The following is a 55426-nucleotide window of genomic DNA, read 5'->3' on the forward strand; positions in this document are numbered from 1 at the left end:
CGGTGAGGACCCACATGCGGTCGGATACGGGTGTCTCGTAGGCGGCCACGGTCCACGCTGTTTCGTGAGCGGGCGTTTCGTGGATGCGCTCGATGCGCAGGGTCTGGGACTCGTGGATGGCGTGGGTCGTCTCGTCCGACCAAGTCCGCCACTTCTCCCATTCGCAGTGGGAGTCGATGAACGCGTCGAGGAGCGCGTCGTGGTTACCGGCATCGGCCAGGTAGGCCGGGACGGTCTCCGGCTCCGGACGGGCCGGTTCGGCCTTGACTGCGGTGAGGGAGAGCGGGGCGCGGGCCTCGGCAGCGGCGCGTTCGGTGTCGGTCAGGGGTGCCGGGCCGGGACGCATCTCGGCGCCGTGGACCTTCTCGAAGGCGAGCAGGGCCCCAGCGGGTGAGCCGAAGGTGTCGGTGACCTGGCGCAGGTGGTCCTCGCCGTGGAGGTAGACGGACTTGCCGTTGCGGTGGAGGTAGGTGCCGACCGCGACGGTGGTGTGGCCGTCGTGGGCGTGGGCGTGGATGAGGAGCTGGCCGTGGCGGATGTCGTCGTGGATCTTCTGCGCCTGATTGGAGACCTCGCGGATTTCGCTGCGGGTGCACCACGGCATCGGATAGTTCGCCCAGGTCCATTCCTCGTCCATGGCCTCCTGGAGCCGAGGGGTGATCTCCACGGTGATGCCGTCGGCGGACAGGTGCTTGGCTGCGTCCTTGGCCCAGTAGGGCTCCTCGTGGTCGATGCGGACCAGGACCAGGAGGTTGTCGGCGACGACGGTCCAGTCGGTTGCCTCCAGACTCAGGTGGGCAACGTGGGCCTGCGTGCCGGTCAGGACGGCAGTCACGGCGCTTGGATGGGTGGGGTGGGTGTCGAGGCGTACGTGGGCGTCGATGGTGGGAGTCACGTTGGGGTGTCGTCTCTTCTGCCGGTGGCCGGGCCTTCGGGTCCGGCCACCGGCGTGTGCGGGGTGCTATCGGGTTGCTCGCGCGGCGCGGCCGGTGTAGGCGGCCGTCGTTGTTGGCGGGCCGGCACGGGTGGTGGGCGCCGGTCGCGGTTGCGGCGTCGGGACCGTTCCGGTGGCGTGCTGCCAGCGGGTGCGGACGGCGCCGATGTCGGCGAGGGAGCGGCGGGCGCCGACGACGAGCTGGAACGGGGTGTTCGCCGTGTCGCCGGCGTACGCCTCGATGCGCCGACCGGTGCGATCGGCGGTGGCCAGGAGGGAGCGCTGCAGTGCGCGCTCGCTCCAGTGCTCCACGGAACCGGCCGGTTCGGCCAGCAGGTGGAGCACGTCGCCCGGTTCGCTTCCGTCGTCGAGCAGGCCGCGCTGTTGGGCCTCCCACAGGACGGTGACGGGGTCGACGGGCTCGCGGCGGCGCGCCAGGGCGGTCAGGCACTGCCACAGGCCGGCGTGCAAGGGCAGGGTGAGGTCGTCGGGTAGTAGCCACCGGACGGACTCGATGTCGGCGGGGTTGGCGGTGGCGGTCGCGATTAGCATCTGCTCCTCCTCGACCGCCTCCGTGTAGTCGGGCGCGACGGGCGGCGATGGTGCCGCGGTGCGGGGCAGTACGCCTGCGCGGGGCGGGAAGCGGGCTGCGATGTCGTCCACGACCGCGGCGAGCGCGTCGGCCTCGGCGAGCACCGCCTGGACGGGGTGCGGGAGGGAGACGTCGTGGGCCGTCTGGACGAGGCGTTCGGCGGCCGTCTGCAGACGGCGGCGGGCATGTTCGGCCTCGACCATCCGCGCGTAGGCAGGCGCGTGGCGGGACCAGGGACAGACCTGAACGAGGGTGTGCAGGTACGAGGCGGTCAGCCCGCGAGCCTGCTCGCGTCCCGTGGCTAGCACGCGGTCGAGCCACTTGGTGTTCTTTGCGTGCTCGGCAGGGTCGGGCAGTGGCAGGGTGCTGATCGCGGCGTACAGGGCAGCGTGCGCGGCGGTGGAGAACGAGTCGGCGGCGATGCCGCTCACGTCGTACAGGCGGTACGGGTCGAGGAGGAGGGCCCCGAGCAGGGCCTGCTCGACGTGGAACACAGGCTGGGGCGCTGCGATGGAGTTGAGGTTGTCTTCGTCGGGTTCGGGGGCGTGAGGCATCAGGCGGCGAGGGTGAAGTCGTCGGGGTCGAGGGTGACGCCGAGGTGCGGGGCGAGGAGGTGGCCGGCGAGCAGCGGGGGAACGGCGTTGCCGATCTGGGAGAACTGCTGGCCCTTGTTGCCAGCCCAGGGGTAGTCGGCGGGGAAGGTCTGCAGGAGGCCGGCCTCGCGGGCGGTGATCCGGATCGGCTCGGGAACGGTGGGCGCATCGGCTTCTTCGGCCGGCGGTGAGGCGGGCTCGGCGATCCAAGTGCACTCGTTCGCGCGGTGCCCGAAGAACAGCGTGCCAGCCGGCTCGGACAGTGGACGGACAGTGGCGTTTGCCTGGTTGTTGCTGCGCAGGGACCAGGACCAGCGGTGCGCCTCGGCGGTGAACGTCGGCGCCGGAGCGTCGGCGGCTCGGTTCTCGCGTGTGCCGTGCGGGGCCGCCCATCCGGCGCCTTCGCGGCGGGACTGCAGGACCACTCCGTCCGGCCGGGACATCCAGGTGCCGCGCTCGCGGGCGTCGGACAGCGTCTTGCGGGAGCCCGACGGGAACGGTTCGGGTCCGCCGCCGGGTCCACCGCCCGCGCAGACGGTGGGGACGGGCCGGTCGGTCGCGCCCCAACCCAGGGCCTCGGCCATGCTGACCCAGCGGGCGCGGCCCGGACCGAACAGCGACTCCGGTTCCGCGAATTGGGAGTGCGTGGGGGTAGGAGGCTGCGCCGTACGGACGCGGGAGGCCAGGAGTATCGCCCGCTTCCTGGTCTGCGGGACGCCGAAGTCGGCCGCGTTGAGGATCCCGTACCAGACGGAGAACCCCCACTCGCGCAGGACGGCCGCGTACTGCTTCCACAAGGGCAGGACGTGCGGCACTTCCTCCATGGCGACCCAGTCGGGCTCGCCGACCGTGTTCAGGGCGTACAGATAGCGCATCGGCTCGGCGGCGAGCAGGGAGCGCTCGTCGCGGCACGCGGCGAGGAGGTGTTCGCGGGTGTCGCGTCCGGCGGCCAGGTCCTCGACCGCCGCGTGCACCAGCGGCTGGTCGAGTAGGCCGAGGCGTTTGCCGGCCATGCTCCACGCCTGACACGGAGGGGAAGCGATCATTCCGCGGGTGCGGCCGATGAAGGGCCAGGTTGGATACATTGCCACGTCGGTGCGGATCGTCAACTGCCCAGCCGCGGCCCGGGTCTTGCACGCCCACTCGTCCCATTCCAGCCCGATGTCGCGCACGCCGAGGACGTGCAGCGCCCTGCTCCAGCCGCCCGGCCCCGCGAAGAGGTCGAGTATCACGTGGCCAGCCCGAGGTCGGACTGTGTCGGCGCGTGCTTCGCAACGGCGCGGGCGGTGATCGCCTGCGACGCGCGGGCGGACGCCGCGGACAGCTGCTCCGCGCCGGGCTCCCTGTACCACGGCCGGAGGTCGAGCATGGCGGCGCGCATGCCGGTGGCGAAGCAGAGCGCGGTTCCCTTGGGCAGGGCTCGGATCGCGTCGGCGGGCAAGATCCGCTCCTGCCGCATCGACACCGATGTGCTCTTTCCGGAGTCTGAGTGCGAGGTGGATGTGGTCTCCACGTCGTGGTCACCGATTAGGCGGCTGAGCTTGTCGGCGAAGTCCGGGTCGTCAATACCGCTGCCGATCACCTTGACAGTCGAGGCGGACCACATGGCGTCCATGCCCGCGTCTCCCCAGACCTTCTGGCCCTGGCGGTAGGACTGCAGGATCGTGATCGGGATGATCCCGCGGCTGCCGAGGTGGGAGTACAGGTCTGGCAAGTCGCTGATCTTGCACACGTTGGCGGCCTCGTCGAGGATCGCCAGCATGGGCGGATCAAGGCGCCCGCCGGCACGTTCGGCCTGCGCGGTCGCGGCCCGCATCACTGAGTCCGCGCACGCGGCGATCAGCGCCGAGGCTCCGCCGCCACCGTCCTTGCTGAGTAGGAACAGCGTGTCGGTGGACGTGACGAACTGCTCCGGCCGGAATTCCGGGATGTCCTTCTGCGGCGTCACCCACGCGGCGATTTCCGCGTTCAGGAGCGCGGAGGCGTACTGCCGGGCTGTCTCGTAGATACCGTCCCTCGTTTCCGGGGGGCCTTCGACGGTGCCCTTGAGCTGAGCGGCGACGGCGGCGAAGTCGTGGTCGCGCAGGATGTCCAGCGGAGTGCGGTCGGCGGGGAAGGCGAGCCACTGCATGATGTCGGTGATGGGCCGCTCGTCGAGCGCCGCGGCCAAGAGCAGCTGGGACAAGATGTTGCTGCCAGCCTTCGACCAGAAGTCGCCCTGCTGGGAGGCGTCCACCGAGGCCGCGAGGAAGTGTCCGGCCAGACGGTTCGCCCCGTCCAAGGTGGTCGCGCTGGCGAGAGGGTTCCACCACATCTCTCGGGCGGCATGCGCGATCTGCTGTGGATCCATGGTCCACACCGCCCCCACCCGGGCCCTTGCCTCGTAGGCGGTGGTGAAGGCGTCGCCGGCGGCCTTGTTCGACGTCAGCAGGACCGGGCCGGGTGCGCCGAGCATGGACGGGATGGCGAGCGAGGTGGTTTTGCCGGATCGGGGCGCCATGATCGCGATGGCGACGTCCTCGAACCCCATCCGTACCTCGTGGCGGCTGCCCTGCAGGTTGCCGAGAAGGATGCCGGTGTCCTTCGCGTCGATGTGCTTGCTGTTCTTCAAGCTGGGGCGCAGGGAGCGGGCTTTGTCGGTGATCGCCTTGGCCATCAGCGGCTCGATGTCCCGAGCCTTGGCCATGTCGGTGATCTTCGTCTTCCGGCCGCCGCTTCGGTTCTTGTGCCGAGCCCACAGGATGCCCGCCCCCGCCCCGAGGGCGAGGAACAGGAGAACGGGGACGATGCGGGCGCCGATCAGCAGGGACGTTTCTCCTGCGGCGGGCCAGACCTGCTCGGGACGGAGCAGGGCCTTGGTCGGTTGGTACGGGGCCCAGCTGGTGCCGGTGAGGTAGGCGGTGATGTTGCCGGACAGCCAGGCCAGGTGGGACAGGGGGACGACGACGGCGAGCACGCCGATGAGGAGGCGCAGGACGAGGTCGTATCCGTCGGTGTTGCTGCTGGAGGAGGAAGGGGGCAAGGGCTATGTGCTTCCGGGCGGGGAGGGGAGGGTCAGCGGCTGCGGCCGTGCCTGGGCGGCGCATGCCGCGAGGGGCTCGGGGCTGTCGGCGTGGTGGTGTGCCGGGCAGCGAGGGAGTGGACGCGGTCTTCCCGCGCGCCGGCGACGTACACGGCGAGCACGTCGGTCGTCCGGCGGATGACGACGTTCGGGTCGAGGGGCGACAGACTGCGCCCGCTGTCGGTGCGGTGCACGGGCTTCGGATCGCCGAGCGCGGCGACAAGGTGTGGCGGAGTGTGCGCACCGAAGCGGGCCTGCCAGACCGTCTGGTGCATGCCGAGGGTGACCGTGACGAACCAGGCTTCCGGATCAGCCGGTGTTCCCAGCCGCTCGACGTACGCCGTCTTGTCGGGGGAAGCAAGGCCGTTGTCACCGTACGGTGACCAGCCGGCCTGCCGGAGCGCTCCGTACGGGTCGCAAGGCGCGTCAGCGGCTGGGGCCGGGTGGGTGAGGGCGTCGGTGAAGGCGGCGATCAGTTCGACGGCCGTGCGGGCGGGCGCCGAAGCTGGCGTACCAGGCGGGCAGGTCCGGCTCGGCGACGTGGTGCAGGATCCACCACTGGTCGTCGGGGTCGGGCTCCAGGCGCAGGTGGGCCTTCTGGTCGGGGCTGGAGAGCAGGACGCGTGGCATCAGGGGGTCGTTGCCGTGGCTCCATCCGCAGGCACGGTGGAGGGGAACGGTAATCCAGGCGGAGTCACCGCCGCCGGCGAGGTGGCGCGGGTTGATGAAGCCGACCTCGACGGTCTCGGGAGTCGGGGCCCTAGTCACTTCCGTGCCGCGGTTCGTCGCACGGGTGCGAGGGCAGGCACGGGAACCAGGGATGAGGGGGCCTTGCGGGCTGCGGTGTTGATCTCCCGGAGCGCTTTGCCGTGGGTGGCCCAGTCGTCGAGGTAGCTCCAGGATTCGGCGTGATGTTCGGCGAGGGCGTCGTCGAATTCAGCGGTGCCGGGCTTGGCGGTGGCGGGGAGGGCGTCGCGGGTGAGCAGCCATTGCTCGTGGAGTTCGTCGAGACGGTCGAGGGCCGTGTGCAGGACGCCCAGTTGGTAGACCCAGCGGCTCTGCACCGTGTTCTCCGGCAGTTGGGTCAGCTGTGTCTCGGCGGTCGCCAGCAGGTGCCTGGCGCCGTAGTGGAGCGGCTCGAACGCCTCGGCGGTGTCGGCGTCGCGCTGGCTCTTGCGCATGCCGTAGGCGTGGTCGTCGTAGGGCCAGCCGTCGAGGTCGGTGTGTTCGTCGGAGTAGGCGTCCCAGGCGTCGAGGATCTTCTGGCTGTCCCGCACGTAGTGGTCGAGGTGGCGCAGGAAGTTGCGGTGTGCGTGGTGGTCTTGGGAGATGGGGAGGGGTCCTGTCGGTTCAGCGGCGAGCGGCCGGCTGCGCGGTACTGGCGTGCGCTGGGATCGTCGCGGGTTTCGTCTGCTGGCGGCGGGTGGAGCTTGCCTGGGCGCGGAGGTGTTTGATGCGCGTGGCGTGGGCGTCGACCACCTGCTGCGGGCGCAGCGGGCTGGGCTCCTGTACGGCGCTGTAGTGCCGGTGCGTTCGAACATGCCGCGCTGGAGCGGGCTGCGGTCGGTCAGCGCGGTGAGGAACGCGCTGACCAGGTGAGCGGGGGTGTGCTCGTCGAGGTAGGCGTGCCAGATGCGCGGGCCGAAAAACTCCCCGTGGCCAGGCTCGCGGGTCTCGATGTGCCAGGTCGGCCGGTTGTGGAATTCGCTCAACGGCCGCAGTTCGATGTGGCACATGGAGTCCGGCGAGCGCGCGCCGTCTGGCTCGTGCTGCCATCCTGCCGAGGTCACCTGTTGCCACGGGGCCGGCTGCTGTGGCGGCGGGGCGGTGAGGGCGTCGGTGAAGGCGGCGAGGACCTCGGCGGGCACGAGTTCGCCGAACTCGGCGTACCAGCCGGGCTCGGTGCCGACGGGCTCCGCCCGTAGCCGCCACCACGCGGAGGTGCGGGACTGCGGGTCAAGAACTGGAGCCGGTGGCGAAGGTCAGGGCTTGCCAGGATGATCTCGGCGCTCAGGGGGTCGGAGACGGCGTTCCATCCGGCGGCGGCCAGACCGTGGGTGACGTGGCGGGCGTCTCCGGGGCCGGCGAGATGGCGAGGGCTGGTGTCGTACGGGATCTGCGTGGAGTGCTTGTCGGCGAAGGCGGCGAGCTGCCGTTCGCTCAGCGGCACCAGCAGCACCCCTGCTCGCTCGTCGGCGAACTGCCGTACAGGTCGCGGAGATCGTCCAGCACGTAGTGGAGGGTGTGCTGGTCGGCCAGTTCCCAGGCGGCCGTGCGCAGCTCGGTGATCAGCAGGTCGCCCTGCGCCGTGCGCGGCGTGTCCGGGTGTTCGTGCACTGCTCGGGCGAGGGCGCGCAGCGTGTCGGCGAACTGGACGGGTAGGCCCGTGTACTCGTCGAGGAGGGGCTCGACGAGGTCGAGGGCTTCTGCGGGGTCGGGGTTCTCGCGCAGGTAGTCGGTGAGGTCCGCGAGCGTTTCGGTCAGGCTGCGGATGGTGTCCGGGGTGAGTGCGGGCATCGGGCTCCTCGGGGCGGGGGTGTTGCGGTCAGCGGCGGGTGCGTGTGCCGCCGGCCGGGGTGTAGGGGCCGGCGCTGGTGCGCGGCCTGGTGCTGCGGGCGCTGTTGCGGGCCCAGGTGGCGGCGCGGGCGGCCGTGGCGGGCCTGCTGCCACGCACTGAGCTGGGAGGGCTTCACGGACACCGACCAGGTACGGATCTGCGTGCTCATCGGCACGCGTCCGCGTGGGCGCATCACGGGGTCTGGGCTGGCGAGTTCCGTGGAGAAGGCTTGCACCAGGTGCATCGGGGTGTTCGGCGTGAAGTTGGCCGTCCAGCCGTTGCCCTGCTTGTCCTGCGCTCCGGTCCACCACATCGCCGCCCCGTCGGGGCTTTGCCGGTACTGCACCCACGCGGTGCAGTCGGGGCTCGTCGCCATGTAGTCCTGGCCCTCGAAGCGCGTGTGCCATCTCTGCTCCTGCAGAGGGGCCCAGACGTTAGGGGCATGGGCGGAACGGGGGCGGGTGAGGGCATCGGTAAGGCCGGCGACGATCTCCACCGGCGTTTGCTGGCCCAGGTGGGCGGACCACTCGCCGTTCGCTCCGTCGGCTCTGCCGTGGATGGTCCACCCGCCGGGGATGACGTAGGGGTCGTAGGCGATGCGGACGGTGCGATCCGGGCTCTCCATGTGCAGGGGGCCGCCCGTCTTGGACTTGTCCCGCCAGCCGGAGGCGCGCAGGAACTCAGAGACGTGCCGGACGTCGCCGCCGCCGGCCAGGGCGCGGGGCTGGATGAGGTAGTGCTGTTCGGCCTGCTCGTCGGGTCCCCAGCCCTGCCACTGCTTCTTCTTCATCGGCGGCGCCGGACGACGAGCGGTGCGGGTGCCGGGGGCTTCGCCGCCGTAGTGGCGGGCTGGGCGCCGACGCGCTGGAGGGTGTCTTTGTGTTCGTCCAGGGCGAGCGTGATGTCGCCGAGTTCGTTCGAGGCACGGCCCAGGGCGAGCCACACCTCTGCGGGGAGCGCGCCTCGCTCTGCCTGGTCCTTGGCGAACACGCTGCCGGTGGCGACGAGGTGGGTGACGCCGCCGAGGACTCCGGTATCCGGGTCGAGCACGCGGGCGATGACCTGAGCGGCCTGGGGCGGGGGAAGCTGAGAGAGGTGGTCGGCGAGCTGGGCGAGCTGGCGGGTGATCTCGTCGGCCAGTCTCACCGGGTAGGGGGTGGGGTGGGACATGCTCCTCCGGGGCAGCGGACGGTCAGTGGTGGTGGCGGTGCCCGACGCGCTGTGTCTCGGCGAGGGCGGCCTCCGGGCGGGCGCCAGCCACCGGGGAGGTGTGGTCGGGGCCGGTCGGAATGCAGGCGCGCAGATAGCGGCGGAAGAGGGCCGTGGCGAGTCGGGGCTTGAGCCGGTTGCTGATCGGTGGGGGTGTGTGGGTTGCTACGGGTTTCTCCGGGTCTCGGGTAGTGAGGTGGACGGTCCCGGCGCTGTGCCGGGACCGCCCAGGCGCCTCACGGGGTGCGGCGGGCCGGGGTTGCAGGCGAGGGGGAGCCGGCCGGTGCCTGCTGCCGTGCGGCAGGGTGGCCCGCTCGGGAGCGCAGGTCGTGTACGGCCTGCCGGTAGGCGGATTCGTCGAAGACGTCGGGCGTGCAGTTGACCTCGTACCCGGCCAGGAGCCGGGCGGGGATGGCGCGGGTTGCCAGCCACTTCTGTTCGTCGGCGTCGAGGTGTTCGGGCACGGTGTGCCTGATGTAGAGCGGCGCGTCCGTGGGGAGGGTGTGGCGCTCCAGGCCGAGGTGTTCCAGCAGGTGGTGGTCGTCAGGGCCTTGATGTAGATCCAGACGTCCGTGCCGTACTCGTCGGCCAGGTTGGCCATGTGGTTCTCCGGGGTCAGCGGCGGCGGGATTCCGCGGGCTGCGCGCGGCTCGGCGGTGGTGAGGTAGTGGCCGGCCGCTGCGCAGGGCGTGCGGCGTGGTTGCGGGCGTGGAGGATGGCGCGCGCGGCCTCGCTCATGGAGGTGGCGGTGCTTCCGAGCCGTGCGATGGGATCGGGTTCCCCGGCGGGCGCGGCCCCTGGGAAGTCGCGGGCGGCGATCCAGGCGCGGACGACGACCTCTCTGGCGAGGGGCAGCAGCCCGTGGACGGGGGCAGCGACTTCGGTCAGGACCTCGGCCACCTCGCTGCTGGTTGTGGCGGCTGCGGCTTGCTCAGCGAGCCCCGCCAGGTAGCGCAGGGCGGCCTCACGTTCACCGTCTGGTGCGACCAGCATGTTCAGCGTGGGGTCGAGGTGGATGCTGTGCCCGGCGCCGAGCAGGGCATGCGAGGCTGCAGTCGCCTTCAGGCGCTGCTGCTCGACGGGCAGGCCGTGCAGAAGCCGGTGATAGTCCCCGCGCGGTCCGGGAGCGGAGAGGAAGCCGCCGGTTCGCTGGAGGATGTCCGCGGCCTTGTCGGTGCCGCCGATGGCTACGACCAAGTCAGTTCGGGGGTCCTTAGTGATGGTGACGTACTCGAGCACCCAGAAGTCGGGCTCCGTCTGTTTCACCGAGACCGGGTGGCCGGCGTGCGAGGACCGGCCGGGACGGGCGGTACGGAAGCGATTGCGGCGGTGGGCGCGGTCCGGCCTGCGGAATGCTGCAGAGCGGTGCCGATGCCGAGAGCGTTGAGGCGCGGGCCGATCTCGCGCAGGGCGCGGGCCTGGGTCTGGGTGTCGTCACAACTCAGGCGGTAGATGCCACTCTGCGGGTCCTGGACGAAGCCGTGGGCCATGAGGACAGCGCTGGCGCGGTCGTTGGCGGGGGCAGTAGCGATGCTGCCGTCCGGCTGCCAGGTCAGGACGACCCGGTCCGGCTGGGAGGGCTGGATGCCGCACAGGGCGTTGCGGCGGACCTGGGCGAGGGCGCTGTCGTATCGGGCGAGCAGGTCGTCGGCGACCTGCTCGGCGCTCAGGAACGGGTCATCGGCCAGGGCGATGCCGTTGGGCTCGGGAACGGCGCGGAACGCCTCGTCGGGCAGGGCGTGCGGGGCGACGGCGGCGATGAGGAAGCCGTCGCGCTCGTCGTGCCGGTCCAGAAGGACGAGCTGCGCACCGTCCTGTCGGCTCAGGACGGCGGCCTGCTGCAGGGGGTGCTCGGCGAGAGAGGCGGCGACCAGGTCCAGGTCCCAGATGCGGTTGGCGAGTTCGGCGAGGTCGTCCTTGGCGTCGGCCGGCAGGTGGGAGCTGGTCCAACTGTCGGGGAGTTCGCCGGCGAGAACGTCGGCGTACGAGGCGAGGCGCTCGGAGGTGTCGTGGTCGTGCATGGTGTCCTTGGGCGAGGTGGGGGTCAGCGGCGCAGTCCGGTGGCCATCGGGGGCGGCGGGGCCGGGAGGGTGCGCGGCGGTGGCGGGTAGGCGCACACGGCAGAGCGCTCTTGCTCGGTTGACGGGACTTCCCCGGTGCAGGTGCTGCGGCCGGGGTGCGGGGCATGCCGGTCGGCGAGCTGGTTGCGGGTCTCGGAGAGGTCGGTACGGATGACGCGAAGGTGCTCGTCGGCGAGGTAGCGCAGCCGCCGCGCGATGTAGGGGTGGGCCGCCTGGCCGAGCCCGTCGTGGAAGTCGGCGGCGGCGGTGAGGACTTCCTCGAGCGCGGAGAGGACGCCGTCGTGGGCGGCGGTCAGCTCAGTCAGTGCATCGGCCGCCTCGTCCGTAGTGGCGGCCTCGCGAAGGCGCTCGGCGACGTGGGCAACGGAGGGCCCCAGCGGCAGGTAGCTGGCCGGACGCGAGTCGGTGTCGAAGTCCGCGTCGCAGTCGACGTGGTATCCGGTCGCCCGCAGGCGGGCCACGGCGTGGGTGGCGAGACGGGACTCGTCGTCCTCCGCTAGGCCGGTCGGGGCGCGGTGGTACGTCTCATGGACTCGGACGACGGCGACGAAGCCCGCGCGCTGGAGGATGCTGTGTGCCTCGGAGTCGCCGCCGCGGGCAAGGAGTTCGTCGGAGTGCGGGTCGCGGCGGATGTCCAGGAAGCGGTCGGTGCGGGGCAAGGAGACGTTTCTCCTACGGCGATCGGTGGGCGTTGTGCCGGACGGCGTCCGGTGCCGGGACGGCGCGGGGCTGGACCAGGCGGTTTGCGGTGGTGTCCAGGTCCTGCTGGATGGCGTAGAGGCGGCGGGCGATCAGCTCCAGGCGGTGTGCCGTATCGGTGCCGGCTGCTCCCGGCTGGCGGGCGATCCGGTGCGAGGTGTGCTCGACGAGTCCGCGTACCGCGGCCAGAGGGCCGGCCTGTTCGTCGGCGAGCTGCCTGAGGATGGTCGCGAGCTGGGCCGACGCCGTGAGCGCCGCGCGGACGGCAGGCCGCGAAGGGGGGTCGGATCGGACAGGGATCAGGTGGAGGTCCTGTTCGATGCGACGCGCCTCCTGTGCCAGGCGCCGCAGTTTGTCCGCGGGGGGAGCGTGCCACGCGCCGTCGAGGTGGATTAGGTTGGCGATCAGATCGAGGCGCCCTGGCTGGGCCTGGACAGCGATCCATCGGCAGCCATGTTCCTTGCCGGGGATCTCGATGCCGGCGGCTCGTGCCAGCCGTTGAGCGACCTCGGCCCACTCCGGTCCGGTCAGTTCCCGGTCGTCCGGGTGAAGGCGGATGTCTAGGTGGAGGATCGCCCGCCGGTCGTCGTCGGGGCTGGCGGCGAACGGATGCTCCAGGTAGGGGTCTTCGAGGTGCTCGGCCCACTGGACGGACGTCCAGATCCTCTGCTCGTCGTCCAGGGTGAAGTAATCCAGGCCGGGCCAGTGGGCGACGATCGTGTGCTCCGTTAGGCCCTCGTTCGGTGAGACCGGCCGCCCCAGCGCCTCTTCGAGCGGGTCGTGGGGCCGGTGGGTCCGCTCGTGCAGGCGGGGGATCACCGGCCGTTCCGGATGTCGGCGATGTGCACGAGCTGGCCCAGGGCGGTGGTGGTGTACCAGCCGCAGTCGATCAGTTCGTCGCGGTCGGCGAACCGTGTGAGGAGGGTGTCCTCCATGGCCCGCAGATAGATCAGGCAGTCAGGGCAGCGGCGTGAGAGGTGCACGAGGTAGCGGGGGTGGGCGGTGACGTAGGACTGGGCGCCGCCGGTCGCATCACGCAGCCGCCACCCGTCCTCGTCGGTCGGGGTGTGCCAGGAAGGGGCCACGACGCGCATCGCGTCGCCCCACAGTTCTCCGCCGGCCACCCCCTTCAGGACGACGACGGTGTCACCGGCCTGGAAGTGGGCGTGGGTGATGTCCCGGTCGGGGGTGAGCGGGTCGGTCGTCGGCGCGAACGCCGAGGTGGGAGGGGGCTGGGACATGAGTTCCTTCCACGCGATTGATGGCGGGGTGGGAGCATCAATAGTCCGGAGGAACGCCGGTTTGGCTAACCGGCGTTTCCCGGCTATGTTGCCCCGCTGTCAGTGGAAGGGGTTCTCCGTCCCGCGGTCCGCCTCACTGGCCGCGTCGAGGAGTTCGAGCAGGTCAGTGCCGTCGGCGTCGCGCTGGTCGATCCACCATCCGGCACGGGTGATGGAGCGGGCCTTCTCTTCCAGCTCCGCCCAGTCCGCCTCGTCCCAAGTGCCCTCGACGACGAGCGCGGTGTGCGCGGCCGTCATCAGTTGGTGGCGGGAGCGCTCGCCCCAGTCCAGGGCCTTCTCCGGGCCCTCCAGCTGCGGCATGTCGAACTGCTTGGCCCACGCGACGGCTGCCTCCTGCTCCTCGGCACGCTTGGTCGCGAGCCACTCGTCCTTGGACTCGGAGTCGGCGTCGCGCGCCGCCTTCCAGCAGTTGGTGCAGTCCTTCGACGCGAGCCAACGGGCAAAGCCTGCCCGCTTGTCGGCAGGGCGATTGGACAGGTCATGATCCACGCTGTGGGAGCAGGCGTGCTCCACGGTCCAGTGCGTACGCACGGCCATAATTCGTTCTCCTCAAAAGGGGTTGGAAGGTGGGGGTGCGCCCAGATCAGGGCGTCTTGTGCCGGCCTCGGAGTGGGCGGCGGTGTCGGCCGCGCGGCCGGTGTCCGGCGGGGCGGAGCTGTCGGCGCGCGGCGAGAAGGACGGCGAGGGCGAAGGCCGCGCCGGCGCCGGGGAGCGCCGCGCTGGCGAGCGTCTGCTCGGCGAGGCGTCCGGCCAGGGCGGTACCGGCGGACTGCCCGACGCCGATCGAGAGGATCAGCCCAAGCGGTGAGGTGCGGCCACAAGGCCGCGTGCTGAGTGCGTTCGGCCTGGGAGCCAGGGGCGGCCGGCCGGCCGAGGGCCCGGTGGATCTCGGCGGCGGAGGCAGCCAGGCCGTCCAGGACGGCCCGCCACCCGGCCAGGTGCCGGGCGGGTGGCAGCTCGTCGAGCACGAGGCGGGCGGCATCGAGGAGAGCCTCGGCGTGCGGGGCGAGGTGAGTGGCGTACGCCTCCACCGCCGCCTTGTCGCGGTGGGCTCGTGCGAGTGCCGCGGCGCCCGCGTGGACGGTACGGCCGTAGCAGTCGCGTGTCATGTCGAGCGTCGCCTCGGTCTCGCTGTCGATGACCGCCATCCGCAAGCGGAAGTCGCGTGCCCCGTTGGCCAGTTCGGAAGCTCTCGGCAAGGGGCCGTCGGGGGCCGGGCTGCTCGCGGGTGTCATCGAGACCGCCCGCCGGTCGCGGCTGTCAAATGGACGGTCGGAGCGTACGAGGGCTTCGGCGGGATCGGCCGGGCCGCCGGCGGGGAGGTGGTGGGCGGTGCGGAGCGCTGCGTCGTCCGGCCGGCGGCGGCCCGGGCGAGACGGCTGCGGCGCTCCTGGAGTCCGTTGGGCCGGAAGGGGCGCGGCGGGCCGGCCGAGAGGGACGGGTCGAGGCGGATGTCGGCCTGCACGGTGTAGCCGTGGCGGCGAAGGTCGTGGACGGCTTGGCGGGTGCGGCGGACTCCGTCGCGCTCGGGCTCGCTGAGCCGGTACAGGCCGGGTTCTCCGGGAACGGGCTCGAACTGCTCGCGCTCCAGGTACCAGTGGGCGAGGTGTGCGGGCAGGTTGGCGGTGAAGGAGGCCACAAAGCCGTGTTCCTCGTGGTCGCCGAAGGCGAAGTGGGTGCCGGGTTGCAAGGTGGCGGGGTTCTCCTCGGGGCGTGGGGCGGAAGGGTCAGGGCCCGCGGTGCGCGGGCCGGGCCGCGGCGAGGGGGCGGGCTGGCGCGGTGACGGGCAGGGCCGGGCGACGGTGGGGTGCCCTGATGCGGGCCTGACGCAAGAACGGTTGGCCGTCGGTGAGCCACGTCTCGATGGCCGGCCAGGCGCGTGCTCGGCGCTCCTGCGCCGGCACGGAACCGCCGTGGACGATCTCGTCGAGCAGGGCTTCGGCATCGATCACGGCGTCGGCCAGACGGGAAAGGGCTGCGGCATCGTCGGGCCACGGGCTGTTCGCGGGTTGGCACCGGTCGAGCAGCGCCGGGGCGTGGTCGACGACGGTCAGGAAACGGCGCCAGGCGTGGTCGAGGAACAACTCTGTCGCGGCGCCCAGGGCGGCGGCGCTCAGCGGGGTGGCGTCGCTGTAGCGGCCGGAGGCGTTCATGGCCTGCCAGGTGTCGTGCTCGGAGCGGATGTCCCCGAGCACGGCGGCGATGGCCGCCGTCTGGCGGGCGTGGACGGCCTGCTCATAGGCGGGGAGGTACCGGTCGGTGAGGGCCTGGGCAGCCCGTCCGGGGAAAGACGGCAGGACGATGCTGTGCGGGGCGTGGGGATCGCCGTAACCCCCTTCGAGCCCATCGGGTGAGAAGGCCCCCACCAGGTAGTCGAGTTGACGGCCGGGACGCTCGATGAACAGCAGCGTGGTGCCCTGCACCATGTCGGTGAGGAGCGCGGCGTAGGGGATCCGCTCGCTCTGGACGGTGCGGCCGAGTTCGCCGCTGTCCCAGATCCAGGGGACCAGGTCTTCCTGCCAGGCGGGGTGCGAGTAGATCTCGATCGAGGCGTGCCACTGGCCTGGCAGGAGGCGCGCGAGGTCGCGGGCGGCGTCGCCGATGAACCGGCGGCTGCTCGTGTGCACGCTGGTGCGGTGCCGCTTCGCGCACGTGACCAGGTCGACCACGGTGGTCTGGGTGCCGTCCGCGGGCAGGTGCCAGACGCCGTCGTCGTCCCGCTGGAAGCCGCTCTCCGCGAGGGCGGTGTGCGCCCACGGATACTGCTCGCCCGAGGCGATGGCGACGATCCCGGACTCCCGGCTGTGCGACAGGATGATCTGCGCTTCAGTCATGGACCAGGTCCTCGCCACCGCGCAGGACGGCGCGCAGACTGCGGCCGTACGCCCAGGCGTGCTCGCGGGCCGCCGCCTCCAGCTGGTCGTATCCGACCTGGGCCGTCATCTGGCCGTTCCACTTGCGGTACCTGTATACGGGGACGGGCAGCAGGATCCCGGGGGCGAGAGCGGTGACGCCGAGGGCCGCGCAGTAGTCCTCGCCCTGGACGAGGCCGCCCATCGGCGCGGCGCGCACGAGGTCGGTGCGGGCGAGGATGGTGGTCGGCCCGATGGGGATGGTGTTCGTCGGCGACTTCCAGTACGTCCACACGTCACCGGCCTCGTGCCGGCCGGGCGGCGTGGGGCAGCGCCACAGAGTGGTCGAACCGTCCGGGTGCTGGTCCTCGCTCCAGCCGGCGCACCAGCCGACTCTCGTCGACTCCAGGGTGTTCAGCCGTACGGCCATCGCATCGTCGGTGAACAGGTCATCGTCGTCGGCCCAGTTGGTGTACGGAGTGCGTACGTGAGCGAGGGCCAGGTTCCTGGCGCAGGCGGCGCCGACTGGACGGGGCACCGCCAGCGTGCGAACGCGCGGGTCCTGCGCGAGCGGGGTCGGCAGACGGTCGGGCGAAGCACCGTCGAGCGCGATCACGGCCTCCCACGGCACGGACTGCCGGGTGAGGCTGGCGTGCATGGCGGTCAGGTAGTCCAGCCGGTCTTCGCGCAGGCGGCTTGCGATGACGACGCTGATCAGGGGCGTGTTGTACGGGGGCAGAGAAGGCTCCGGGAAGACGAGGGGGAACTAGCGTCGGGCGGCGGGGCGCTGGGTGCCGGCCTTCGCCAGGGCTACGGCAGGAGCGCTCTGGGGCTGCCTGCCGCGCGATGCCCGGATGGCGGGCGGGGAGTCGAGGGAGGACCAGGCCGCCGGGTGGTCGTTGAAGGCGGTGCGCGGGTCGATGGACCAGCTCACGATCGGGCCGATGTCCTCGTGCAGGAGGCTGATCACCTCGACGCCCTCCTTGTGCAGGACGTACGACTGGGCAGTGCTGATCGGCTGCGGGCTGGGCGCGCTCGTCCTGGTGCTGAGGAAAGTCCCGATCGTGTTGCGGGAGTGCAGGAAAGTGGCGGCGGCCTACTACGACTTGCTGGACGAGGTTGACCGCAGGCGGCGGGCTCCCATCGCACGCCGGCAGCCAGGCGAAGACTGATTAGGCGGAGGCCTCGGACCAGTTCCGGGGCCTTCTGCGTGCAGAGAGCAGCGAGGCGTTACGGTTCGGCGCATGGAGATTCCAAGGTGGGCCGGTCGCGCGGCGGCCGCAGTGGTTGTGGCCGGGGCGTTGATCATTCGGCGTGCGCTCCAGGATGCTGCGGCGCAGTCAGAGACCGCCTCAGACTCCGGGTACGACTGGTCCCAGAACGAGATGAATTGGCACTGGCGTTGCGAGTGCGGCGCCCAGTCTCGTGGCGGCGACATCAAGGCTGACACGGAGTACAACGCCCAGCGGCACCAGTGGCGCAAGTGGAGCAAAGGTACGGGGCACCCGATGCCTGAGGTCTATCAGAAGCCCTTGTAGGTCGTAGCCGCTAGGAGCGGTCGACTGCGTCGGGGTCTTCAGGCATCCCGAGTGACATCTCCTGGATGTACGCGGATGTGGCAGCGAGGCGCTCTTCCACCGACACGTCATCCCTGTGCCGACCGGACGCTTCGGCGGCTTCGCAGGCTCTGCGCTGTCCGACTTCCATGACGGCCATCATGCTGAGGTTGAGAAGGCCGGCGATGGCGGAGGTGATTTCGGACCGTGCGGGCTCGGGAACGTCGGCGAGCCCGAGGGTGGTACTGATGTGGGCTGCCGCGAATGACCGGTCGCGTTCTGCCCAGAGCGCGAGGAATTCGATGGCGATCTGGGTCGCGCGCTTCGGGCGGGGGCGATCAGTGCTCATGCCTCACGGTAGGGCGATTGGGAGGGTTACGCGCGTCGGTGAGCTGGACAGATGACGGTTCGGTAGTCGACGTGACCGGCGTCCCAGAGCTGCTCGGTACGGGGAAACTGGTCCGCGTACTGCGCGTGGCGCTGATAATCGCTGGCCCAGATGCCCGGCAGGCGGTCAGCGAGGCCGGTGGCGAAGGCGGACAGATCGGTGCGGGGCGAGGTCATGTGTTCCTGGAGGGAGGCGGCGGTGCGCCGTCAGCGCGTGTGCCGCGGCGGAGCTGACGGGAGGGCTCGCGGCGGAAGGGACGGTGCACGAGCCGGGGTGGAGGGCAGCCGCGGTGCGGGCGCGAGCGGGGTGAGGGCCCGCATCCGGTCCTCGGCCACGTGCAGGACCTCTCCGAGGCTGCGGATCTCGGCAGCGGCGTCGGCGAGGTCGTAGGACAGGTCGAAGCCGTCGTCCTCCTTGGCTTCCTTGGCTTTCTCGCCGGCTGCTTCGAAGAACTCGCCGAGCTGTGCCAGCAGGCCGTCGGTGGGTTCCAGGATCTGATGCAAAAGGGCAGCGGCATCCGCGTGCGACTCGGCTCCGTTGAGCCGGTCGGTCAGCTCGCGCAGCGCGTCGCCGTAGACGTAGGCGGGGCGACGGTCTGGTGTGCCGGGGGCGTCCTGGGACGGGGGCGGTGGCGTCAGTTGGGGCGGGTGCACGTGGGGGCTTTCGTGGGGCAGAACGGGGTGCGGTAGCAGTCCGAGCTGGGCGAGGCGGTGGTCGATCGCGTCGATCAGGGGTTGGGCGCTGCCGCCGTGGCGGGCTTCGGGGTGCTGGCGAGCGCCGGGGCTGTCGGAGGGGGCGGAGTCGTAGAGGACTTCGAACAGCGTCTGGTCGTCGGGGTGCTCGCGGGTCGCGATCCAGCCCTCGGGGTCTCCGGGCGGGTGGTCGGAGGACGGTTCCTGCGGCGGACTGATGATCAGGTAGCTGTTGTCAGGGAGCGAGACGCGCACGATGTAGGCGCTGAGGCCGAACTCGATGTCGCAGGGCAGTCCGCGCGCTCGCAGCGGCGTGGTGATGTGCGCGTGGCGACGCCACAGCTCCTGCCACCACGGCATGTTCACGTCGCGGTGGTCGGGAAGTGGCGCGAGCGGAGTCGCGCGGGCGGCCGTAGCGTTCGCCTCGTCAGCGGCCACGGATTTCCCTGCGGGACGCCCGTCGGTGTGACGGAGGCGTTTGGCGAGCGAGGTCGGCTTCTGGCTTCGGGACCGGCCTGGAGTCGAGTTCGTACTCGTCGTAGGCGGCGATCAGGTCGTGTTCCAGCTGGGCTGCACGATCGGCGACTTGCGCCATGAGGTCGTCGTGCTCGGCCTGGTACTGCTGGTATTCGGCCCAGTCGGCGTCGCTGAAATGAGCGGGGCGGTTCAGAGCATTCCTTGGGATGTGGGTGGATCGGGCTTCGGGGCAGGCGCGGTCAGCGGTGGCGACCGCCCGGCCTAGTTGGCGGAGGCGCCGGCGGGCCTTCCTGACGGGTGAGCGTCGCGAGGAAGCGTTGGAAGCCGAGGTGGTCGTCGAGTTCCTTGGCCGCGTCACGAAGGGATTCCGAGGTGCGCCGCAGGAAGGCGCGGGCTGAGGCGTGGTCGATGACCATGCGATTCGCGAGGTAGTGCCGGTCGGTCGGGTTGGCAGACCGGGGCAGGGCAAGGGCACACTCCGCAGACTCGGTGAAGTGCGGGGCTGCGTGGCTCGACATGGTCGCCGCCGGGCCGAGATGCTTCAGAACGGTGCCGCCGGCGCGGGTGGTGTGGTGTGGGCTCCGGGCGAAGTTAGCAGTGAGCCGGAGGACATCGCGGGAGAGGTCCTGTGCGTCGGTGGCGTGCTGGAGCAGCGCGGTGTAGGAAGGCGTGGCCGGTACGTGTCCGTTCTCGTCCAGCAGCTCCCACTGCTGGGCAGCGTTGAGCAGTTCGTCCTTCATCGCATTGAGCGCGCCGATAAGCTGGAACACCTCGTCGCTCGGTATCAAGTCGCGTTGGAAGTCGGGCTTCACGGGCCTCTTGGTCCTCAGTGCATACGGGCGTCGGTGTCGAAGAGCGCCAGTTCATGGCTGTGCAGGAGGTGCTGAACGATGAAGCTCCGACCTGCGACTTTCCACAGGCCACGCCCTCGGTTGAGGTGCGCGATGGCGTCCATCTCGACGGAGGTCAGACCGAGCAGGGATGCCGCGGCGTGGAGCTGGTCGGTCTCCTGGCGGTAGATGATCCGGGTGCTGCAGTCGGCGAGGAGTCCCTCGGCCAGGGCCCGGCCTTGTGATCCGGCGTCGCCAGCGGTGAGCAGGTCGGACAGCCGGTGGATGACCATGAGGTTGGCGATGCCGAGGCCGCGGCTGAGCTTCCACTGGGCCTGCATGCGCTGGAGCAGGCCGACGTGCCGCATCAGGCGCCATGCCTCGTCGTACACGATCCAGCGCCGGCCGCCGCTGGGATCGGAGAGGGCGGATTCCATCCAGGCGCTCGCGCAGGTCATCGCCAGGACGAGGGCGGTGTCGTCCCCGGAGCCGCCCAGGCGGGACAGGTCGATGGTGAGCATCGGCGCGTTCGGATCGAATGCGACGGTGGAGGGGGCGTCGAACATGCCGGCCAGGTCGCCGTGGACCAGGCGCCGCATGGCGTGGGCCAGGTCTCGCGCTGCGTCGCCGAGTTGGCCCGACATCATCCCGGCGGCCTCGTCGAGCTCGCGGGGGTTGTTGAGGGCGGCGGCGACGTCGCCGAGGAGCGGGGTGCGGTGCGTGTCGGCGGCGCGGGTGACGACGGCGTCGAGGGCGACGTCCAGGGCGGTGTGCTCCATGGGCATCAGGTCCCGGCCCAGGATGGTGCGGGCGAGGGAGCTGAGCAGGAGCAGGCGCCGCTTGCGGATCTCGCCGACCCAGTCAGCCTCGGCCACGCTCTCCGGGCGCGGGGCCGCGTCCAGGGGGTTCAGGCGTCCGGGCAGTCCGGGACCGAGGGCGACGGACCGGCCGCCGAGGGCCTCGGCGACCGGCGTCCACTCGCCCTTCGGGTCGCACGGTACGTAGACGCGGTATCCGAAGGCGACTGACCGTAGCGCGAAGGACTTCGCGAGGGCGCTCTTGCCCTGGCCGATCACGCCGGCGAGCAGCAGGTTCGGGTTGGTGAATCCCTCGACTTTGCCGTACAGAGCGAACGGGTCGAAGACGAATGATGCTTCGGCGTGGACGTCGCGGCCGATGTAGATGCCCTCGGCGCCGAGTCCGCCTTCGGCGAGGAAGGGATAGGCGCCGGCCGCGACCGCGGTGGTCATGCGGTGGGCGGGCAGCTTCAGCCGGTTCCCGCGAGAGGAGGCGGGCCCGGGGCGTCCGCTCGGTGGGTAGAGCGGGGCGGGCATCTGGTGCTCGGCGGGCGTGCCTTCGCTCTGGTGGGCGCTGGCTTCGGCGCGGACTTTGGCGGTGGCCTCGGCGAGCTGGCGGCGGGCGGCCTTGCGGCTGGCGCGGTCGGTGCCGTGAGGGGTGAACAACGGGCTGGCGGACGCGCGGCGGGCGCGACGGGCGGGCCGGTGGCTCATCGGGGGCCCTCGATTCTGCGGGTGGTGCTCATCGCACGCAGGCCGTGGTGTGCGGCCGGAGGTCGGTGGGGGTGGTTTTGCGGCGGACTACGTGTCCGGCGGCGAGGTGGCGTTGGCAGATCGTCAGCACGGGCGGGCCCTCGGGGAGCCGCTCTGGATGGCAGGCGCTTGTCTCGGCGTCCGCCTGGGGTGTGCCGGGCAGCAGGTGGAAGGCGGCGTGGACTTCGCTGGTGGCCTGCCAGAGCCTGGTGTGGGCAGTGGCCAGGTGACGTCCGGCGACTGGGTGCGGGGGCCGGGTGTGGTCTGCGAGCCGGTCCAGAAGCTGGAGCAGAGCGGTGAGGTGGGCGTGCAGCACGTCAAGGTGCAGACGATCTCCGGGCTTGGGCGGGTCCGCGTCCGACGGCGCCAAGGTCCGTGCGTGGTGGCGGATGCCGGCGCTCGCGGCGCGGAGGTAGGGGTGCGCGTCGTCGGGGCGCGTAGGAGAGGTCAAAGGTGGTGGTCCTTCCTGCCGGTAGGCAGGGCAGTGAGGGGCGTCCCGTCGCGGGTGATCCGGAGTGCGGTGGGTCAGGGGTGCGCACGGGCGCGGCTGGTTCACAGGGCGGTGCGGGCGAGCGGCAGCGCGGTGAGGGCGAAGGCGTCGGGCTGCTGGTAGTTGAGCCGACGAAGGTCGACGCCGGAGGTGACGGCGTGGGTCTCGATCTGTGCGCAGGCGGCGTCCAGGAGGGCGTCGGTCTCGGCGGTGACGGTGACCAGGCCGGTCAGTGCGACGTCCGCGTGCCCGGCGATGAGCTGGCGTTCGCGGGTTTTGACGTCGGCGTACTCGACGGAGTCCTCTTCGGAATCGACCTGTCCGCGGCGGGCGCGCTCGTTGGCATCGGCGATGATCGCGGCCTTCTTGCGCTGGACGTCCCGCAGTGCGGACTCGAGCCCCTGCGGCACGTAGATGAGGGAGAGGCTGCGGCGCACGCCGGCCGTGAACATCAGCCCGTGCAGGAACCCGGCCCCCATCTCGGTCCTTGGCCAGTTCTCCACCCAGTACGTCGCGTGCCGGGCGCTGTCGGTGGCGAGGCGGTCGTACTCCTCGAACTGGACGACGGGCCCGGCAGCTGCGGGGTCGGCCTCGGCGCGGCCGGTCTCGGACCACTGCTGGAGCGCGGCGAGGGCCTTTGGGTCGTAGGCGGTGCGGATGACGGCGGCGATTTCCCGTGCGCTCAGCCAGCCGGTGACCTGGAGACCTGCGTTGCGGGCGGCCTGCGCGATGGACGCGGTGGTCTGCTGCATGACGGTGAACGCCCCGGGCAGCCCTCCGCCGGCCTGGTTGATCAGGCGCCGGGCGGCCTTGAGGTCGAGGGAGATGGCGAGGTAGGTCTCGTGCGGGGCGGCGGCAGGGCCGGCAGAGGAGACCAGCTCGGAGTAGATCTGTCCGGCGACGGGGGTCTGGGGCTGCCCGTTGTGGGTCCAGTGGCGGCTGAGGGTGTCGCCCGAGTCGGGGACGGTGCGTTCCAGCACCTGCACGGTGGCGATGTGCCCGGTGCGGGCGATGCCCGCGAGCGCGCGTCCCCAGCTGCTCACGTTGTGGTTCTGGGTGGCGGGGTCGAGGAGGGCGAAGGCGCGGCTGGTGACGCGGGCGATGGCGGTCAGGGTCTGCTGGTGCGGGTCGTGGACGGCTGCGGCGCCGTTGGCGGAGTCGCCGGGGGTGACCACCTTGAGGGAAGCGGCGGTGCCGGGCAGATGGAGGACGCCGTCCTGCCGGGGCCGGGTGACGGGCCGAGCAAGCCAGAGGGTCTGGCCGGTGCGGCGACGGTGCGCATACCGGGTGACGATCGGCGCCCAGTCGATCAAGGAGCGGCCGTGCCGGCGGATCGCGACGAGTGCCCCGGATGCCGCCCACAGCGGTGCCAGGGCAACGGCGCCGAGCAGCCCGGTGGAGATCACCGTCATCAGCAGCAGGGCCAGCATGCAGGAGACGAGTACGAGTTGGGGCAGGGAGAGGCCGAGGAGGATGCCGCGGCGGCTCCGGTGCGGGAACTTCACCGTGACCGGGGCGACGGAAAGATCAGTCAAGGGGCGGGTCCTGGAGGCGCGGGTTGAACCCGGGGGCGGGAGGGCGCGTGCACATCCCGCCCCCGGGAGTCGGTCAGGGAATCAGAGGCCGGTCGGAGGCGGCGGGGGGCCGCTCGCCTCGCTGGACGGGGCGTTCTGCGTGCCGGAGGACGGCGGTGCCCCCTGCGGCGGCGGGGTTGTGGTCGGCGGAGTGGACTGCCATCCGCCGCTCTGCCCAGACGCGGCACTCGCGCCGGATCCGCCAGGCCCCGGGCTGCCGCCCACCTGGCCGCTGGTGTCGTCGGACACGCTCGTCGGCGCGGGCTGGACGGCCTTCTCCAAGCCAGACTTGACCGCGTCGCCGCCGGGCGAGGCACCCGTTCCGCCGCTCTGCGATCCCTCCTTGCCCTCGCCGCCTCCGCCGGTCGGGTTAGCAGCGACGTCGCCGGGGAACCCACCGCCGTCGGGGCCCTGCGGTGCGGCACCCGCGCCGGCGGCAGCGCCCCCGGTTCCGGCGGTGGCCGCAGCAGCGGCGGCCTTGCGGGCGGCCTTCTCGGCGTGCGCCTTCGCGATCTGCGCACCGGCGCCGCCGGCACGGTGGATGGACTCCCCGTCGGTCCCGTCGGCCGCCCAGTGCACGAACTTGAAGACCGCGTACGGACACAGCAGCACCAGGATCATGATCACGATGCCGGACATGACGTCGGCCAGAGCGGCGATGCCGTCCTTGGCCTCGGTTTTGCCCATGGCGGCGATGCCGATCACGAAGATCACGGTCATCAGCAGTTTGGAGACCACGAGGGTGGCGGTGGCTTCGATCCAGCCCTTGCGCCAGCGCCGGGCGACCTCCCAGCCGCCGCCGGCGGAGGCGAAGACGGCCAGCGTGACCATGACGAGGATGCCGACCTTGCGAACCATCATTACGCACCAGTAGAGGAAGGCGCCGATGGCTGCGCCGAGGCCGGCGACGACCGGGACGAGCCAGCCTAGCCCGGCCAGCGACGCAATCTGACTGACCTTCACGATGCGGCGCACGGCCGCCTCCATGTTCAGGTTCGCGGTCTTGAACAGGCCGTCGCTGACGGCGTCGACGACTTCGACGGCCACCGTGGTCAGGGCGATGGCGCAGAAGGCGAACAGGACGCCGCTCATGGTGCCGGTGAACGCTTGTGTCAGAGCTTGCCCGTCGCGCCGGATGGCGGCCCGGACCAGCTGTGCGCAGAACGTGGCGACCAGCAGGACCAGGCCCAGTGGCAGCAGCATCTCGTAGTTGTCACGGAACCATCCGGCGTTCAGATCCACCTTCGTGGTGGTGTCGACCGCCTCGGCGGCCAGGTTGGCCGCGGCGGCGGCCAGTTCACCGGCGGACTTCGCCATCCAGTCACCGATGGCCTTGCCGGGGTCCGAGGCGAAATCCACCGCGTCGCCGACCGTGCACAACTTGTCGGCCAGGGGGTAATCACAGAAGCCCACGGGGAGTTGCTCCTCCTTTCGTGTGTCAGGCGCGGGTCACTGCGTGACGCTCGGAGCGATGGCGGCCAGGGTGCAGTCGTGGTTCGGGCGGCACTGGACGGCGAGGGTCACGGCCCGTTCCTCGGCCCCTCCGCCGCCCTTCTTCCAACTGAGCGTCTGCTTGCCGTTGACGGTGACGACGTAGATGTACGCCTCGGTGATCGCGGACGGGTCCTCGGCCAGGGCCTGCTTGAACGCGCCGGGGTAGTGGCCCTCGGTGACGTGGGCGGTGGCGTGCTGGTCCTGGTCGGCCATCCGTGACCACAGCACCGGATCGGGCACCTGGCCGGAGACCGAGGCCCAGTCGGCGTACTTGGTCTCGGCGGTCATCCAGGCGCGCATGCCGGCGAGCTGTTGGTCGCGGCTGGTGTCACGGGTGTCGTAGGCCCACAGCATCTGGGCTGCTGCCTTGGCGTAGGCGACCGGCTCGGAGATCTGCAGCGGCTTGGGCACCGATCCGGATCCGGAGGAAGGCTTCGGGGCGCCCTCGGAGGAGGACAGGCTGCCGGTTGGGGCAGGCGCCGCGGTGCCCGGAGCCTGGTGGCTATTCCCGCCTCCGGTCAGCAGGGCGACGACCCCGGCGATGGCGAGCAGGACGGCGACGGCGGCGGCGACGATCGCGATGCGCCGGTTGGCCGACCACCCCGAGCCGTACGAGGACAGTGAGAGGGACGGGGATCGTGTCCGCATCAGTGGACCTGCGAGCCCAGGCCGGAGAAGAAGGCCACGATGCCGTTCGCGGCGCCCAGACCGAGGGCGGCGCCGGCGGCGACCACGGCGCCCTTCTTCCCGTTGGCCTCGGCCTGGTGGCCACCGGTGTGGTGGCCCCACGCCCAGACGCCGAGCGAGACGGCGAGGGCGCCAACGACGGCGATGATGCCGAACATGTTGATCGAGTTGACGACGTTCTTCAGCACGCTCAGGCCGGGTAGGCCACCGCCCTTGGGTGAAATTCCTGGGTCGTAGGCGAGCTGGATGACGCGGTCTGCGAGGGGGACGGACATAGGGGTGGTGGGGCTCCTTGCATACGCGGGCCCAGCGAGGGCCGGCGGGGAAGGCGAAAGCGGAGGGGGAGGTGCGCGAAGGGCATGGAAGTGGCCGCAAGGCCGGACCGCCCGGGGCGAAGCCGGGCGGGTGCGGCGTCAGAGGACGCGGCGGGTGGCGAGAATCGTCCAGTCCTTGATCGGGGTGATCCGAACCGGCTTGGTGGTGCGCGGCGCCTCGATCACGAGGCCCTCGCCCATGTACATGCCGACGTGCTCGGGCCGTGCGGCGGTGCCGCGGCTGAAGATCAGGTCACCGGGCTTGAGATGAGCGGGCGAGATCGCCTTGCCTTCGTTGACCTGCGTGTACGTGGTGCGGGTGAGCGTGATTCCGGCGTGGGCGTACGCCTGCTGCATCAGGCTGGAGCAGTCGCAGCGGCCCATGGGGTCAGGACCATGCGAGTTCGTGCAGGAGCCGCCCCACTGGTAGAGCGTCCCGAGCTGCTGCATCGCCCAGGTGATGGCCTTGCGCGCCTTCGGATCGGCGTCCTTGGGGATCGAGTAACCCTTCGGGACGCTCCCCTCGGGGATGCGGCCGAACCCGGAACCGTCCTGGCCCGGCGCGCAGCCGGTCGTGGCCGACTGCTTGTCCTGGTCCGTGTCCTTGGCGTCCGTGTCACCGCCGCCGGGGAAGGTCTTGGCGATGGCGCCCTGCAGCGCGGTGGCGAGCTTCTCCCACTGCGCGTAGGCGTCTGGCAGGCCGGACTTCTGCACGGCTTGGGCGGCCTGGGTGACGGTCATCTGCTGCCACCCGCTCACTTTGAGCAAGTGCTTGTAGAACTGCTCGCTCGCGTAGGTGGGGTCGCGGATCTGCTCGGCGCTGCCCCAGCCCTGGGAAGGGCGCTGCTGGAAGAGGCCGAGGGAGTCGCGGTCGCCGTAGGCGAGGTTGCGCAGTCGGCTCTCCTGCATCGCCGTGGCGAGCGCGATGATCTGTCCCTTCTTGGGGACGTCGAGGGAGAGGCCGGCGGCCACGATGGTCTGGGCGTTGGGGACCTGCTCGGCGGGCAGGTCCAGGCCCTCGACGTGCACGTCCTTGCCGGAGGCGCCGTCGAGAATCTTGGTGACCTGTTCGGTGACCTTGTCGCTGTCGATGTCGCTCAGGCAGCTGCTGAAGGAGCCGCTGCTCTGCACGGCGTCGGCCGAGGAGGCCAGCATCATGCCGGTGCCAGCGATCAGGATCGGGGAGAGGAAGACGACGCCGATGCCGGCGGCGAGCCCCTTCAATCCGAGCGGACCGCTCGCCGGTCAGCGGTTTCGGGCATGGGTGGGTAGCGAGACGTCATGAACGTGTCCTTGGGGGTGCGGTGTCCGGCATACCGCGTGCGCGAGGCGTCTCGGAAGGGCGCGGCAGCTGGGGTGGGCGATCGGGACGGGCCGGTGCGGGGCGAGTTGCCGCTCGCTCCGCGGGCCGGGCCGTGAGCTAGGTGTGCCGGGGCAAGGGGTACCTCCGTGAGGTGTGGCAGGGGAGTGGCCAGCGGCGGTGTGCGCCGGGCGGTTCAAAAACAGTAGGCGCGGATCGGCGGTTGACCAAAAATTCGGCGTGAGGTGCCGGAAACCGATACCTCGACAGGGCACTTCTTGGTCGTCGGCGGTTTCGCCTCTACAGTTTTTGGACTCCCCCTCGCCCTCCTCGGTCTGCGGCCCTGGGCTTCTGCATGCCCACTTCCGGCCCGCGAGGGCTCCTGCGCGAGGCGGCTATTTCCCTCCGCGTTTCCGCAACCCGAATCGGGGTTCCTCTTTGCCTTTTTCCCTTCACCAGGGCGACGCTCTGGCCGTTCTCTCCGGCCTTCCGGACGGCTGCGTCGACTCCGTCATCACCGACCCGCCGTACAACAGCGGAGGCCGGACCGCGAAGGAGCGCACCACGCGCTCCGCGAAGCAGAAGTACACCTCCGCCGACGCCAAGAACGACCTCGCCGACTTCACCGGCGAGAACATGGACCAGCGGTCCTACTCGTTCTGGCTGACGCAGATCATGACCGAAGCCCACCGCCTTGCCAAGACCGGCGGGACGGCCCTGCTGTTCACCGACTGGCGCCAGCTCCCGACGACGACGGACGCGATCCAGGCGGCCGGATGGCTGTGGCGCGGTGTCCTGGCCTGGCACAAGCCGCAGGCCAGGCCCCAGAAGGGCCGGTTCACCCAGAACTGCGAGTTCATCGTCTGGGCCAGCAAGGGGCCGATCGACGGCTCCCGCAACCCCGTCTACCTGCCTGGCATGTACTCGGCTTCGCAGCCCTCTGGCGCGAAGCGCCAGCACATCACGCAGAAGCCGGTCGAGGTGATGCGCGAGCTGGTCAAGATCAGCCCCGAGGGCGGCACGGTCCTCGACTTCTGCGCCGGCTCCGGCTCCACGGGCGTGGCCGCCCTGCTGGAAGGCCGGGACTTCATCGGCGTGGAGAAGACCGAGCACTACGCGTCGATCGCGGCGGACCGGCTCACGGAGACGATCCACGCAACCCTCACGCAGGACGACGTGGTTCTCACCGACTGAGCCGCGTCCTTGCCCGTCGCCAAGGCGACCAGCTCCCACCGCAGGCGTAGGCGAAATACACCGCCGGAGGAACGTGCAATCCGCCGGCGGCGCCGCGCGAGGGCGCCCCCGCACTTCCCTCATTCCACGTCTCGTAGGAGGCCGAACTTCTCAATGCCCGAATCCGCAAAACCTGCCGACGATGGAGAGTTGGAGCCGATTCGTATTCCGGATCCACAGCTGGAGGGAATCGAGGCGAGCGTGCGGCGGCTCATGGAGCAGTCGGCGCAACAGGCTCAGCAGCTCGACCACCTCGCGTCCGACCCGTCGCCGAGTGGATCACCGTTCGCCGCGTTCGGCATGCCGGGAATCGGCGGCCCGCCGGCCGCCGCTCCACCGGAGCCCCGCCCGATCCTGGAACTGGACGGAGAGGAACGCGAGGACGAACTCGACGCCCTGTCCGACTGGGTCGACGACTTCTTCCTCCCGGTCTACGGGGCGGAGGTCACCACCGCGGCGCCCTGGTGCCTGCAGTGGCAGGAGCACGACGACGTCGTGGCCTGGCTCCATGCCTTGTGGCTCGCCTACCAGCAGCACAAGGACCCCGAAGCCGGGCTCTCCGGTCTGTTCGTGTGGCACCGGGACTTCCTCACCCACGCCGTCGCGGCGATCCGCGCACCGGGCGGCCCGCTGTCGGCCTGCATGACCTCTCCCGACCGGCCCGCACACCGTCTCCTGCCGGGTCCGCCGCCGTCCGTGCGGACGGAGACGGCGGCCACGGCGGAAGCCGCTGACCAGGACGAGCCGGCGTCATGACCGCGGGACAGGGACAGCCCGCCTTCGGACTGAGCTTCGATCCGCGCGCGCTGACCGATCTTCTCCAGGCCCCCAGCGACGTACGCGACCTCACCCTTGCCTACCTGCAGGAAGTCGTGAACGCGCAGCGCTTCGGGCTGCGCCTCGACGGTGACCTGGAGGGCTGTCGAAAGCTGTTCGTGGACTCCCGCAAGGACTGGCGTGTCGTCTACGCCGTCCGGCCGGCGCCCGCGGAGTCCGCCCACCACAAGGAGATCCACGTCGTCGCTATCCGGCCACGTGCGGGCAACGACGTCTACGACGAGGTCGGCCGCCGTCTGGGCATGACTCGTCGGCCGCTGAGCGCCCGCACCCACGCGGCACGCTCCCGTTCCCCGCAACTGGCCGCCCGCGCGCCCGTGCCCCGGCCCGGTCCGCCGCCCACTGCGCCACCGGGTCTGCCCCGTCCCGCACCGAACCCCGCGCACCATCCCACCCGCTGAACGCACGGAGCGTCGCCTATGCCCCCTGAACCCGCGCCGACACCCTCCCGGCGTGCGGTCTCCCCGCTCGACCTTCGCCTCGAAGCCGCCACCGGGCACGACATCGACACCCTGTGGGCCTACCGCGACCGCGGCGTCCTCGACGAGCAGCACGCCCAACTGGTGGACCGGCACCGGAAGCTGGCCAAGACCCAGACTGGCGTCATCTTCCATCTGCGCCTCCTCAACCGCCTGTCCAGCGGCGAGTTCGACGTCGACGGCGCTCTGTTCACGCGTATCGACCGCACCGTGGACCAGTTGGAAGAGGCTGCCGACGCGCGGGACGCCGCTGCCCGGGATGTGCTCGCCGCCCTGGAGCCCATCGAAGCCGCAGCAGCGCCCGTCGCGCAGCAGCTCTCGACGGACGACCAGGCGGCGCTGCTCGCCATCGCCGACGGCGCCAAGCTCTACGAACACCTGCTGACCGGCCGGATGTCCGTCACAGCCGCCTCCGGCACCCGCATCCCCCACACCAAGCTACGGCGGCTGGAGGCCGCCGGCCTGGTCGCCCGGGACACCGGCCACCCCGTACACGCCGGCCAGCCGGTCGCGCTCACCGACGCCGGAAGAGCCGCGCTGTTCGCCGCCCGCCGGGCCGACTTCTACCGCAAGGTCGGCGTCCACGAGGACATGCTCGTCCCCCTCGCCGAACATCACGACGGTCCGCACAGCTACTACGTCCTGTTCGACCGCACCGCGACCTGGGGACACCCCGGCCTGCCCCAGGTGCTCGCCGTGCATCTGCAACGGGACCACGAGAAGCGGACGTTCAGCTTCGAGAAGGCCCCGCTGCCGCTGCCCGCGATGGCGCAGTCCTGGCTCATCCACCGCGGCTGCCCGCACGATGCCATCGGCCTCGACCCCGAGCTGGGCCCGCCGCCGGCTGACGAGGCCACGCGAGCACTGGAGCGACGCCTCGCCGACGACGGCGACCACTACGCCATGGGCTACTCCTACACCAGCGACGACCCCGACGACATGGTCGTGGTCGTGGCCCTGCGCGCTCTTGACGAGCGCGCCCCGTCGCCGTTCCGCGTCGTGGTCGAAGAGGTCGACACCGAGACGTGGACGCACACCCTGCGCGAGGGCGGCTTCGACACGGTGGGCGAGGCCCTGCAGTGGTGCGACGACCGGCTCACTGGCGAGGCCGGCCCTCTCCCGCCGGTCCGCCCGGCAGCCGCCGCCAGCCGTCCGGCCGGTGTGGCGAAGGCCCCTGCTCCGCGCCCGCCCGGCCGTTCGCGCTGAGCGCTCAGCCCGACGCGGGCGGCGCAACATAGCCGACGATCGCCGGTTAGCCAAACCGGCGATTCTCCGGACTCTTATACAGCCGCCGGGACAACCCCGCGGCGCCCTTCCCTACATTCCCCACGCCTTCACGGAGGTTTCTTCCGCATGCGCTCCACCCGAATTGCCATATCCGCCGCGATGCTCGGCGCACTCGCTCTGCCGGTGCTGTCCGCCACCACCGCCAACGCGGCACCGACCACCGCCTCCGCCTCCGCTCTCCCCGCGAGCAACTGCTCGTCCCTCCCGCCGCTGCCGTACGCAGTGCACGCCAAGGCCGTGACCATCCGGTCCAAGGCCAGCTCGAAGTCCACGGCGCTCGGCGTGCTCTACAAGAGCCACAAGTTCACCGTCTCCAAGAAGAGCGGCAACTGGGTCTACATCACGGACAAGACGACCGGCGTGAAGGGCTGGGTCTCCGGCACGTACGTGTACCGCGACGTCCGTATGTGCCTGGACTGACCGGACTTCAGCACGTCCCGGCAAGCGGCTGATCGCCCAGTACGGGGCCCCTCACATTCCCTACGCATCGGCCTATCCAGAACAGGAGATCCCCCTTGTCCGACGGCATGTCCGAGGATTCTGCGGATGTCGTGGGCGTGCTCACCGAACGGATCGAAGCGCGCTTCGACATGGGCATGGACCAGTTGAAGGCCGCGGTCGCCGCCGCGCCGACCGCGAACCCTGACGCCACCGACGTCGTCAAGTGGCACGGCCTTCTCGTTGAGGCCCAGTCCGTGCTGGAGCGCGCGGAGGACGACCTCCTCGCTGCACTGCATACCCAGCCCAGCGAGGTCGACGACCCGACGATGGGCCTCGCCCACCGGGTGAACGCGGCCGTCACCGCCCGCGACGGCCGGGCCCTGGTCGTGCGATGGCTCCTCGACCCGGACGCCCCAGGGAAGAAGGACCTCGCCGCAGAGCGCCTCGCCCGTCTTCGGCCCCGCACCGGGCCGGCGGTGCAGACCAGCTCCCCCAACCGGCCTGCGAGTACAGCCGCACCGGCGACGGCGTGGCGGTCGACGAGGGCCGCCCGATGAGCCGGGACAAGGCCAGCACCATGGACGGCGACCTGCAGAAGGTCTTCGGGAAGCCGGTACCCGAGCTGTACGAGGCGGCTGCCGGCCACGATGCCTCGCCAGCGTTCGCCCGTGCCCTGGAGCTGCGGTCCTTCCTGGCGCTCACCGAGGAGCAGGTCGCCCGTGTCCGCGACTGCGTATACGCCGACATGGATCTCCCGACCGCGACATGAGCGAACTGTCGGCCGACAGGCTCCGCTTCGACGCGCAGTGGCTGGACGCGGCACTGGAGGCCCGCGACGGCTACCGCGCCGCCCTCGGCGAGCTGCTGCGCACCATGCCCCCGCCTGCGCAGCAGGCCCGGCCCGTCCGCACGGCACCGCTCAGCGCCACCGCAACCCTGCCCCCGTCCGCTGCCCCGGCACCCCCGCGTGCCGGGGCGGCCCGGGCCCGCCGACCGTGAAAGCCCTCGATTGCCCCACCCCACGTCCACCGACATAGCCGGACGGATCGAGGACCTGTACGGCGCACCGCTCGCCGACCTCGAAGCCCACGCCCAGGCCCAGCCGCCCGGCATGCTCTCCGCCCTGCTCGGCATGCACGACGATCTCGCCCTCGCCGAGCGCAGCATCGACTTCCACCGCGACCACCTCGCCCGGCTCATCCACCCCGAGCGGCAGATCGGCCCGCACGAGGTCTCCCACCTCCTCGACGGTGCACGCCGCCTCGCCGAAGCCGTCGCCGTCCGCGAGGTCCAGGCCAAATCGGTCGCCGCCGTCCTGCAAAGCCTGGCCCGCATCCCGGCCCCGACGCTGGCCCCGCCGACTCCCTCGCCGCCTGCTCCAGCTCCGCCTCTTGCGGCGCAGAGCCCGGCGCACAGCCGCTGACCCGCAGACCATCCCCCTTTCGTTCACCCAGGAGTTCCTCCCTTGGCCATCACCGCTCTGCCCCGTGACACCGACGCCGACATCGCCCGGGTCACCGAGGCCCTGGCCATGATCACCCCGCGCTGGAACGTGAGGATCCTCCTGGCCCTCTCCGGCCCGCCGCAGCGCTACAGCGAGCTGGCGGCCAAGGTGTCCTGGCTGCAGAACAGCCAGCTCCACCCCAAGCTCAAGGCGCTGTGCGACGCCGGACTCGTCGAACGCACCGAACACACCTCACGGCACGTGACCGATGGCCACACCAACCGTGGTGTTGCCCTGCTGCCGGTCCTGCCGATGATCGTCACCTGGGCCGAGGAACACTTGGAGAAGGCGGACCGCCCGCTGCCCGCGATCGAGCAGATCGAGGACAGCCTCACCCTGCTTACCCGGCGTCACGCCGCCGCCATCCTGTGGGTGCTCAAGTCCCGCCAGGAGGTCAGCGGGCGAGCCCTGGCCCGGATCGTGATGCCCAGCAGCGACTGGACCAACATCTATCCGCCGCTGCGGCAGCTGGTCGCCGACGGTCTCGTCGACACCAAGGGCACCGGCCGGCCCTACCGGCTCTCCGCAGCAGGCGACGGCCTGAGCCCCGTTCTCGGCACCCTGTCCGCATGGTCCGCCGGGCAGTCCCTCGACCAGGCGTCCCAACACCCGGTCTGGGGGAACCCGCAGGCGAAGCCCGCGCAGAGGCCGTGGGTCAGCAGCCAGTCACGACCGGCCCCCGCGGCGCTCCCACGCGCTCGGACGCCCCAGTCCTCTCCGGCGTGGCACAACCGCGATCTCTTCTCGCACGCCACGATCGCCCGCCCGAAGGCAGCCATCCCGGCGGGAGGCCCGCGCCGATGAGCATCCTCTACAGCTCTGCCGAAGTGCACCGCGCTGTCGAACTGCTCGCCTCACGCCCCCTGGTCCGCCTGGTCACCGAGATCGACGACAACGGCGCCATACCGCCGCGACGGCTGCCCGGCGTCCTGCCCGACCTCTCCACGCACCAATTGCGGAGCGCTTCGGACACGGCCCATGCCCACGGTCTCGTCCGGGTCGCGCCCGGCGCCGGTCTGGAACTGACCGACGCCGGGATGGAGTTGGCAGATCTGTACGACGTGATGGCCCGCTGGGCCCGGCGTCACGCCGCCCCGGCCCCCGCCTGCGAGTTCAGCAGCCGTATCCGGCACGTCCTCGACCTGTTGGCACCATCGCTCACCGCCGAGCGAGCCGATGCTCCCTCCCCGCTGATCGGCGACGGAGCCGAGGCGGGGCTGACTCGTCCCCGCACGCTCCTGATCCAGTGGCTGGCCGACAACCCCCAGGTGGCCAGGGTGTCTGAGCCTGAGCCGGTCGCGTGAACGCAGCGGTCACACCCCGGCACGCACGCAACACGGGCGGGCTGATGCGCAGCATCTACCTGCCGCGCACGGCGGACGCGTTGGCGTTCGCGATGTCCACCTACGGCATCCCGCTGCTCGTCCTGGCCACGACGCGATCCGCCGCGCTGACGGGCGCCGCCTTCGCCCTGGAGTGGATCCCGCGGCTTGCTGCGTTTGGGTGGGCCGGATCGGTCGTTGACCGGCGCGGTGCCGCGGTGGTCTTCCACCTGGCCTCCCTGGGGAGGGCGCTGGCTCTCGCCGCTGGCGCGGTCCTGCTCCATCTCCACCCGTCCGGCACCGTGGCGAGCGCGACCGTGATGGTGCTGGCGGCGACGACCGGCGTGCTCACCGAGTTCAGCTATATCGCGGCCGAGACCGCGGGTGCCGCCGCCGGACGCCGAGCAGGACGGCGGGCCCACCGTGTCCAGGCTGTCCTATTCGGCATCGACCAGACGGCGACCCTGGCCGGTCCGGCGCTCGCCGGAGTGCTCTTGCTTGCCGGGCCGCCGTCGATGCTCGCGGTGATCACCATGCTCTCGCTGCTTGCCGCGCTGCTCGCCCTGCGCACCCCGCCCTCGCCCGTGGCACCGGCCCGTGTGCCGAAGGGGCAGTCCGGCGCCGGACTGCTCACCGGGTGGCGCACCATCCGCTCGCTGCCCGCGCTCGGCTGGCTCGTGACCGGGCTGACCTTGTCCAACCTGGCCACCGGCCTTCTCCAAGCGGCCGGCCCCGTGATCGTCGTCAAGCATTTCGGGCAGTCCACCACCGCTGTCGGCCTGGTCTGGTCCGCCGCTGCCGCAGCGACGCTCCTCAGCGTCACGCTCTGCCGGTTCGCGCTCGACCGCCTCGGCCTGTGGCCGGTTGGCGCCGCCTGCGCCGCCGTCTCCTCGCTCGGCTGTCTCGCCGCTGCCCAGGCCCCCGACTACCGGTCCTACCTCGTCTTGGTCGCGGTCCTCATGGCGGGCGATGGCGGCATGACGGTCGTCCTGCGCACCCTGCGCTCCCGTCTGATCCCTCCGGAGAAGTTCGGCAGCACGCTGTCGGCGACCATCCTCATCCTCCTGCTGCCCTTCCCCGTCGCCGGCGTGCTCACCGCGCTCACTCCGCCCGATGCGCTGGGCCACGTCATCACCGTCTGCGCCGCGCTGCAGGCCCTCGGTCTGTTCTGCGCCTTCGCCCGCCTGCGAACCGATCCCGCCCTGCGCACCTGACCTTGTTGCGTCCCCAGCCTGTGGAGAACTTCATGTCCATTGCCGCCCTTGGATCGCACCGCACGACTGGTCGCACCATCACCGAGCAGTTCCACGCCTTCGACGCCCACAACCCGCACGTCTACCGGGCCCTGGAACGCATGGCCGCTCGCCGCCTGGCCGTCGGCGCAACCCGAGTCAGCTTGAAGGACCTGTTCGAGGACCTGCGCTGCCAGCTCCCTCATGGGGTCGCCGGGCTGAACAACAACTACACCGCCCTCTACGCCCGCCGCCTGATCAGCGAACACCCTCACTGGGCTGCGGCGTTCGAACTGCGCCGCCGCCGTGCCGCCTGAGACGCCCCTCTCTTCCCTCGTGCCGCCGTCCACCGATACGGAGAACCCCTTCTTGTCCGCTCGTCCTCTCGTGCTCGTCGTTTCTCCTGGCGACGAGACCTACCGCGGCTACTGCCTGGAGCAGGTGGCCGCCGCGTACGACGTCGTCCTGCTCACCGGCACCGAGCCGTCGTGGGAGAAGCCGTTCATCGTCGACCACACCGTGGTCGATCTGAGCGACCCTGCAGCGCTGCTCGCCGGCGGCCGGGCGCTGGCCGAGCACCATGACCTTGCCGGCGTGGTCACCTGGGACGAGTGGCACCTCGTCCCCACCGCCCGTCTCGCCCGCGCGCTCGGTCTGTCCTCGACGTCCGTCGAGGTGATGCGGGCCTGTCGCAACAAGGCCACCGCTCGGGCTCTGTTCGCCCGCCATGGCGTGCCCTCGGCCGCCTCGATAAGGGCGCGGACTCTACTGGAGGCCGGCCTGGCGACGATGACCCTCGGCCTGCCGGCGGTCATCAAGCCCGCGGCCTTCGCGGGCAGCATCGGCGTGATCCGCGTCGACCGGCCCGAAGAACTGCCCGCCGCGTTCGCGTTCGCCTCGGCCGGAGCGAGCCGCAGTCGCGAGGACACCGGCGTCCTGGTCGAGGAGTACCTCGACGGGCCGGAATTCTCGGTCGAATGCGTCACCCACCGCGGAGCGACCACGGCGGTCGCCGTGACCCGCAAGCACCTGGGCCCCGCGCCGTACTTCGACGAGGCCGGGCACACCGTCGATGCCGCCGACCCACTCCTGGCCCAGGTCGCCCCGGCCGCCGCTGCCGCGGTCAAGGCCCTGGGGATCACCGACGGTGTGCAGCACGTCGAGCTGCGCCTGGTGGACGGTCGGCCGCGGTTGATCGAGGTCAATGCCAGGATCGGCGGCGACATGATCGGCCACCTTGTCCGTCTGGCCACCGGCATAGACCTGCCCCGGGCCGCCGCCGACCTCGCCTGCGGCCGAGCGCCGGACCTCACCCCGACCCGCAGCGGGGCCGCGGGCATCCGCATGCTCTACCCGGATACCTCCGGCACCCTGACCGCCCGGCACATCAACCAGCCCTTCGCCGCCCACACCCCCTGGCTGCGCCAAGTGCACTGGATCCGCGAGATCGGCGACGAGCTCGTCCTGTCGCCCGACGGCGACCTGTTCACCGCCAGGGCCGGGTTCTACATCGTCACCGGCCGCACCACCGCCGAGGTCACCGAACGCCTCGACACCGCCGCCGACGAGATCACCGTCACCACGAGGGCAGACCGATGAACCCACAGCCCGATTCGCACCACGAGATCGACGGCGACGTCTACGTCTCCCCGCGCCACCTCGCCTCCACCACCGGAACCGGCGACCCCGCCCTCGCCCCGTTGCTCGACCTTGGCTGGGACCTGCGGTACGACGAGGACTCCAACGTGTACGTGAGCGCTCCCGACCGGCGCGTGCGCCTGGGCTACCTGCCCGAAGGCGAGGACGACGGGCTCTGGCGCATCAACGCCTACAAGGACTCCTTCGGACCGCCGGCGTGGGGCGTCTGCTTTAACGACCGCGTTCCCACCGAGTTTGTCCAGGCGTTCACCACCATGCTGGCCACGGCGTACGAGCAGGGGCCGGATGCTTACCTTGCCCGGCCGGTCTCTGGCATCGACGAGCACGATCCCTTCCTCGCGGTCGTGCCGCTTCTGAAGCAGGGCTGGGAGATCGACCGTCCGCGCTGGGGCGTCTTCGCGGTCCAGGCCCCGGACGGGCTCGCCGGCATGGAGTTCACCACCGGCGACCTCGATCCGGAAACCGAACTGACCACGCGCGACGCGCGCTGGCAGCTGTGGGCGGGCAAGTCCATCGACCGGCCCGTCTGGTACGCCACGGCCAGCACCGACACCCCGGTCGCCCTGCTCACCGCCGTCACCGAGTGCGTCGCCGATCCGGCTCCCCTGACCCGGTGGCGCGAGGTGACCTCCAGCTACATCAAGGGGATGGCCCAGCTCACCCCGATCCTCCCGCCGGGCCCGCCGGCTCCCACTCCGCTCGACGTGCAGCGGGCTGTCTCCTCCCGCCGTCCGGCTGCGCTGCCCGCGGCCAGCGTCCCGCGCTGGAGCACCACCAGCCGACCGGCCCTGCCCGGCCCGCGCCTGTAGGACCAGCCAGATCTCGACCGGAGCCTCTCTTGTCCCTGCAAGCCGCCGAGTTCTTCGCCGAGCTGTGCCTTCCCTTCCACGACCACACCGTTGTTGGCAACACCTACTTCGCTGTCCCGATCCCCGATCCCCGATGCACCGCTGCGGATGCGGATCGACTTCACCCGTACCATCCACGCGGACACCTACGGAGGGCTGCGTGTCGCCGTCGTTCACCCGGAACGCGGCGAGATCGACGCGGTGGCGCTCAGCTTCGTGGACCACGGGACCTTCCACCGCCGCGATGAAGCCACCACTACCCGGCCGAACACCAAGCAGTACGGCACATTCGACACCTATCACCGCCCCGGCCGCCCGCCGTGGGACGGGGCCGTCACCACCGGGCTGCGCGACGCCATCGAGCAGTACACCGCCGTCTGGTTCCCCGGCGCCTGGGCCGCGTCCAGGCCCAGGCGCTCGGCTGGCCGTACCCCGCGCAGCACTCCCACCCGGCCGGCTACCCCAGCCGTCGGCCGCACCGGCTGACCTCCCCCGACCGATCAAGGAGTCCTCTTCCCCGTGCACGCATGTCTCGTCCGATCCGCTGCTGCCGTCGTCGTCGCGGCCGGCACCCTGAGCTGGGCGCCGGCCGCGAGTGCCGAGCCCTCCGAACCGACCCCCTCGGCTTCCGCCGCTCCCGCCGCGAAACCGGCTTTGGACGCGGGCAGCGTCGAGATCACTACGAAGGACACGGCCGGAGACGCCTTGCCCGGCGCCGCGTTCCTGCTGCTGGACTCCGCCGGCCAGGAAGCCGCACGCGGACAGAGCGACGCCCAGGGGAGTCTGACCTTCCCCGACCTCGCGCCGGGCGTCTACCGGCTCAAGCAGATGGCTTCCGGCAGCCCGCTCCACGAGGTTGTCAGCGATCAGGACGTCATCGTCACTCCGAGCGCGACCACGCGGCTGACGATCACCGACCCGTTCAAGGCCGCCAAGGTCCTCCTGCAGGCCAAGGACGACAAGACCGGAAGCCTCCTGCCCGGCGCGACCGTGAACATCGGCACCGGCACCTCCACGCTGCTCACCCTGACTACCGGCACCAAGGGCGCCGCCTCCGGAGAACTGCCCGTGTCGAGCCGCAGGACGCAGTTCTGGGTCAAGGAGATCAAGACTCCTGCCGGCTACGACCTCTACAAGCCGACGAAGACGTTTACTGCAGGTCCCGGCGCCCCGGTGACGGTGACCGTCACCAACGCCAAGACGGCCACCGACCCGAAGCCTGACCCCTCCAGCAAGCCGACGCACACGCCCACCGATTCCCCGTCCAGTCCGGGCAAGCCGAACAGCGGTACCGCAGGTGCCACCCCCTCCGCCTCGGGCAGCGACGCACCGGAGCCCGACTCCTCACCCGTCGCCGCGACCTCGGTCAAGGACTCCACGCAGAAAACGCCGACGGGCTCCCTCGCCCACACTGGAGCCGACGCCACACCGTGGCTGGTCGGTGGCGCGGCCGTGCTGATCGCAGCAGGCGGAGGCGCTCTCGTCCTGGCACGCCGCAGCCGCACGGACAGCCTCACCGACGACTCCCCCGAGAGCTGACCCGCACTCCCCGTCCACGACTCAGAGCCCCCGGATTCCACAGCCTGGAATCAGGGGGCTCTGTCGTCCACGAACGCGCGCGGCCTCGTTACGAACTGGTCGGCCCCAGCGGGTACGCGGCCCCGACGGCCCGCCCCGCGCGGTCGAGGGCGTCCCCGTCGGGTCCATGACGTTCTACCGGGTGCACCTCGACCGAGGCCGCAACGCCTCCTGGGCCATGGAGGAGGAGCCCGAAGAACTGTACGAGACCGCCCGGGTCCTTCTCGACCTCGAGACGGGCTCCTTCACCGACGAAGTCAGTGAAGGACTGGAGTACGTCGGCTCAGCGCTGCTCGTCATGGATCGAGTGACGCTGGATCCCCCATGGCGCGGACACGGCCTGGCGGCCGTACTCGCGTGTGAGGCGATCCCCCCCCCGGCCTATGGCCGGCTGCCGCTCCATCGCCTGCTCGCCAGGCATCACCGACCTCAGCAGCCGCCGGCTGACGGACAAGGCCGACTCGCGACGGTCGTCGCGCGCGGAAAGCTAGGCGCGTGCGGGGGGCAGGTCGTAGCGGCTGACGGCCACGTAGGTTTCCGGCGTCGCTGCTTCGAGGAGGCTCTCGTCGCCCTCCAGGTCGAGTTCGGGCTCCTGGGGACGACGGAGAAGGTCGCTCCAGTCGCTCGCTGCACCTCGCTCGTAGGCGTCGCGGAGCAGGGGACGCAGCCGTGGGCGGGCTTCCTCTTGCTGTTCGCGGAAGATGCGCCGCTGGGTGAGTCGCTGTTCTTCCTGGGCTTCGTCGCTGAGTTCCAGGTCGGCGGGCGGCTGGTCCTCGGCCCGCAGTCCTGGGGTACGCCGGGCGATGGCAAGGTCCTCCTCGTGGAGACGCTCGCAGGCGGCGAACAGCTTCCGGGACATGCCGAGGTGGACCTCAGTTCCGGGGATGCGGCAGCTCAGGAAATCGTCAAGGCCCATGGAACGGATTTCGACGCGCAAGGCGTGCTGTTCTGTGCCGGTCGCTGCTCTGCGGGCGTCGGCCCGCAGGGCGAGAGTAAGGCTGTCGTCTTCCAGGGGCGTGGTCAGCCCGGAGCGCCGGCGGCGGGAAGCGCGGTCGGCGGCAACGGGTACGGTGCGCAGTTGCGAGACGGGAGCCGAACGCAGTGCCAGGTAGGCCAGCATCTGGGAGCGGGCGGCACCGATGAGCGCGTCGTCGCTGTCGCCGAGGCGATCCTCTAGGTTGCCTAGGCCCGCTGCCTCCTCGTCGGCATCGGATCCGGCAGGGGCAAGCGGCGCCTGGCCGGGGTGCAGGTCGTGGTCGATCGTGAGGAAGAGGTCATCGTCAGGCCGTACGGACGCCCCGACCAGGATGGTGCGGTGCCCGTACGCGCCGAGGGCCTTGCTGCCGGATGCCAGCTGCGCCCACCCCTCGCGGAGTCTCCTGAGTCCCACGTCGCCGCCCTTGGCCTCGATCAGCCAGTAAAGCTCCTCCGTCTCGTGGAGCCCCCACAGGTCGGGCAGCTTCTTCTTCGGATCCTTGAACGTGTCATACAGAGCAGGGACGGGTCCGCCGAGTTCGAGGTGCTCGGTCTGGCCGAGGCCCAGCAGCGAGCGGCAGGCCCACTCGGTCATCGTCATGCCCAGCCGGTAGCTGGCGGCATTCTTCGCGCTGCGCTCGGTGCCGTGCGCGTACACCGGATTCCAGGTCAGGCGCCGGCCCTTGGCCCCCGGCACGGGATGCCGGGGCGTCACAGGGTGTGCGCCGAGGTAGGCGTACAGCGGGGAGACGCGGGCGACGAGTTCCCCGTGGGCGTAGCGCGGCTGGTTCTGCAGGTGCGGGGTGACGTCGCGGCCGACTTCGGTGGCGGCCTTGATGATCTCCCGCCACGTGGTGGTCGGCGCGTACCAGCCGTCGGCGGCCGGGAATCCGTCCGATCCGGTCCATGCGTTGTGCTTGGCCGTCCGCCACTGCCGCCGTGGCTTCTTCGCGGGCCCGCTACGGAACAGGACCGGTATGTCGAAGCTGTCGGCGTAGGTCAGCGGCGGCTCGTCGGGGACGTGTGCGGGGATCATGCAGATCACCTTGGCACGGCCGCAGACCGCTCCCGGCGCTGGACTCGACATGGGACTTCGGACTGGATGGGCCGACCAAGCGACAACTGGCTGGCCCCCTGCCCACATGAGGCTGGCGCACGCCACAACGCCGAACCATGCAGTTGTCATTTGACAGCTGGGTTGGTCGCGATCAGTGCGTTGACTTGGCCCGACTGGATTGGGTTGCCAAGCATTTATTTCGCTCAGGTCCCCGTCCGGCGCTCCCCCGTCCGCGACAGCTGGAACCTGTAGCGCAGGCCCTCGCCGACCGAGCGGAAGAAGTGGGCCGATCGGGGGTGGAGCGGGTTGGGTAGGAGGTGGATCTTCCGCAGGTCGGCGTCGAGGGCGTGGGAGACGTACAGGATGTGGTACGTCTCTCGCTTCTTCAGGGAGCGCGCCCGGGCAATCTCGGTGGGCGAGAGGACGAACTCCCCCTCGCCTCCGGCCGAGGACTTCACCTCGAAGAGCAGGCTCGACCGTTTCCTCTCGACGATGAGGTCGTATCCGAGCGTGTCGTCGCCCATGCCGTCACCCAGGACCTTGTTGCGGTAGCCCGACACCCACGCGCTCTCGTCCACGGCGTCGTGCCGGTTCATGAGCCAGGCGAGGGCGGCGACCTCCCCCGCGAGTCCGACCGCGAGCGCCTGTGTGTCGGAGAGCTTGCCCCGTCGGCCAGCGGAGAATCCGGGGCGCCCGGCGCCGGGGAGCCGCTGTGCCTGCCGGCCCAGTGCGACGAGCGGGGCGTCGCCCGCGGAGCCGAGGAACTCGGGGGTGAGGCCGCCCCGTACGGCCTCCACGATCGCGTGGTAGTTGTCCTCCTCCGCCGACATCCTCGTGCGGTCCACCACGATATGCCGCCGCTCCTCCTGCCGCAGCCGCCGCTCCCTCTTCTCCTGCCGTTCGGCGTCGTCTAGCTGACGAGTCGTCAGGCCGAGGTCTCCGGGCGTCAGGGTAAGCGGGACGGCGGCGGGCCAGCGGTCTCCGGTTCGGAGCCAGCGCAGCGTCGTGGCGTCGTCGAGCGGGAAAAAGTCGAGCAGCCCGGCGGCGGTGGCCTCGGTCGTGAGGTTCTCCGGGTCCCCCGGGAGGCCGGAGGCGGACTCGCCGTGCGCGGCCTCCCACGCGTGGATCAGGGTCCGTGCGCGCTTCAGCCGTTCCAGGAGGAGGGGCCGGTTGGTCAGCCGGAGTTCGTCCACGGGCGTCAGCCCCGCGTCCGTACCGAGCGGCGGGGCCCCGAGTCCGGTGAGCCAGCGGTCGACGTGCGCCTGCATTAGGGCGGTCTCCAGATGGAGGTGTTCGTCCGCCCAGGCGGTGTCCGGCACGAGTCCGGTCAAATTCCGGTTCTCGGCGTACGGGGTCAGGGGGGCTCCGGACCGGAACGCGTCCAGGAAGCCGACCCGCAGCGCGTCCAGGATGCTTCGTCGCCGGCCGGCGACGAAGTGCCGGAACTCCTGCTCGATGCCCTCGGCGTTGCGCAGCGGCCGGTAGGTCGAACCGAGGGCGGCGATCGCGGCGTTGAGCTCGCGCAGCGACAGCGACATGGCCCTACGGGCGGTGTCCAGGTCGGGGTGGCGGGCCGCCGCCCGCAGCGTCCGGTGGTCCGTCGGCGTCAGTCGGGCGGCGAGCCAGCGGTCCAGTTCGGTCTCTGAGGCGAGGGCCTCGTCGTTGGACAGAAGGGCGTGGGCCGCTTCGAGGTCGAGTGTCGCGAGCAGTGGCACGAGGATGTCCAGGAGGGCGTCCAGGGGCTGTCGCAGGGTTGCGGTGATCTCGCGCACCCGGGCCCGGTCCTCGCCCAGGACGTCGGCGATCGCGTCGGCGTCCGGGCTCTGACCCGGGCCCCAGCCGGCCGTGTTCAGGTCGAGGAGGGCCATGCGGAGGGTGTCGGCGAGTTCGGGGTGGTGGAGGAGTTCCATGATCCCCGCGGCGGACCGCTGGAGCAGGTCCTCCTCGCCCTGGCTGGGCCCCTCAAGCAGGAGAGTCGGGGTGTCCTGGTGTGGGACGGCCAGCCACCGTCTGCCGCCGTGGCCGGGCCGCTCGGCGATCTCGTCCACGACGGAGGTCAGGACGCCGGCGTGGACGATCTGGATGCGCTTGGCGATCGCGCAACCGCGGCGCACGGACTCCGCGGTAGGGCGGCGGAAGCGGCTGGCGCGCAGGTCGATCACGGCCGCGACGAGGGTGAGGAGCCAGTCGCGCTCGGACGTGATCAGCGGGTCGCCCGCGGCCCCGGCGTGGAACGCCTCTCCGTCCACCCGGACTTCGACTCGTGCTCGGGAGATCCTCCGGACGCGCGAGCCGAAGCACCGTTCGACGAGCGCGGCCACCGCGCCCCCGTGCATGTTGCGCATGCGGAGCAACGGGGCACCGCGCTGTTCGAGGAGCTGGACGAGTTGGCGTGCGTCGGTGTCCTCCACGTACAGGTGATCCACGGTGTTCGGGGAGTCCGTGTCGTCGGCGAGTGTGACAGCTTCGAGCCGACCGCCCCGGCTGACGACCACCGCCGCCTCCGAGCCCTGGGGGTAGGGGTCCTGGCGCGTCTGGGCGCACTCCGCCCAGGCGTCCTCGTACGCCCGGCGGAATGCGGCCGTCATCGTCTCGGGGACGGCGCCGTCGCGGAAGAGCTCGGTGAGCTCGCGGACCCGACGCGCGGCGGTCTCCGGGGAGTCCCACCGCTCAAGTCCCCAGCCTCTTGCGCGACGGACCGCACGGTCGTTCGCCTGGAACGCACGGCGCAGCGCCGAGGGCAGCAGGGGGACGAACGACGGGGCGGCCTCGTCCCCGTGCGTCCAGGCGGCCTCAGGCCGTACGAAGCGCCAGTCGGCGCGCTCGCGTGGGGACGCGACGGGCATCCACTCGGCCTCGGCGAGGAAGGCGGTCACCGGCGTGGGAAGGCTGAAGGAGTCCCACCGGTCGTTGTAGCGCCGCACGGTGACGTGGAGGGCATCGGCGGCCCACTCGGAGCAACCGGCGGCCACGAGCCGGGCGTACACCCGCTTCGCGGCGTCGGACAGATGGTGGTGGTCGTCCTGGCCGGGCAGCCGATACAGAGGAGTCTGGCCCACGTACTCGGTGTACGGCCGCCGATCCGTGGGGGGTTCCCTCTCCACATGGCGCAGCCAGACTTCCGCGGTGGCCTGCGGCAGGGACATCGTCGGGGGCCTGCCGTCCGTGAAGTGACGGCCGTCCGCCCGCAGGGTGGAGCGGGGCACAGGCTCGGGGCAGAGCCCCGCGCCGACCCCCAGACGCCCGAGGAAGGCACGCCACTCCGCCCGGTCCGCGCCCCGGAATGCCTGGTGCTCCGGGGGTGCGGTCAAGCGGCCCCGGAGCACCGCGAGTTCCTCCGAGACATCCTGCGCGCGGTCGATGAGCTCTCCGAGCAGCTTCGCTCGTTCTCCGCCCCACTCGGCACAGAGCAGGGCCTTCGAGGCGGGTATCCACACACCGTCGGCGCCGGGGACGAGCAGCCCCATGGCCTGGATGTCCCGCCACGGTGCCGTGTCGCTCCTGGAGAGCCGGAAGGCCCAGGCGAGGACCTCCGCCGCGAGCTCCGGCGTGGGCTTGTCCTGAAGGGAGCGGGCGACCAGTGCCAGCAGTTCGTCGGCGCGGTACTCGTTGACCAGACCGCCGTCTTCGAGCATCCGGCGGCCCCGCTGCTTGATCGTGATGCTGCCGAGCCGGTTCTTCCACGGGATGTTCCGCGACACGAAGAAGACCCGGTGGCGCAGCGACCGTGGAAGGCGGGGGCCTTGCTCCGTGGATCCTGCCTGTTCCTCGCCGTCCGCTCTGGGCGAGAAGAAGGCCGTGGCACGCCTGACCCTGCCGTCGGCCGCGTTGCACAGCCGGAGCTTTCCGTCGTCGTCCATGAGGATGCGGCGGCCCTGGAGTGCGCGGGGCCGCTCGACGCAGCCGGCGAGCTCGTCGTAGAAGCGGGCCCACAACTCCGGCTGAAAGGGCGCGTCGGCGAGGCTGCGCGCCAGGCTCTCGGCCCACCTCGCCAGTAGTTCATCCGACGGCCGGGGTGAGCGGCCGACGAGCGTGGCGACGGCCTTCTCGAGCCGGGCCGCACGCTGCCCGGTGACGGACGGGTGTACGAGTACGGCGTCCGCGTCCCGGCTCAGCCGGTCGGTCGTGAACAGGGTCCGGTCCTTGTCGTCCCAGAGCCGGGCCTCCGTGAGGGAGGCCCACGGCCGCGCGCCCGAGGCCAGGGGGATGATCGGGGCGGTGCCGACCTCGTGTCCGAGGCGCTTGAAGGCCCGGGACAGCCGGTCGGACATAGATGCGTCCCAGCTCAGCAGGTCCGCACAGAGGGTCGGTGGGAGCTCCAGGGCCCCGGCGGAGCAGGCGAGGAGCGTCTCGGCCCCGAGGAGAGCCAGCTCGTCCAGGAGGAAGTCGTTGAGTGGGACCGTCTTCTCGAGGTCCACGCGGGCTAGCTTCGCGAAGAAGGGCGCGTTCACATGGGCCGGAAGGGGGGCAACGGCCTGCTCGCCCATAGGCAGGTGAGTGTAGAGGCGTCCTTTGGCCAACCCTTCCTCGACGGGAATCGCGAGCGTGACCCGGGCGTCTCCCTGCCAGTCGCGCCATCCCTCGCTGATGTGGTCGCCGAGCACGCTGCGTTCGACCGCGTCGCCGAAAGCCTCAGCCGCCACCTGCCGGTCGAGCAGGACGAAGGCCCCGCCGTCGCCGACGGTCACCGTACTGACCGTGAGCCGGTCGAGTTCGGCGTCCGCCCGCTCGGTCCGGGCCAGGGTGCGCCGGTCGACCATGCCGTCCTGCCGCTCCTCGACAGTGAGCGAGCCGATCCGGCGCAGGAAGAGCAGCACCGGCGGGCCGGCGGACAGCATGGTCAGCTGTTCGGCCGCCTCGGCCCGGGCCTCCTCGCTCTTCAGCGGCAGGCGCAGCACGGTCACGTATCCGTCAGCTGCGAAAGCGTTCACGGTGTCGGGAACGCTGTCCAGGGGCACGGGCAGGCAGAGGTGGAAGACGTCGGCGGCCACCTCCGCCGCGAGAGTGGCGTCGCCGTCCAGGAGGTCCTTGAGCGAGGTCTCGTCGGCGAAGCTGAAGCGGTAGCCGTCGAAGACCCGGCCGCCTTCCTCGGAGACGGAGTAGACCTGAGGTGCTCCGGTCAGCTGGAGAACGCTCTTGAAGCCGATCCCCTTGTTACCGATGCCCTCCTCCGGGCGCTTGTCCGACTGGGCGATGTCGGTGATCGCGTCGAAGTTGCTGCGGCTGACGGGCCGCCCGGTGTTCGCCACGTACACCGCGCCGTGCGGCCCCTCGTCGTGGTCGAGCCTGATCAGGACCCGGCCTCCCAAGTCGCCCGTGTCATGAGCGTCGTGGGCGTTCTGCAGGAGCTCCACCAGGGCGCGGTGCTCGTAGTCGCGGATGGCCTGTTCGATGAGGTTCTTGAGGCTGCGGAACAGGTTCCAGCGGTCTTTGGCCCCCTGGTACGAAGTAATGCGGTCGAGTGTCTTCGCACGCACTTCGGCGCGGAGGTCCGGCATGGTGGTGTTTCCCTTCAGACGCGTGCGAGCGCCGTGAGCAGTACGGCGGTGGCGACCGCCGCCACCAAGACGGCGAAGCCACCCGGTGCCGGGGTGCGGAGCCGGGTGTCTGCCGGGTGTCCTCGGTACGGGGCCAGCGCGGGTCCAGGCCAGTTCGGCGGCGGGCGGCTGCTGGGGCAGGTCGACCAGTCAGGGACGGCAGGGGGCGTGGCGGACGAGGGCCGCGCGGTGGATGCGCTCGCGAGGGTCCGTAGGAGGGCCACGAGCAGGATGGCCGGTACGACGAGCACTCGCATCGAGCGGGGACGACGGGGCGGCTACGGGGGGCGCGAGGGCTCGTGTTCCTCTCCGCAGGACTGCGCCGTAAGGCCCGGAGCGCTCCGGCCAGGACGTTCCTTCGTACGCGCGTGTGCTCATGGCCCGACCGTAGCCCGCAGGTCGGACAGCGCGGCCGGGCGGGGGCCGCTGCACCCAAAAGTGCGAGCAAGGTGGTTCGGGGATCTCAGATCCGTGGCCAATGGCCGTGAAATTTGGCCACACCATCTGAGATCCCACTTCACTGTTGTCGGGTCTCGCCGCATGTGGCCGGCGGCGGTGCCGTGACCTGGTAGTTGTCGTCGTGTCTCACGGCTTAGCCAGCCGTTCAGTCTCACGATTCGTGTCCGAATCCTCGGGGAGGCTGGCTTGCTGGCCCGTCAGCTCGCTGGCTAACCACCAGCTGACGGAGTGCAGAACGCAAGCGGGGCGCCGGCCGGAGTGGCTGGCGCCCCGCTGCCGTACCGTCAGGCCGGTTCGGGTGTGGGCGTCTCGGTCCGGCTGCCGCTCAAGACGTCCACGATGCGGAAGTCGTCGCGCTCCAGGGCCTCGACGATCGCCACGGCCATGTTCTCAAGGCCGTCCGTGTCGGCAGGTAGGCCGCCGTGCGCCTTCCGGTAGGCGACCATGGTGTCCACGATCCTGAGCACAACATCGATGTTCTCCGCACTGCTCTGCATCACGCCTCCTGTTCGTCGTCGCTGCCGCCGTTGACCGCGCGGAGCCGCCGGTGAGCCTTGAACGCCTCCCCGGGTCCGGCCAGTCGTCGGCGCAGATTCCGTAGCGGGGCGGCATCAGACCCCGCTCACCCATATGAGTAAAGGGCCTGACCTGCCAATCTCAAACTCGTGTCAGATCTGCCATCGCTTGGCCATCGACCGTGAGATTTGGCCACGAAATCTGAGACCCTACAACTGTCACCGGACAACAGTTCTGTCCGTTGACAGCGAAGTTTGTCTGCTGTCGGTCTGTGACCTGGGCGGACTAACTTGGTTGGCAAGAAACTTCCTTGGTCGACCTAGGGCAGGAGGCTCTTCGAGCCGGAGGGGCCGGGTGCCGGTCGAAGCCCTATGTCACCCCTTATGGAAACCCAAGGCGCACCTGGGGGCCGCGCTGACAGGATCGGCACATGCTTATCACTCCTCGCCCCGGCGCAGAACGGAAGAACATCCGGCAGGTCTCAGCGTCGTCCACACCACCGCGATGAACCTACAGCGGCCGTATCTCACTGCCTTCGAGGGGCTGTGGACGTATCTGGAGTGAACCACGGAGTCCGCGCGAGTGCTGCGCTCCCAGATCAGCGACCGGGACCTCGACGTTCTGAACGTCCGCATCGTCGAAATCGACGGACTAATTGCTCGCTTGCAGGGACCCAGGGAGCTGACAGAGTGGCGCTCCGTTGCTGGCCAGAGCCTTGGAGGGAAGCATGTCGGCGTCCGAAATCGGGTATCGCGTGGTGCGTCATGGAGACAAGGCGCCGAAGGACGGGACGCTATGGCGTACCGAAGCGGAGTCACGCAGCAGGGTAGCGGCGGGCGATCGTCCAGCGCTCCAGGAGGTTCTGTTCTGCCTGCGTGCCGATCTCGTGGATAGCATCCGCGTGTCCAGGTGGGATGACCTGGGCGATCCGATCACCCGGGAGATGGTCCGCGACGAGATCCGGGATCACCGAGCGACACTGACCGTGGCCGGTGATGTCATCGAACCTGATCACCCGCTGCGGAACACCGAGCAAGGTGTTCGCAACCAGGTTCAGGCTACCTGCGCTGCACTTCGGGCTCTTCTTCCTCGCCAACGAGGCAAGCAGGGCCAGTTGGACATCGGCCGCGGCCTGAGCAAGAACGAAGTGGTGCGGCTCGCACACAAGTTGCACGTCGGGTTTCAACTGACGCTGGCGCAGACTGCGGACCTCCTCAACCAAGCGGGCTACATGTGGGATGGCGTGCAGGGTGAGCAGGACTTCAACAAGCAGGTCGTTCACCGGCTCCTCCAAGACGCGTGCTGGGACGACGATGCCCCCCGGACGGTCGATGGCGAGCGGATCCGTACCAGCGGGAGGTCACATCAAGTTCTCCAGGAGCTCGAGGTGATGGCCGTCTACGGACCAGACGACGAACGAGATCACCTCACGCGAGCGAGGGACGTCCAGAACATCGCGACGGCGCACGACCACCTCTTCGCCTTCTCCTTCACCCCGAGCACTCCGGACTTCGGGCTCACAGACCTTCTCCACCTCGTGACCACACCCGCGCCTGTCCGCACCCTCTACGTAGCCGACTCTTCCCTCTTTCCCAGCGAATTGGACCGGCTGGTCGCGTACAGGTGGGTCGAGCACTTCGGCGTCCAGGTTCTGGAGGCGGGCAAGTCGGTGAAGTCGACCGTTGAAGGTTCCGGACAAGGGCGAGTTCTGCGGGAGGTGATCAAGACGTTCGCTGCCCTTCGGATGCACGACAGCCACACCGTGATCGAGACCACCCGGTCCATCGATCACGCGAGGGCCGTCGCGAAGCGCCTGCGGAGCCAGGCGGGGTACTCGTATGAGGAGATCGCTCGTCACCTCAGGCTGGAAGCGATTCCCACGAGGAAGCGCAGCGGCGACTGGGGCAGAAGCGCTGTCATGGATCTAGTGTCCGGTGATGCCGCCTCATGAGCAACGCCCGACGTGATGCTCGTCGAGAGCGCACGCTGACCCGACTTCGCACGCATGCAGGCGTCACGCTGAGCCAGCACGCCCTGTCCCGGGCGAAGGAGCTCGGTTTCGATGAGAGTGAAGTGCTGCGGTGCGTCATATCTCCCGAGCAAACCTACGGAGGCGACCCGAAATACCCAGGTGCCCGGCGCGTCCACCAGCGTCGAGATTGCGCCTGCGTCATCGACACGGCGACCCGAACGGTGGTGACAGTGCTGCTACGTAATACGGGCCTATGGCAACACGGAACCCATACCCGGTGGGACATGCCTCGTGCTTGCTCAAGTTGAGCGCGGGTCATAGGCTCTCCGCCTCTTGCCAATGTGGAAAAGCGCCCCGGGATCTGACTCGCACTCTGCCCGGGGCGCTGTCACGTCGTTTCCCGCCACCCCTGCTGCTCCAGTGCCCGCAGGTTGAACCGCTCCCGCAGGTCGGCCAACCCTGGTGGCACTTCATCCATGCGGGCACCGGGGAGCGCCGCGTGACCCGTGATGAGAGCGATCCGAGGGTCCGACTCCTCGGCGACCACCTCGTCGTCCGTCTCAAGCGCTTCTTCGATGCGGCCAGGCAGAGACGGAGCCGAAGGGAGGACGTCGTTGGTGTGCAGCCACTCCATGCCCATCAGCAGCGTCGAGGCGTACGAGTCCTGAGGATGCCCCGACCACACTGTCGGGCAGTGCACCAGGCACGACAGCGGCTTACTTTCGGCCAGTACGTCGCGGTAGCCGTTCTTACCCTTCACAATCAGCTCGTCGATCTGCTGGGCAGGGGCGATCGTGATGCCGAGCAGGGGCTGCTGCTGACACGGCTCAAGTCTCTTACACGGCCATGGCTCAGCCCGTTTACCCTGCAGGCAGTTGTAGAAGGCGTACAGCGGGACCGGCAGGACGCTACCGTTCCGGCCTTCCCGTCGCGCGGCCTCAACCAGCAACCGACTCTGCCAAATCCTGCCGTCTGATCCTCTCCGGACCTTGCGCTTGAGTTCCTCGTAGCGTTCGCCGGGGTGGTAGAGGCGCTTGGCCTGAATCCAGAGACGCACCCACGACAAGTCGCTCCGCTGGATCCACCACTCCCAGTCGGCGCCGTTCCCTCGCTCCTCGTGCGGCTTGAACCTAACCACCCGCCAGAATCGCGGGTCCACATGCGCAAGCTCCGTTAGAAGCAGGTCGGTGAGGGTCGTCTCGTAAGCCTCGAACCCAACGGCACGTGCTCTCGCCATGCGGCGGTGCGTGGCACGAGCCTGTTTGGCCAGGGCCTTCGCCAGGTGGCACGCCTCCGGCCGCCCAGCCATCAAGTTCTCGATCACGTGGTGGATGTGCTTCACGGAACCTGTGCGGGATCCCGGTGGTGGAGGAATGGGGGGAAGTGGCGGCGACGTCAATGAATCTCCCTGTTGCGGCTCCGCCTTGATCTCTGGACGCTCGCTCGGCGCTGTACTGACCCTGCGCACCTACCGTACGGTCACGACCTGTTCCACATCGACGAGTTGACGAGTCGGAAGGCGGCCAACTCGCGGACACTCGACGCTACGTCACGATATGTCCCAGGAACCACACTGCGAACGCCGACCAGGTGACTACGAAGGCCACGTACCCAGGGCGCGTGTCTCTGTGGTCCGGTGCGATCAGTGGCCGAGCCCGGCCGACCATGCGGCGAGTCCGAGAGCTGCGAGGCTGGTCAGTACTCCGACGGTCGGCAGGGGCCAGCGGGTGCGTTCGAGGGCAGTGACCCTGTCGCCGAGTTCCTCGACGGCCTTGTCGATCTGGTCGGATCGCTGTGCGATCAGGGCGAGTTGGCTGTCGATGCGCGCCGGCCCGACTTCGAGGGCGCGGCGGAGCACAGCCAGTTCAAGGGCGACCTCTCCGTCGGGCATGGCGCGGCTCCTACGGTCAGTTGGTCGTGGACGTGGATGCGGGGTCGGTTCTCGCCGGGAGCCAGGAGGCGGTCCCGGTACGGCCGAGAAGGGTGCCGACGGCACCCTTGGCGACGGCCAGGCCAGCGGGGATCGCGGCGGTGGCGGCGGACTGGAGAGTGGAGAGGCCCGCGTCGCAGGACAGCGTCACGTGATCCAAGATGCTGCTCAGCTTGCCCGTACCGTCCAGCCCAGTTCGTAGGCCCGCGTGGCGAAGATCGCCATGACGGCCGCCTCGGCACGGACAAGCAGCCGGGCAGAACGCAGCGCGTCCTCCGGGGAAGGTGCGGCGGTCCGTGTGCCGTCACTCACGTCGTCCTCCATCTCAACAGGCGCGCCGGCTGCGCGAGGGTGAGGCTGAGGGCCGCATGGTGCACTGACAACGGGCGCAGGTGCTCGCCCGGTTCGGTGGACGCGGCCGACGTACGGACCGCGTAGAGCGTGCTCACTCCTCACGACTGGATTCACTGTCAGAGAAGCCGAAACAACTGAGTTCGCTGTCAAACGCCTTGATTGGATGACAAAAGACAAGTTCGCCGGGGGCAGACAGGAAAGATCGCGGAAAGACTGGCCAACGGGCGCGAGGGCATGTCAACGTAGACGACCCTTGCAAGAAATCCCAGGTCAGAGAGGTGATTGCCCGTGACCGTAACCCCTGCGGGCCCCGGTTTCTCTACCACCGTCGAAGCCCTGCGACCGCGGGAGTGGCAGCTGGGCCCCGGTCAGCCGACCCTGGTTATGGACCAGTTCTCCGCCGAGGACTTTCACCTGATCGTCGATGATCGCGCGGACGTGCACGTCAGCTCCAAGGACGGCCGGTTCTACCTCGGCTGGTTTCCGCTCGGCCGCCCCGGCACGGATGGCGAGGGATGGAAGATCGCTGTCACCGGAACCGCCCAGGTCCGCGGCTACCCCCTGTCGTTCGATACCGAGACGCCGGCCGACATCGTCGCCGCCACCGTAGCGAGTGTGCTGGAGACCTCACGCCGCCTCTGACAGCGCGGACACCGACACGTAGTGCCCGCCCTGTGAGCGCTGGCCGTACCGAAGGCCGGCCCGTCCCGTTCCACTGCCCTGTTTTCCCCGCACCCCAGGAGGCTGTTCGTGACGTCCCCGGAGATGACCGTCGGCGATCTCATTGACCTGTTGTCCGGCTGCGACCGGAGTGCTCCGGTCCGCCAGGCCATGAACCCGTTCTTCCCGATGGCGCACCGCTTGGCGCAGGTCCTGCAGTCGGTCGACGAGACCGGCCGGACCGTCGTCTACCTCGCCGAAGGGCGTGACGAGGACGCACAGCTCGGCCACCTTCCGCCGGAGGTCGCCATCGAGCTGACCTGGCAGGGCCCCGTCCAGGCGCCCCCGCGCCGCCCCCGTCGCCGCGCCGGCGGCAACTAGACCCGCACCGAGCCCTTGGAGGCGCCCCTGTACCCCGACTTCCCGCCCGACTCGTCCACCCCGCACAGCGGCCAGCCCGCGTTCTGGGTAGGTCCCCGGCACCTGGCCGGTGACGATGGATGCCTCTACGACGTCGTCGCCGACGCGCTCGCCGGCCTGGGTTGGACGAGCCTGACGATCGTCCGCGGACGGCACGAGCCGGACGAGGCACCGGAGGACCGCCAGGTCCTGCGCAGCACCGTCCTGCACGTCAGTCCCGACGCCTTGCGCTGGGCCCAGTGGGGCCTGGCGGACGAGCCGTTCCACCTGGGCGAGCTACCGATCGCCTGGCAGATCTCCGCCCGAGCCGAGGCGAGCAGCCCGCTCGCCCAGTGGTCGGCCTACTTCACCCGTGACGTCCCCGGCGAGGCGGTGGTCGACTTCCTCGTCGCGCTCGACGCAAGCGACCAGCCTGCCGTGCCGCTCGCCGGATCCGAGCTGGTCCTTGACGCAGTCGCCACCCACGGATGGTTCCGCGACATCGACCAACCCCAGGCGGCGGCGACGGACCCGACGTTCACCTCGCACATCAGCCTCGGCGACGTCCCGCCCCTCATCCAGGACGCCGACCCGCAGGCCCTGTCCGCCGAGGACGACGAGACGGGACCGGCCGGATGGCAGGCGTGGGCCGAGCCCGCGCTCGGCGCACCGTGTCTGTGGGCGGCATCGTTCGCCGCCAGCGTCCCGCACGATCTCGTCGCCGCCTTCGCCGCCTCCCTCAGCTCGACCGCACCGGTCCTGCGGCGGGTACTGCCCGAGGCCACCCAGGAGCGCCTCCTGCGCGCGCCGGCCATCTAACGTCCCGCGCACAACTCTCGACGATCGCAGTCCGGCACCCTCCCAGTTGGGGGTGCCGGACTTTCTTGCTTCGCGGGTGAAGTGGCCGTTCGGTCTTCGATGCCAGGAAGAATTGCCGCCTGTTGATGGAACGAAGCAGGATGCGGCAATGCACCCCAGCCCCGGCGCCCTAATGGTCATCGCTCTCATCGTCGCCGTGACGATCGCGTTGACGGTCCGTTCACGCTGCAACCGCACGGCTGCCATCGCGGCGCAGTGGTAGGCATTTCAGCAGCACCGAAGCTCCGGGCAGGGGCAACTCCTCCAGGTGACGCGGGTCTACCAGCACGGCCGCCCTGGCTCCAAAGCTGTCGTGACCTGGTGCGACACCGGGCGGCAGCAGGACGCCTGGTTCTGGAACTGGCACGTTCCCGCAGGCGCGTACCTGCTCGTGAACGCCTGCGGCGGCTATGGGCCGCACAGTCATAACCCGAACGTGCTCTACGTCCAGCCCGGCCAGGTCCGAGCCTGGGTACCAGGTCAAGCCGCTCGCGCCGCTCAACGCGTCAGCCAGTAACGCACTGCTGCCCCCGACCTGCGGTGGTCGGAGGCAGCAGCGTGACGAGCACGCAGGTCAGCTCGTTGCCGTGGCCTTGGCGAGAGCCTTGTCGAGGTGGCGGTCGACCAGGGCCGGGGAGCCAGAGACGACCAGCAGCAGGTTGCCGTCGCGGATCGCGGTCTGCTTGACCACAGTGCTCCGTCCCCCGGCGATGAACGTCAGGAGCTGGCTCCACTGCTCGTCACCGCCGACGTGGGGTGCGGGCAACTTCTGCGAGGTCACGTCGACTGGGGTGCCGCCCGCGACGACTTGATAGGTCGGGCAGCCGGTCATGGCGTCGAAGATCCGGTCGATGCCGTCGGAGAGCTTCTTCACGCTGTCGCTGTACAGCTCCTCGGCGATCTCCGAGGAGCTGCCGCCATAGGTGAAGTCCGCCTTCGCCTTGTGCGGGAAGGCGAGCGTGCCGCCAGTCGCCGCGTCGCCCCCCAGCTCGCTCAGGGCCGGGCAGCCGATGACGCTGACGTCGTCGTGCTGGGCCGGACGCTCCGGCTTGGGAAGG

59 protein-coding genes and 4 pseudogenes (2 of these 63 cut by a window edge) are annotated in these 55426 nt (G+C 70.4%); 22 read left to right on the forward strand and 41 right to left on the reverse strand.

The window, feature by feature from the left end; translation table 11 throughout:
• The 17 genes and pseudogenes from ACZ7L5_RS03785 to ACZ7L5_RS03865 all read right to left on the reverse strand — a co-directional run.
• On the reverse strand, positions 1 to 895 hold the 5' portion of the coding sequence (locus ACZ7L5_RS03785) for an SPDY domain-containing protein (protein ID WP_471514103.1). The gene continues 476 nt to the left of window position 1, outside the view; only the first 895 of its 1371 coding nucleotides appear in the window; the start codon lies at positions 893 to 895; its stop codon lies off the left edge, out of view.
• Between the two features lie 66 nt (positions 896 to 961).
• On the reverse strand, positions 962 to 2080 hold the full coding sequence (locus ACZ7L5_RS03790; protein ID WP_471514105.1) for a DnaB-like helicase N-terminal domain-containing protein: 1119 nt from the start codon (positions 2078 to 2080) through the stop codon (positions 962 to 964).
• Positions 2080 to 3351 carry a DNA cytosine methyltransferase gene (locus ACZ7L5_RS03795; protein WP_471514107.1) on the reverse strand — a complete coding sequence of 424 codons (1272 nt, stop codon included), beginning with the start codon at positions 3349 to 3351 and terminating at the stop codon, positions 2080 to 2082. The genes ACZ7L5_RS03790 and ACZ7L5_RS03795 overlap by 1 nt, the downstream gene beginning before the upstream one ends.
• Positions 3348 to 5141 carry a type IV secretory system conjugative DNA transfer family protein gene (locus ACZ7L5_RS03800; RefSeq protein ID WP_471514109.1) on the reverse strand — a complete coding sequence of 598 codons (1794 nt, stop codon included), beginning with the start codon at positions 5139 to 5141 and terminating at the stop codon, positions 3348 to 3350. The genes ACZ7L5_RS03795 and ACZ7L5_RS03800 overlap by 4 nt, the downstream gene beginning before the upstream one ends.
• Positions 5142 to 5173: 32 nt before the next feature.
• Entirely contained in the window at positions 5174 to 5656 is a 483-nt protein-coding gene (locus ACZ7L5_RS03805; protein ID WP_471514508.1) for an SPDY domain-containing protein, read from the reverse strand.
• On the reverse strand, positions 5607 to 5948 hold the full coding sequence (locus tag ACZ7L5_RS03810; RefSeq protein ID WP_471514111.1) for a DUF317 domain-containing protein: 342 nt from the start codon (positions 5946 to 5948) through the stop codon (positions 5607 to 5609). Before ACZ7L5_RS03810 ends, ACZ7L5_RS03805 begins: the two co-directional genes overlap by 50 nt.
• A complete protein-coding gene (locus tag ACZ7L5_RS03815) occupies positions 5945 to 7048 on the reverse strand; it encodes an SPDY domain-containing protein (protein WP_471514113.1) in 1104 nt (367 codons plus the stop codon). The genes ACZ7L5_RS03810 and ACZ7L5_RS03815 overlap by 4 nt, the downstream gene beginning before the upstream one ends.
• A gap of 292 nt (positions 7049 to 7340) precedes the next feature.
• On the reverse strand, positions 7341 to 7697 hold the full coding sequence (locus ACZ7L5_RS03820; protein WP_471514115.1) for a hypothetical protein: 357 nt from the start codon (positions 7695 to 7697) through the stop codon (positions 7341 to 7343).
• A gap of 28 nt (positions 7698 to 7725) precedes the next feature.
• A pseudogene (locus tag ACZ7L5_RS03825) lies at positions 7726 to 8527 on the reverse strand (SPDY domain-containing protein).
• Positions 8524 to 8907 (reverse strand): hypothetical protein, encoded by a 384-nt coding sequence (locus ACZ7L5_RS03830; RefSeq protein WP_471514117.1) that lies wholly within the window; start codon positions 8905 to 8907, stop codon positions 8524 to 8526. Before ACZ7L5_RS03830 ends, ACZ7L5_RS03825 begins: the two are co-directional and overlap by 4 nt.
• A 275-nt stretch (positions 8908 to 9182) precedes the next feature.
• Positions 9183 to 9410, reverse strand: a complete 228-nt coding sequence (locus ACZ7L5_RS03835) for a hypothetical protein (RefSeq protein WP_471514119.1) — start codon at positions 9408 to 9410, stop codon at positions 9183 to 9185.
• Between the two features lie 151 nt (positions 9411 to 9561).
• The gene (locus ACZ7L5_RS03840; protein ID WP_471514121.1) at positions 9562 to 10212 is read right to left on the reverse strand and encodes a hypothetical protein; all 651 of its coding nucleotides are present in this window, start codon (positions 10210 to 10212) and stop codon (positions 9562 to 9564) included.
• A complete protein-coding gene (locus tag ACZ7L5_RS03845; protein ID WP_471514123.1) occupies positions 10209 to 10967 on the reverse strand; it encodes a hypothetical protein in 759 nt (252 codons plus the stop codon). Before ACZ7L5_RS03845 ends, ACZ7L5_RS03840 begins: the two co-directional genes overlap by 4 nt.
• 23 nt (positions 10968 to 10990) lie before the next feature.
• Positions 10991 to 11686, reverse strand: coding sequence for a hypothetical protein (locus ACZ7L5_RS03850; protein WP_471514125.1), 696 nt, complete (start codon positions 11684 to 11686; stop codon positions 10991 to 10993).
• Positions 11687 to 11699: 13 nt separating this feature from the next.
• Positions 11700 to 12545 (reverse strand): relaxase/mobilization nuclease, encoded by an 846-nt coding sequence (locus tag ACZ7L5_RS03855; protein ID WP_471514127.1) that lies wholly within the window; start codon positions 12543 to 12545, stop codon positions 11700 to 11702.
• A complete protein-coding gene (locus ACZ7L5_RS03860) occupies positions 12542 to 12967 on the reverse strand; it encodes a hypothetical protein (RefSeq protein WP_112438344.1) in 426 nt (141 codons plus the stop codon). The genes ACZ7L5_RS03855 and ACZ7L5_RS03860 overlap by 4 nt, the downstream gene beginning before the upstream one ends.
• A gap of 99 nt (positions 12968 to 13066) precedes the next feature.
• Positions 13067 to 13564 carry a hypothetical protein gene (locus ACZ7L5_RS03865; RefSeq protein WP_471514129.1) on the reverse strand — a complete coding sequence of 166 codons (498 nt, stop codon included), beginning with the start codon at positions 13562 to 13564 and terminating at the stop codon, positions 13067 to 13069.
• A 58-nt stretch (positions 13565 to 13622) separates the two neighbouring features.
• Between ACZ7L5_RS03865 and ACZ7L5_RS03870 the strand changes: the two genes are divergently transcribed.
• On the forward strand, positions 13623 to 13835 hold the full coding sequence (locus ACZ7L5_RS03870; protein ID WP_471514131.1) for a hypothetical protein: 213 nt from the start codon (positions 13623 to 13625) through the stop codon (positions 13833 to 13835).
• On the opposite strand, the pseudogene ACZ7L5_RS03875 reads toward ACZ7L5_RS03870, so the two are convergent.
• From ACZ7L5_RS03875 to ACZ7L5_RS03910, 8 genes and pseudogenes are all read right to left on the reverse strand, one after another.
• A pseudogene (locus ACZ7L5_RS03875) lies at positions 13819 to 14262 on the reverse strand (hypothetical protein); the annotation flags it as partial. The gene ACZ7L5_RS03870 and the pseudogene ACZ7L5_RS03875 sit on opposite strands and share 17 nt — an antisense overlap.
• Entirely contained in the window at positions 14259 to 14717 is a 459-nt protein-coding gene (locus ACZ7L5_RS03880) for a hypothetical protein (protein WP_471514133.1), read from the reverse strand. The gene ACZ7L5_RS03880 and the pseudogene ACZ7L5_RS03875, both read right to left, overlap by 4 nt.
• Positions 14718 to 14754: 37 nt before the next feature.
• The gene (locus ACZ7L5_RS03885; protein WP_471514135.1) at positions 14755 to 15861 is read right to left on the reverse strand and encodes a hypothetical protein; all 1107 of its coding nucleotides are present in this window, start codon (positions 15859 to 15861) and stop codon (positions 14755 to 14757) included.
• Positions 15854 to 16597, reverse strand: coding sequence for a glycosyltransferase family 2 protein (locus ACZ7L5_RS03890; protein WP_471514510.1), 744 nt, complete (start codon positions 16595 to 16597; stop codon positions 15854 to 15856). The genes ACZ7L5_RS03885 and ACZ7L5_RS03890 overlap by 8 nt, the downstream gene beginning before the upstream one ends.
• 48 nt (positions 16598 to 16645) lie before the next feature.
• Positions 16646 to 16849 (reverse strand): hypothetical protein, encoded by a 204-nt coding sequence (locus tag ACZ7L5_RS03895; protein WP_471514137.1) that lies wholly within the window; start codon positions 16847 to 16849, stop codon positions 16646 to 16648.
• 578 nt (positions 16850 to 17427) lie between these two features.
• Positions 17428 to 17784 (reverse strand): hypothetical protein, encoded by a 357-nt coding sequence (locus ACZ7L5_RS03900; protein WP_471514139.1) that lies wholly within the window; start codon positions 17782 to 17784, stop codon positions 17428 to 17430.
• Positions 17785 to 17810: 26 nt separating this feature from the next.
• Entirely contained in the window at positions 17811 to 17999 is a 189-nt protein-coding gene (locus tag ACZ7L5_RS03905) for a hypothetical protein (RefSeq protein WP_112438336.1), read from the reverse strand.
• Between the two features lie 30 nt (positions 18000 to 18029).
• A complete protein-coding gene (locus tag ACZ7L5_RS03910) occupies positions 18030 to 18953 on the reverse strand; it encodes a hypothetical protein (protein WP_471514141.1) in 924 nt (307 codons plus the stop codon).
• A 40-nt stretch (positions 18954 to 18993) separates the two neighbouring features.
• Here ACZ7L5_RS03910 and ACZ7L5_RS03915 point away from each other — a divergent pair, with 40 nt between their 5' ends.
• Entirely contained in the window at positions 18994 to 19257 is a 264-nt protein-coding gene (locus ACZ7L5_RS03915) for a hypothetical protein (protein ID WP_471514143.1), read from the forward strand.
• Here ACZ7L5_RS03915 and ACZ7L5_RS03920 read toward each other — a convergent pair.
• The 8 genes from ACZ7L5_RS03920 to ACZ7L5_RS03955 all read right to left on the reverse strand — a co-directional run bounded on the left by ACZ7L5_RS03920 (position 19232) and on the right by ACZ7L5_RS03955 (position 27155).
• Positions 19232 to 19804 carry a hypothetical protein gene (locus ACZ7L5_RS03920; RefSeq protein WP_471514145.1) on the reverse strand — a complete coding sequence of 191 codons (573 nt, stop codon included), beginning with the start codon at positions 19802 to 19804 and terminating at the stop codon, positions 19232 to 19234. The two genes, ACZ7L5_RS03915 and ACZ7L5_RS03920, sit on opposite strands and share 26 nt — an antisense overlap.
• Before the next feature lie 14 nt (positions 19805 to 19818).
• The gene (locus ACZ7L5_RS03925) at positions 19819 to 21333 is read right to left on the reverse strand and encodes a VirB4 family type IV secretion system protein (RefSeq protein ID WP_471514147.1); all 1515 of its coding nucleotides are present in this window, start codon (positions 21331 to 21333) and stop codon (positions 19819 to 19821) included.
• Between the two features lie 28 nt (positions 21334 to 21361).
• Positions 21362 to 21823, reverse strand: a complete 462-nt coding sequence (locus tag ACZ7L5_RS03930) for a DUF6238 family protein (protein WP_471514148.1) — start codon at positions 21821 to 21823, stop codon at positions 21362 to 21364.
• 101 nt (positions 21824 to 21924) lie between these two features.
• A complete protein-coding gene (locus ACZ7L5_RS03935; protein ID WP_471514149.1) occupies positions 21925 to 23397 on the reverse strand; it encodes an SCO6880 family protein in 1473 nt (490 codons plus the stop codon).
• A gap of 81 nt (positions 23398 to 23478) precedes the next feature.
• Entirely contained in the window at positions 23479 to 24849 is a 1371-nt protein-coding gene (locus tag ACZ7L5_RS03940) for an SCO6881 family protein (protein ID WP_471514150.1), read from the reverse strand.
• Positions 24850 to 24885: 36 nt separating this feature from the next.
• Positions 24886 to 25578: a hypothetical protein gene (locus ACZ7L5_RS03945; RefSeq protein WP_471514151.1), complete on the reverse strand. Its 693-nt coding sequence runs from the start codon at positions 25576 to 25578 to the stop codon at positions 24886 to 24888.
• Entirely contained in the window at positions 25578 to 25892 is a 315-nt protein-coding gene (locus tag ACZ7L5_RS03950) for a DUF6112 family protein (RefSeq protein ID WP_011031268.1), read from the reverse strand. Before ACZ7L5_RS03950 ends, ACZ7L5_RS03945 begins: the two co-directional genes overlap by 1 nt.
• Before the next feature lie 138 nt (positions 25893 to 26030).
• Positions 26031 to 27155 (reverse strand): C40 family peptidase, encoded by a 1125-nt coding sequence (locus ACZ7L5_RS03955; RefSeq protein ID WP_471514153.1) that lies wholly within the window; start codon positions 27153 to 27155, stop codon positions 26031 to 26033.
• Between the two features lie 514 nt (positions 27156 to 27669).
• On the opposite strand from ACZ7L5_RS03955, the gene ACZ7L5_RS03960 reads away from it, so the two are divergent.
• From ACZ7L5_RS03960 to ACZ7L5_RS04035, 16 genes and pseudogenes are all read left to right on the forward strand, one after another.
• Positions 27670 to 28425, forward strand: a complete 756-nt coding sequence (locus tag ACZ7L5_RS03960; RefSeq protein WP_471514155.1) for a DNA-methyltransferase — start codon at positions 27670 to 27672, stop codon at positions 28423 to 28425.
• Between the two features lie 252 nt (positions 28426 to 28677).
• Positions 28678 to 29220 carry a DUF4913 domain-containing protein gene (locus ACZ7L5_RS03965; RefSeq protein WP_471514512.1) on the forward strand — a complete coding sequence of 181 codons (543 nt, stop codon included), beginning with the start codon at positions 28678 to 28680 and terminating at the stop codon, positions 29218 to 29220.
• Positions 29217 to 29702: a hypothetical protein gene (locus tag ACZ7L5_RS03970; RefSeq protein WP_471514156.1), complete on the forward strand. Its 486-nt coding sequence runs from the start codon at positions 29217 to 29219 to the stop codon at positions 29700 to 29702. Before ACZ7L5_RS03965 ends, ACZ7L5_RS03970 begins: the two co-directional genes overlap by 4 nt.
• 669 nt (positions 29703 to 30371) lie before the next feature.
• Entirely contained in the window at positions 30372 to 30986 is a 615-nt protein-coding gene (locus ACZ7L5_RS03975; RefSeq protein ID WP_471514514.1) for a hypothetical protein, read from the forward strand.
• Positions 30987 to 31133: 147 nt separating this feature from the next.
• The gene (locus ACZ7L5_RS03980; RefSeq protein WP_314220270.1) at positions 31134 to 31487 is read left to right on the forward strand and encodes an SH3 domain-containing protein; all 354 of its coding nucleotides are present in this window, start codon (positions 31134 to 31136) and stop codon (positions 31485 to 31487) included.
• 95 nt (positions 31488 to 31582) lie between these two features.
• On the forward strand, positions 31583 to 32065 hold the full coding sequence (locus ACZ7L5_RS03985) for a hypothetical protein (RefSeq protein ID WP_471514158.1): 483 nt from the start codon (positions 31583 to 31585) through the stop codon (positions 32063 to 32065).
• Positions 32062 to 32507, forward strand: a pseudogene (locus ACZ7L5_RS03990) (hypothetical protein). Before ACZ7L5_RS03985 ends, ACZ7L5_RS03990 begins: the two are co-directional and overlap by 4 nt.
• Before the next feature lie 10 nt (positions 32508 to 32517).
• Positions 32518 to 32931, forward strand: coding sequence for a hypothetical protein (locus ACZ7L5_RS03995; RefSeq protein ID WP_471514160.1), 414 nt, complete (start codon positions 32518 to 32520; stop codon positions 32929 to 32931).
• Between the two features lie 42 nt (positions 32932 to 32973).
• Positions 32974 to 33816 (forward strand): winged helix-turn-helix transcriptional regulator, encoded by an 843-nt coding sequence (locus ACZ7L5_RS04000; RefSeq protein ID WP_471514162.1) that lies wholly within the window; start codon positions 32974 to 32976, stop codon positions 33814 to 33816.
• The gene (locus tag ACZ7L5_RS04005; RefSeq protein ID WP_471514164.1) at positions 33813 to 34316 is read left to right on the forward strand and encodes a regulator; all 504 of its coding nucleotides are present in this window, start codon (positions 33813 to 33815) and stop codon (positions 34314 to 34316) included. The genes ACZ7L5_RS04000 and ACZ7L5_RS04005 overlap by 4 nt, the downstream gene beginning before the upstream one ends.
• Complete coding sequence (locus tag ACZ7L5_RS04010; protein ID WP_471514166.1) at positions 34313 to 35548, forward strand: MFS transporter; 1236 nt, start codon at positions 34313 to 34315, stop codon at positions 35546 to 35548. Before ACZ7L5_RS04005 ends, ACZ7L5_RS04010 begins: the two co-directional genes overlap by 4 nt.
• Positions 35549 to 35580: 32 nt before the next feature.
• A complete protein-coding gene (locus ACZ7L5_RS04015; RefSeq protein ID WP_471514168.1) occupies positions 35581 to 35883 on the forward strand; it encodes a hypothetical protein in 303 nt (100 codons plus the stop codon).
• 52 nt (positions 35884 to 35935) lie between these two features.
• Positions 35936 to 37165: an ATP-grasp domain-containing protein gene (locus ACZ7L5_RS04020; protein WP_246040960.1), complete on the forward strand. Its 1230-nt coding sequence runs from the start codon at positions 35936 to 35938 to the stop codon at positions 37163 to 37165.
• Complete coding sequence (locus ACZ7L5_RS04025; RefSeq protein ID WP_471514170.1) at positions 37162 to 38034, forward strand: SPDY domain-containing protein; 873 nt, start codon at positions 37162 to 37164, stop codon at positions 38032 to 38034. Before ACZ7L5_RS04020 ends, ACZ7L5_RS04025 begins: the two co-directional genes overlap by 4 nt.
• A gap of 29 nt (positions 38035 to 38063) precedes the next feature.
• Positions 38064 to 38559, forward strand: a pseudogene (locus tag ACZ7L5_RS04030) (hypothetical protein).
• 33 nt (positions 38560 to 38592) lie between these two features.
• Entirely contained in the window at positions 38593 to 39612 is a 1020-nt protein-coding gene (locus tag ACZ7L5_RS04035) for a SpaA isopeptide-forming pilin-related protein (RefSeq protein WP_471514172.1), read from the forward strand.
• 526 nt (positions 39613 to 40138) lie between these two features.
• Here ACZ7L5_RS04035 and ACZ7L5_RS04040 read toward each other — a convergent pair.
• The 3 genes from ACZ7L5_RS04040 to ACZ7L5_RS04050 all read right to left on the reverse strand — a co-directional run bounded on the left by ACZ7L5_RS04040 (position 40139) and on the right by ACZ7L5_RS04050 (position 48176).
• Positions 40139 to 41662, reverse strand: coding sequence for a gamma-glutamyltransferase (locus ACZ7L5_RS04040; RefSeq protein WP_471514174.1), 1524 nt, complete (start codon positions 41660 to 41662; stop codon positions 40139 to 40141).
• Between the two features lie 224 nt (positions 41663 to 41886).
• Positions 41887 to 47181, reverse strand: coding sequence for a sacsin N-terminal ATP-binding-like domain-containing protein (locus ACZ7L5_RS04045; protein WP_471514176.1), 5295 nt, complete (start codon positions 47179 to 47181; stop codon positions 41887 to 41889).
• A gap of 782 nt (positions 47182 to 47963) precedes the next feature.
• Positions 47964 to 48176, reverse strand: a complete 213-nt coding sequence (locus ACZ7L5_RS04050) for a hypothetical protein (RefSeq protein ID WP_112438315.1) — start codon at positions 48174 to 48176, stop codon at positions 47964 to 47966.
• 746 nt (positions 48177 to 48922) lie between these two features.
• On the opposite strand from ACZ7L5_RS04050, the gene ACZ7L5_RS04055 reads away from it, so the two are divergent.
• A complete protein-coding gene (locus tag ACZ7L5_RS04055; protein ID WP_471514178.1) occupies positions 48923 to 50146 on the forward strand; it encodes a hypothetical protein in 1224 nt (407 codons plus the stop codon).
• A 409-nt stretch (positions 50147 to 50555) separates the two neighbouring features.
• On the opposite strand, the gene ACZ7L5_RS04060 is transcribed toward ACZ7L5_RS04055, so the two are convergent.
• From ACZ7L5_RS04060 to ACZ7L5_RS04075, 4 genes are all read right to left on the reverse strand, one after another.
• Positions 50556 to 51509: a DUF6615 family protein gene (locus ACZ7L5_RS04060; RefSeq protein ID WP_471514180.1), complete on the reverse strand. Its 954-nt coding sequence runs from the start codon at positions 51507 to 51509 to the stop codon at positions 50556 to 50558.
• A 300-nt stretch (positions 51510 to 51809) separates the two neighbouring features.
• The gene (locus ACZ7L5_RS04065; protein WP_471514182.1) at positions 51810 to 52058 is read right to left on the reverse strand and encodes a hypothetical protein; all 249 of its coding nucleotides are present in this window, start codon (positions 52056 to 52058) and stop codon (positions 51810 to 51812) included.
• A 16-nt stretch (positions 52059 to 52074) separates the two neighbouring features.
• Positions 52075 to 52248: a hypothetical protein gene (locus ACZ7L5_RS04070; RefSeq protein ID WP_159064555.1), complete on the reverse strand. Its 174-nt coding sequence runs from the start codon at positions 52246 to 52248 to the stop codon at positions 52075 to 52077.
• A 17-nt stretch (positions 52249 to 52265) separates the two neighbouring features.
• Positions 52266 to 52409 (reverse strand): hypothetical protein, encoded by a 144-nt coding sequence (locus tag ACZ7L5_RS04075; RefSeq protein ID WP_159064554.1) that lies wholly within the window; start codon positions 52407 to 52409, stop codon positions 52266 to 52268.
• A gap of 330 nt (positions 52410 to 52739) precedes the next feature.
• Here ACZ7L5_RS04075 and ACZ7L5_RS04080 point away from each other — a divergent pair, with 330 nt between their 5' ends.
• The 3 genes from ACZ7L5_RS04080 (at position 52740) to ACZ7L5_RS04090 (ending at position 54329) form a co-directional block, all read left to right on the forward strand.
• On the forward strand, positions 52740 to 53093 hold the full coding sequence (locus tag ACZ7L5_RS04080) for an SPDY domain-containing protein (RefSeq protein WP_471514184.1): 354 nt from the start codon (positions 52740 to 52742) through the stop codon (positions 53091 to 53093).
• 108 nt (positions 53094 to 53201) lie between these two features.
• On the forward strand, positions 53202 to 53492 hold the full coding sequence (locus tag ACZ7L5_RS04085) for a hypothetical protein (protein WP_112438311.1): 291 nt from the start codon (positions 53202 to 53204) through the stop codon (positions 53490 to 53492).
• A gap of 15 nt (positions 53493 to 53507) precedes the next feature.
• Positions 53508 to 54329, forward strand: a complete 822-nt coding sequence (locus ACZ7L5_RS04090) for an SPDY domain-containing protein (RefSeq protein WP_112438310.1) — start codon at positions 53508 to 53510, stop codon at positions 54327 to 54329.
• A gap of 613 nt (positions 54330 to 54942) precedes the next feature.
• On the opposite strand, the gene ACZ7L5_RS04095 is transcribed toward ACZ7L5_RS04090, so the two are convergent.
• Positions 54943 to 55426, reverse strand: the 3' portion of a protein-coding gene (locus tag ACZ7L5_RS04095; protein WP_471514186.1) for a hypothetical protein. Its footprint extends 209 nt past the window's final position; the window shows 484 of its 693 coding nt (coding positions 210–693); its start codon lies beyond the right edge, outside the window; it ends in the stop codon at positions 54943 to 54945.

Source organism: Streptomyces sp. NPDC107528 (assembly GCF_055639295.1).

Excerpts from the sequence above, each read along its gene's own strand:
- ACZ7L5_RS03970 (WP_471514156.1), top strand. The coding sequence starts at position 29,217 with ATGACCGCGGGACAGGGACAGCCCGCCTTCGGACTGAGCTTCGATCCG.
- ACZ7L5_RS04025 (WP_471514170.1), top strand. The coding sequence starts at position 37,162 with ATGAACCCACAGCCCGATTCGCACCACGAGATCGACGGCGACGTCTAC.
- ACZ7L5_RS03865 (WP_471514129.1), bottom strand. The coding sequence starts at position 13,564 with ATGGCCGTGCGTACGCACTGGACCGTGGAGCACGCCTGCTCCCACAGC.
- ACZ7L5_RS03820 (WP_471514115.1), bottom strand. The coding sequence starts at position 7,697 with ATGCCCGCACTCACCCCGGACACCATCCGCAGCCTGACCGAAACGCTC.
- ACZ7L5_RS03885 (WP_471514135.1), bottom strand. The coding sequence starts at position 15,861 with ATGACTGAAGCGCAGATCATCCTGTCGCACAGCCGGGAGTCCGGGATC.
- ACZ7L5_RS04050 (WP_112438315.1), bottom strand. The coding sequence starts at position 48,176 with ATGCAGAGCAGTGCGGAGAACATCGATGTTGTGCTCAGGATCGTGGAC.
- ACZ7L5_RS04005 (WP_471514164.1), top strand. The coding sequence starts at position 33,813 with ATGAGCATCCTCTACAGCTCTGCCGAAGTGCACCGCGCTGTCGAACTG.
- ACZ7L5_RS03905 (WP_112438336.1), bottom strand. The coding sequence starts at position 17,999 with ATGACCTCGCCCCGCACCGATCTGTCCGCCTTCGCCACCGGCCTCGCT.
- ACZ7L5_RS03925 (WP_471514147.1), bottom strand. The coding sequence starts at position 21,333 with ATGAGCCACCGGCCCGCCCGTCGCGCCCGCCGCGCGTCCGCCAGCCCG.
- ACZ7L5_RS03965 (WP_471514512.1), top strand. The coding sequence starts at position 28,678 with ATGGAGCAGTCGGCGCAACAGGCTCAGCAGCTCGACCACCTCGCGTCC.
- ACZ7L5_RS04015 (WP_471514168.1), top strand. The coding sequence starts at position 35,581 with ATGTCCATTGCCGCCCTTGGATCGCACCGCACGACTGGTCGCACCATC.
- ACZ7L5_RS04055 (WP_471514178.1), top strand. The coding sequence starts at position 48,923 with ATGTCGGCGTCCGAAATCGGGTATCGCGTGGTGCGTCATGGAGACAAG.
- ACZ7L5_RS03900 (WP_471514139.1), bottom strand. The coding sequence starts at position 17,784 with ATGAGCACTGATCGCCCCCGCCCGAAGCGCGCGACCCAGATCGCCATC.
- ACZ7L5_RS03845 (WP_471514123.1), bottom strand. The coding sequence starts at position 10,967 with ATGCACGACCACGACACCTCCGAGCGCCTCGCCTCGTACGCCGACGTT.
- ACZ7L5_RS03860 (WP_112438344.1), bottom strand. The coding sequence starts at position 12,967 with ATGTCCCAGCCCCCTCCCACCTCGGCGTTCGCGCCGACGACCGACCCG.
- ACZ7L5_RS03830 (WP_471514117.1), bottom strand. The coding sequence starts at position 8,907 with ATGTCCCACCCCACCCCCTACCCGGTGAGACTGGCCGACGAGATCACC.
- ACZ7L5_RS04040 (WP_471514174.1), bottom strand. The coding sequence starts at position 41,662 with ATGATCCCCGCACACGTCCCCGACGAGCCGCCGCTGACCTACGCCGAC.
- ACZ7L5_RS03945 (WP_471514151.1), bottom strand. The coding sequence starts at position 25,578 with ATGCGGACACGATCCCCGTCCCTCTCACTGTCCTCGTACGGCTCGGGG.
- ACZ7L5_RS03950 (WP_011031268.1), bottom strand. The coding sequence starts at position 25,892 with ATGTCCGTCCCCCTCGCAGACCGCGTCATCCAGCTCGCCTACGACCCA.
- ACZ7L5_RS03790 (WP_471514105.1), bottom strand. The coding sequence starts at position 2,080 with ATGCCTCACGCCCCCGAACCCGACGAAGACAACCTCAACTCCATCGCA.
- ACZ7L5_RS04065 (WP_471514182.1), bottom strand. The coding sequence starts at position 52,058 with ATGCCCGACGGAGAGGTCGCCCTTGAACTGGCTGTGCTCCGCCGCGCC.
- ACZ7L5_RS03980 (WP_314220270.1), top strand. The coding sequence starts at position 31,134 with ATGCGCTCCACCCGAATTGCCATATCCGCCGCGATGCTCGGCGCACTC.
- ACZ7L5_RS04045 (WP_471514176.1), bottom strand. The coding sequence starts at position 47,181 with ATGCCGGACCTCCGCGCCGAAGTGCGTGCGAAGACACTCGACCGCATT.
- ACZ7L5_RS03975 (WP_471514514.1), top strand. The coding sequence starts at position 30,372 with ATGCTCGTCCCCCTCGCCGAACATCACGACGGTCCGCACAGCTACTAC.